Source organism: Jiella sonneratiae, from assembly GCF_017353515.1.
Taxonomy (GTDB): Bacteria; Pseudomonadota; Alphaproteobacteria; order Rhizobiales; family Rhizobiaceae; genus Jiella; species Jiella sonneratiae.
Genome location: NZ_JAFMPY010000027.1, coordinates 1 through 56595 on the forward strand (window position 1 = coordinate 1; position 56595 = coordinate 56595).

Annotated in this window: 50 protein-coding genes and 1 pseudogene; 34 read left to right on the forward strand and 17 right to left on the reverse strand. The window is 69.3% G+C overall.

Annotation, left to right across the window (positions count from 1 at the left end; genetic code table 11):
• The 3 genes from J1C47_RS19500 to J1C47_RS19510 form a co-directional block, all read left to right on the forward strand.
• The coding region (locus tag J1C47_RS19500; RefSeq protein WP_207352470.1) for a hypothetical protein at positions 1-209 on the forward strand (209 nt) is incomplete at its 5' end.
• Between the two features lie 100 nt (positions 210-309).
• On the forward strand, positions 310-1743 hold the full coding sequence (locus J1C47_RS19505; protein ID WP_207352471.1) for a mannose-1-phosphate guanylyltransferase/mannose-6-phosphate isomerase: 1434 nt from the start codon (positions 310-312) through the stop codon (positions 1741-1743).
• A gap of 62 nt (positions 1744-1805) precedes the next feature.
• Positions 1806-3266 (forward strand): phosphomannomutase, encoded by a 1461-nt coding sequence (locus J1C47_RS19510; RefSeq protein ID WP_207352472.1) that lies wholly within the window; start codon positions 1806-1808, stop codon positions 3264-3266.
• Between the two features lie 142 nt (positions 3267-3408).
• Here the strand turns inward: J1C47_RS19510 and J1C47_RS19515 are convergent, their stop codons facing one another.
• Positions 3409-3891 carry a Dps family protein gene (locus J1C47_RS19515; protein ID WP_207352473.1) on the reverse strand — a complete coding sequence of 161 codons (483 nt, stop codon included), beginning with the start codon at positions 3889-3891 and terminating at the stop codon, positions 3409-3411.
• A gap of 264 nt (positions 3892-4155) precedes the next feature.
• Positions 4156-4554 (reverse strand): hypothetical protein, encoded by a 399-nt coding sequence (locus J1C47_RS19520; protein WP_207352474.1) that lies wholly within the window; start codon positions 4552-4554, stop codon positions 4156-4158.
• A 274-nt stretch (positions 4555-4828) separates the two neighbouring features.
• On the opposite strand from J1C47_RS19520, the gene J1C47_RS24050 reads away from it, so the two are divergent.
• From J1C47_RS24050 to J1C47_RS19560, 8 genes are all read left to right on the forward strand, one after another.
• Entirely contained in the window at positions 4829-5092 is a 264-nt protein-coding gene (locus J1C47_RS24050) for a DUF1289 domain-containing protein (RefSeq protein WP_342592023.1), read from the forward strand.
• A 270-nt stretch (positions 5093-5362) separates the two neighbouring features.
• A complete protein-coding gene (locus J1C47_RS19530; RefSeq protein ID WP_245396684.1) occupies positions 5363-6448 on the forward strand; it encodes an acyltransferase family protein in 1086 nt (361 codons plus the stop codon).
• A gap of 375 nt (positions 6449-6823) precedes the next feature.
• Positions 6824-7963 (forward strand): molecular chaperone DnaJ, encoded by a 1140-nt coding sequence (dnaJ, locus tag J1C47_RS19535; protein ID WP_207352476.1) that lies wholly within the window; start codon positions 6824-6826, stop codon positions 7961-7963.
• Positions 7964-8089: 126 nt separating this feature from the next.
• Positions 8090-8743 (forward strand): class I SAM-dependent methyltransferase, encoded by a 654-nt coding sequence (locus J1C47_RS19540; protein ID WP_245396693.1) that lies wholly within the window; start codon positions 8090-8092, stop codon positions 8741-8743.
• Positions 8744-8797: 54 nt separating this feature from the next.
• The gene (locus J1C47_RS19545) at positions 8798-9415 is read left to right on the forward strand and encodes a class I SAM-dependent methyltransferase (protein ID WP_207352478.1); all 618 of its coding nucleotides are present in this window, start codon (positions 8798-8800) and stop codon (positions 9413-9415) included.
• Positions 9412-9996: an NADPH-dependent FMN reductase gene (locus J1C47_RS19550; protein WP_207352479.1), complete on the forward strand. Its 585-nt coding sequence runs from the start codon at positions 9412-9414 to the stop codon at positions 9994-9996. Before J1C47_RS19545 ends, J1C47_RS19550 begins: the two co-directional genes overlap by 4 nt.
• Positions 9997-10149: 153 nt before the next feature.
• Positions 10150-10755 (forward strand): HdeD family acid-resistance protein, encoded by a 606-nt coding sequence (locus tag J1C47_RS19555; RefSeq protein WP_207352480.1) that lies wholly within the window; start codon positions 10150-10152, stop codon positions 10753-10755.
• A gap of 44 nt (positions 10756-10799) precedes the next feature.
• On the forward strand, positions 10800-11408 hold the full coding sequence (locus J1C47_RS19560) for a hypothetical protein (protein ID WP_245396685.1): 609 nt from the start codon (positions 10800-10802) through the stop codon (positions 11406-11408).
• Positions 11409-11443: 35 nt separating this feature from the next.
• On the opposite strand, the gene J1C47_RS19565 is transcribed toward J1C47_RS19560, so the two are convergent.
• Complete coding sequence (locus J1C47_RS19565; protein WP_207352482.1) at positions 11444-12193, reverse strand: SDR family NAD(P)-dependent oxidoreductase; 750 nt, start codon at positions 12191-12193, stop codon at positions 11444-11446.
• A gap of 204 nt (positions 12194-12397) precedes the next feature.
• Here J1C47_RS19565 and J1C47_RS19570 point away from each other — a divergent pair, with 204 nt between their 5' ends.
• The 4 genes from J1C47_RS19570 to hrpB all read left to right on the forward strand — a co-directional run bounded on the left by J1C47_RS19570 (position 12398) and on the right by hrpB (position 18697).
• The gene (locus J1C47_RS19570; protein WP_207352483.1) at positions 12398-13636 is read left to right on the forward strand and encodes an ABC transporter substrate-binding protein; all 1239 of its coding nucleotides are present in this window, start codon (positions 12398-12400) and stop codon (positions 13634-13636) included.
• Between the two features lie 92 nt (positions 13637-13728).
• A complete protein-coding gene (locus J1C47_RS19575; protein WP_207352484.1) occupies positions 13729-15426 on the forward strand; it encodes an ABC transporter permease family protein in 1698 nt (565 codons plus the stop codon).
• Positions 15427-15467: 41 nt separating this feature from the next.
• The gene (locus J1C47_RS19580) at positions 15468-16202 is read left to right on the forward strand and encodes an ATP-binding cassette domain-containing protein (RefSeq protein WP_207352520.1); all 735 of its coding nucleotides are present in this window, start codon (positions 15468-15470) and stop codon (positions 16200-16202) included.
• Complete coding sequence (gene hrpB / locus J1C47_RS19585; protein WP_207352485.1) at positions 16199-18697, forward strand: ATP-dependent helicase HrpB; 2499 nt, start codon at positions 16199-16201, stop codon at positions 18695-18697. The genes J1C47_RS19580 and hrpB overlap by 4 nt, the downstream gene beginning before the upstream one ends.
• Positions 18698-18840: 143 nt before the next feature.
• On the opposite strand, the gene J1C47_RS19590 is transcribed toward hrpB, so the two are convergent.
• Positions 18841-19335 (reverse strand): YciE/YciF ferroxidase family protein, encoded by a 495-nt coding sequence (locus J1C47_RS19590; RefSeq protein ID WP_207352486.1) that lies wholly within the window; start codon positions 19333-19335, stop codon positions 18841-18843.
• 285 nt (positions 19336-19620) lie between these two features.
• On the opposite strand from J1C47_RS19590, the gene J1C47_RS19595 reads away from it, so the two are divergent.
• From J1C47_RS19595 to J1C47_RS19605, 3 genes are all read left to right on the forward strand, one after another.
• Positions 19621-20979, forward strand: coding sequence for an ActS/PrrB/RegB family redox-sensitive histidine kinase (locus J1C47_RS19595; protein WP_207352487.1), 1359 nt, complete (start codon positions 19621-19623; stop codon positions 20977-20979).
• Positions 20980-21542: 563 nt separating this feature from the next.
• Entirely contained in the window at positions 21543-22112 is a 570-nt protein-coding gene (locus tag J1C47_RS19600; RefSeq protein WP_207352488.1) for an ActR/PrrA/RegA family redox response regulator transcription factor, read from the forward strand.
• A gap of 649 nt (positions 22113-22761) precedes the next feature.
• Positions 22762-23469 (forward strand): class I SAM-dependent methyltransferase, encoded by a 708-nt coding sequence (locus tag J1C47_RS19605; RefSeq protein ID WP_207352489.1) that lies wholly within the window; start codon positions 22762-22764, stop codon positions 23467-23469.
• 134 nt (positions 23470-23603) lie between these two features.
• Here J1C47_RS19605 and J1C47_RS19610 read toward each other — a convergent pair whose 3' ends face one another.
• Complete coding sequence (locus J1C47_RS19610; protein WP_207352490.1) at positions 23604-23870, reverse strand: DUF3297 family protein; 267 nt, start codon at positions 23868-23870, stop codon at positions 23604-23606.
• Between the two features lie 303 nt (positions 23871-24173).
• Here J1C47_RS19610 and J1C47_RS19615 point away from each other — a divergent pair, with 303 nt between their 5' ends.
• Positions 24174-25688, forward strand: a complete 1515-nt coding sequence (locus J1C47_RS19615) for a L,D-transpeptidase family protein (RefSeq protein WP_245396686.1) — start codon at positions 24174-24176, stop codon at positions 25686-25688.
• 63 nt (positions 25689-25751) lie between these two features.
• Here the strand turns inward: J1C47_RS19615 and fhuB are convergent, their stop codons facing one another.
• The 10 genes and pseudogenes from fhuB to J1C47_RS19665 all read right to left on the reverse strand — a co-directional run bounded on the left by fhuB (position 25752) and on the right by J1C47_RS19665 (position 37394).
• Positions 25752-27731: a Fe(3+)-hydroxamate ABC transporter permease FhuB gene (gene fhuB, locus J1C47_RS19620; protein WP_207352491.1), complete on the reverse strand. Its 1980-nt coding sequence runs from the start codon at positions 27729-27731 to the stop codon at positions 25752-25754.
• Positions 27728-28642: an ABC transporter substrate-binding protein gene (locus J1C47_RS19625; protein WP_207352492.1), complete on the reverse strand. Its 915-nt coding sequence runs from the start codon at positions 28640-28642 to the stop codon at positions 27728-27730. Before J1C47_RS19625 ends, fhuB begins: the two co-directional genes overlap by 4 nt.
• Entirely contained in the window at positions 28639-29460 is an 822-nt protein-coding gene (locus J1C47_RS19630) for an ABC transporter ATP-binding protein (RefSeq protein ID WP_207352522.1), read from the reverse strand. Before J1C47_RS19630 ends, J1C47_RS19625 begins: the two co-directional genes overlap by 4 nt.
• Before the next feature lie 78 nt (positions 29461-29538).
• Complete coding sequence (locus tag J1C47_RS19635) at positions 29539-31746, reverse strand: TonB-dependent siderophore receptor (protein ID WP_207352493.1); 2208 nt, start codon at positions 31744-31746, stop codon at positions 29539-29541.
• Positions 31747-31901: 155 nt separating this feature from the next.
• Entirely contained in the window at positions 31902-32648 is a 747-nt protein-coding gene (gene hutC / locus J1C47_RS19640) for a histidine utilization transcriptional repressor HutC (RefSeq protein ID WP_245396687.1), read from the reverse strand.
• A 143-nt stretch (positions 32649-32791) separates the two neighbouring features.
• Positions 32792-33634: an amino acid ABC transporter ATP-binding protein gene (locus J1C47_RS19645; protein WP_207352494.1), complete on the reverse strand. Its 843-nt coding sequence runs from the start codon at positions 33632-33634 to the stop codon at positions 32792-32794.
• Positions 33634-34299, reverse strand: coding sequence for an amino acid ABC transporter permease (locus J1C47_RS19650; RefSeq protein WP_207352495.1), 666 nt, complete (start codon positions 34297-34299; stop codon positions 33634-33636). The genes J1C47_RS19645 and J1C47_RS19650 overlap by 1 nt, the downstream gene beginning before the upstream one ends.
• Positions 34300-34937: pseudogene (locus J1C47_RS19655) on the reverse strand (amino acid ABC transporter permease); the annotation flags it as partial. It abuts the gene before it with no gap.
• An 84-nt stretch (positions 34938-35021) separates the two neighbouring features.
• On the reverse strand, positions 35022-35852 hold the full coding sequence (locus J1C47_RS19660) for a transporter substrate-binding domain-containing protein (protein ID WP_207352497.1): 831 nt from the start codon (positions 35850-35852) through the stop codon (positions 35022-35024).
• Positions 35853-36035: 183 nt separating this feature from the next.
• Positions 36036-37394, reverse strand: a complete 1359-nt coding sequence (locus tag J1C47_RS19665) for a formimidoylglutamate deiminase (RefSeq protein ID WP_207352498.1) — start codon at positions 37392-37394, stop codon at positions 36036-36038.
• 91 nt (positions 37395-37485) lie between these two features.
• Between J1C47_RS19665 and hutI the strand changes: the two genes are divergently transcribed.
• The 15 genes from hutI to J1C47_RS19740 all read left to right on the forward strand — a co-directional run bounded on the left by hutI (position 37486) and on the right by J1C47_RS19740 (position 53674).
• Positions 37486-38736 (forward strand): imidazolonepropionase, encoded by a 1251-nt coding sequence (hutI, locus tag J1C47_RS19670; protein ID WP_207352499.1) that lies wholly within the window; start codon positions 37486-37488, stop codon positions 38734-38736.
• 5 nt (positions 38737-38741) lie between these two features.
• Complete coding sequence (gene hutH, locus J1C47_RS19675) at positions 38742-40271, forward strand: histidine ammonia-lyase (protein WP_245396688.1); 1530 nt, start codon at positions 38742-38744, stop codon at positions 40269-40271.
• Positions 40272-40284: 13 nt separating this feature from the next.
• Positions 40285-41964: a urocanate hydratase gene (gene hutU / locus J1C47_RS19680; protein ID WP_207352501.1), complete on the forward strand. Its 1680-nt coding sequence runs from the start codon at positions 40285-40287 to the stop codon at positions 41962-41964.
• 497 nt (positions 41965-42461) lie between these two features.
• Complete coding sequence (locus tag J1C47_RS19685) at positions 42462-43226, forward strand: ABC transporter permease (RefSeq protein WP_245396689.1); 765 nt, start codon at positions 42462-42464, stop codon at positions 43224-43226.
• Positions 43227-43273: 47 nt separating this feature from the next.
• Positions 43274-44278, forward strand: coding sequence for an ABC transporter substrate-binding protein (locus tag J1C47_RS19690; RefSeq protein WP_207352503.1), 1005 nt, complete (start codon positions 43274-43276; stop codon positions 44276-44278).
• Positions 44279-44346: 68 nt separating this feature from the next.
• The gene (locus tag J1C47_RS19695) at positions 44347-44868 is read left to right on the forward strand and encodes a MaoC/PaaZ C-terminal domain-containing protein (RefSeq protein WP_207352504.1); all 522 of its coding nucleotides are present in this window, start codon (positions 44347-44349) and stop codon (positions 44866-44868) included.
• On the forward strand, positions 44865-45695 hold the full coding sequence (locus J1C47_RS19700; protein WP_207352505.1) for an ABC transporter ATP-binding protein: 831 nt from the start codon (positions 44865-44867) through the stop codon (positions 45693-45695). The genes J1C47_RS19695 and J1C47_RS19700 overlap by 4 nt, the downstream gene beginning before the upstream one ends.
• Before the next feature lie 12 nt (positions 45696-45707).
• Entirely contained in the window at positions 45708-46517 is an 810-nt protein-coding gene (locus tag J1C47_RS19705; protein ID WP_207352506.1) for an enoyl-CoA hydratase/isomerase family protein, read from the forward strand.
• A 121-nt stretch (positions 46518-46638) separates the two neighbouring features.
• Positions 46639-47514 (forward strand): IclR family transcriptional regulator, encoded by an 876-nt coding sequence (locus J1C47_RS19710; RefSeq protein WP_207352507.1) that lies wholly within the window; start codon positions 46639-46641, stop codon positions 47512-47514.
• An 82-nt stretch (positions 47515-47596) separates the two neighbouring features.
• A complete protein-coding gene (locus tag J1C47_RS19715) occupies positions 47597-49204 on the forward strand; it encodes an acyl CoA:acetate/3-ketoacid CoA transferase (RefSeq protein WP_207352508.1) in 1608 nt (535 codons plus the stop codon).
• A gap of 73 nt (positions 49205-49277) precedes the next feature.
• On the forward strand, positions 49278-50162 hold the full coding sequence (locus J1C47_RS19720) for a fumarylacetoacetate hydrolase family protein (protein WP_207352509.1): 885 nt from the start codon (positions 49278-49280) through the stop codon (positions 50160-50162).
• 117 nt (positions 50163-50279) lie between these two features.
• The gene (locus tag J1C47_RS19725; RefSeq protein ID WP_207352510.1) at positions 50280-51008 is read left to right on the forward strand and encodes a DUF4286 family protein; all 729 of its coding nucleotides are present in this window, start codon (positions 50280-50282) and stop codon (positions 51006-51008) included.
• Positions 51005-51790, forward strand: a complete 786-nt coding sequence (locus J1C47_RS19730) for a 3-ketoacyl-ACP reductase (protein WP_210382378.1) — start codon at positions 51005-51007, stop codon at positions 51788-51790. The genes J1C47_RS19725 and J1C47_RS19730 overlap by 4 nt, the downstream gene beginning before the upstream one ends.
• A 45-nt stretch (positions 51791-51835) precedes the next feature.
• Positions 51836-52645: a shikimate dehydrogenase family protein gene (locus J1C47_RS19735; RefSeq protein WP_207352511.1), complete on the forward strand. Its 810-nt coding sequence runs from the start codon at positions 51836-51838 to the stop codon at positions 52643-52645.
• A 153-nt stretch (positions 52646-52798) separates the two neighbouring features.
• A complete protein-coding gene (locus tag J1C47_RS19740; protein ID WP_207352512.1) occupies positions 52799-53674 on the forward strand; it encodes an SDR family oxidoreductase in 876 nt (291 codons plus the stop codon).
• Between the two features lie 198 nt (positions 53675-53872).
• On the opposite strand, the gene J1C47_RS19745 is transcribed toward J1C47_RS19740, so the two are convergent.
• The gene (locus J1C47_RS19745; protein ID WP_207352513.1) at positions 53873-55507 is read right to left on the reverse strand and encodes an acyl-CoA synthetase; all 1635 of its coding nucleotides are present in this window, start codon (positions 55505-55507) and stop codon (positions 53873-53875) included.
• Positions 55508-55593: 86 nt separating this feature from the next.
• Positions 55594-56349, reverse strand: a complete 756-nt coding sequence (locus J1C47_RS19750) for a TSUP family transporter (protein ID WP_207352514.1) — start codon at positions 56347-56349, stop codon at positions 55594-55596.
• Positions 56350-56595 lie beyond the last annotated feature (246 nt).

A 56595-nucleotide genomic window follows, 5' to 3' on the forward strand; every position in this document is an offset into this window, starting at 1 on the left:
GCACCATCGCCAGAGCCAGCATCCGCCGCGCCGCCTTCACGTTCGGCGCCTTCGCCGAAGCCGCCCGAAGCTCGGACGAACTCATCTCCAAACGCGTGATCTCGATCCCTGCCATCGACGCCTCCCTGTCGCAAATCACAGAGAGTCAGACTTTCAGCGCCGTGGGAATCCACCCAGAGTCAGAATCCGGTGCGGTTGGTATTATGTGACGTCTGATGGGCCGGGCTATGGATCGGGCGCGTCCGGGACGCTATTGCTCGGCCCTGCCTGCTTCGCCGACCGATCGCAACAGCTCCAGGTGACCGACCCATGACGCGACCCACGACCCCGTCGCCCACCATCATCCCGATCATCATGGCCGGTGGCGCCGGCTCGCGGCTGTGGCCGGTGTCGCGCGACACCATGCCGAAGCAGTTCATCGAACTCCTCGACGACGGGCTGTCGGCCTTCCAGGCGACCCTGCGCCGGGTGGTCGGGGAGGGCTTCGGCAAGCCGATCGTCGTCACCAACAACGACTTCCGCTTCACCGCCGCCGAGCAGCTCGCGCGCCTCGGCATCGAGGCCGAGATCGTGCTCGAGCCGGAGCGCCGCGACAGCGCCCCGGCGGTGGCGATCGGGGCGCTGCTCGCCGAACGTCAGGGCGCCGGCGGCATCTGCCTGCTGCTCGCCTCCGACCACGTCATCCGCGACGAGGCAGGGTTCCTCGACGCGGTGCGCAAGGCCGCCGTGGTCGCCGCCAGCGGCCGGATCATGACCCTCGGCATCACCCCGGACCATCCCTCGACGGCCTATGGCTACATCCATCCGGGCTCGAAGGAGCTCGGGGAGGGCGCCCGCTCGATCGAGCGCTTCGTCGAAAAGCCCGACCGGCCGACGGCCGAGGGCTACATCGCCGAGGGCTATGTCTGGAACTCGGGCAACTTCGCCTTTTCCACGGACGTGATGCTGCGCGAGCTCGAGAGCTTCGCCCCGAACGTCCTCGCCGCCGCCCGCGAGGCGCTTGACAAGGCGGTGCTCGATCTCGACTTCGTGCGCCTCGACGCGGCCGCCTTTGCCGCCTCGCCGACGATCTCGATCGACTATGCGGTGATGGAGCGGACGCGGGCGGGCGGCGTGCTCGCCGCCGAATTCGGCTGGTCGGACATCGGGTCCTGGGATTCGCTCCACGACGTCAAGGACAAGGACGCCGACGGCAACTGCCTCGAGGGCGACGTCGTCGCCATCGACACGAAGAACAGCTTCGTGCGGTCGGAGGAGACGCTGACCACCGTCCTCGGCCTTCAGGACGTCGTCGTCGTCACCACCCACGACGCGGTGCTGGTCGCCTCGATGCAGGCGGCCCCGAAGGTCAAGACCCTCGTCGCCGAACTGAAGAAGACCGGCCGCCGCGAGGCCAGCGAGCACATGCGCATCCACCGGCCCTGGGGCTGGTACCAGCGCATCGACATCGGCGACCGCTTCCAGGTCAAGCACATCTGCGTCAAGCCGGGCGGCCGGCTGTCGCTGCAGCGCCACCATCACCGCGCCGAGCATTGGGTGGTCGTGCACGGCACGGCGGAAGTGACGATCGACGGGACGACGAAGTTCTACCACGAGAACGAGGCGGCTTATCTGCCGATCGGCTGCGTCCACCGGCTGCACAATCCCGGCAAGATCGACCTGAAGCTCATCGAGGTGCAGGTCGGCAGCTATACCGGCGAGGACGACATCGTGCGGATCGAGGACGTCTATGCCCGTGCCTGACGGGAGGCGCCAGCCGCCTCGGCGGTTTCGGCGGGCGACGCGAAGACCCACGGGATGACGGAATGAGCAGTCTGAAATTCGGCACCAGCGGCCTGCGCGGCCTCGTCACCGACCTTCGCGGCTGGCCGAGCTACGGCTACAGCCTCGCCTTCCTGCGCCATCTCGACGTCGCGGGCCTCGCCCGGGCCTCGCGGCAGGTGCTGGTCGGCCGAGACCTCAGATCGAGCAGTCCGGAGATCGCCGGCCTCGTCGTCGCGGCGGCTCAGACGGCCGGCTTCGAGCCGATCGACTGCGGCGCGGTCCCGACGCCGGCATTGGCTCTCGCAGCGCTGGAGCGCAAAGCCGCGGCGATCATGGTCACCGGCAGCCACATTCCCGACGACCGCAACGGCCTGAAATTCTATTCGCCGGCCGGCGAGATCGGCAAAGCGGACGAGGCCGGCATCCTCGAAGCCTTCGCGGCCCTCGGCGAGCGGGACCTTCTCGAATTCGAGGCGCGCGAGGAGTGGCAGCGACCGGCCGAGACACTCGACGCGGCGAGCCCCTATGTCGAGCGCTATGCGGCGTTCTTCGGACCCGCGGCCCTTTCGGGCCTCACCGTCGGAATCTACGAGCACTCCTCGGTCGCCCGCGACATCCTCGGCGACGTGCTGGCGCGGCTCGGGGCAGAGGCCGTCGTCTACGGCCGTTCGGAGCGCTTCATCCCGGTCGATACCGAGGCGCACCGGCCGGAGGATCTGGCGCTGCTTCGGGAATGGGCCGGGGAGGGCCGCTGCGATGCGTTCGTCTCGACCGACGGCGACGCCGACCGGCCGCTTCTCGCCGATGCCGCCGGCAAGGTGCTGCGCGGCGACGTCGTCGGGATGCTGACGGCAAGGCATCTCAATCTTTCGACCATCGTCACGCCGGTGACGTCGAGCTCGGCCATCGAGCGCTCGGGCGTCGCCGGCGCCGTCCGGCGCACCAAGGTCGGCAGCCCCTTCGTCATTGCCGGGATGGCGGAAGCGGCGGAGGCCGGCGAGCCGGGCATCGTCGGCTTCGAGGCGAATGGCGGCCTGCTTCTCGGCTCGAAGGCGGAGCGCGCCGGCCGGGCGCTGGATGCCCTGCCGACGCGGGATGCCGTCCTGCCGATCGTCGCGGTCCTCGCCGAGATGGTCGAACGGGCCATGCCGCTCGCCGCGCTCGTTGACGGGCTCGACGCGGGCTTTGCCGCCGCGCATCGGCTGAAGGAGGTCCCCGCCATCGAAAGTGGGCCGCTGCTCGCGCGGCTTTCGGACGACGAGAGGTTCCGCAGCGAATTCTTCGCCGGGGCGGGCGAGGTCGGTGCGATCGACCGTCTCGACGGTCTGCGGGTCACGCTGGGCTCGGGCGAAACGGTGCATTACCGTGCGTCGGGCAACGCGCCGGAACTCAGGTGCTATGTCGAGGCGGCGGATGCCGAGGCGGCCGAGAGGCTTCTCGCCTGGGGACTGCGGGCCGCCGAAGCGGCGCTCGGGCGTTCCGGCGCCATCGCTGGCGGCTGAACCAAAGACGCCCCGCCGGCGATGCCGACGGGGCGCGTATTCTCACTTCAAAGCATTCCGTGCCGCGTCGCAGCGGCAGGGGAGCGGCAGGCCTGTCGGCGCTGCCGGCCGTCGGGGCATCTTCAAGCCCCGGAGAAAGGCGTCAGGCCGCGGAGCCGCGCAGATGGGCGCGCAGCATCCAGGCGAACTTGTCATGCGCCTCGATCCGCGCCGTCGCCATGTCGTTGGTCGCCCAGTCGCCGTGCTGGTCCGCCACTTCGCAGAGCGCCGAGAGCGTCGAGGACAGCGTCTCCTGATCCTTGAGCAGGATCTCGATCATCGTCTTGGCGTCGGTCTTGCCGTCGTGCTCGGTGATGGCGCTGCGCGCCAGGAAGGCGCTGAGGCGGCCCTCGGCATGGGCGTCCATCGCCTTGATGCGCTCGGCGAGGAAGTCCTGGCCCTCGAAATGATCCTCGTAGATCTTCTGGAACAGCTCGTGCAGCGGGCCGAAGGCCATGCCGGTGACGTTCCAGTGGAAGTTCTGCGCCTTCATGGTCTCGACCGCGGTCTCGGCAAGCGCCTGGGTCAGGCCCTCGACGATCTCCTCCTTGGCGGTCGGTTCCATCTTCGCGGCGACGAGAGCCATGAGAATCTCCTTCTAATAATGCTCGATGCGCTCGGACCCATAAACGGGCTGCTGAACCTTTCTTAGAACAGCTCTAAAGAAGATGGAAGAGGCTCGGAACGCCTTTTCGAGTGGTGGCCGCAGGGCCGACCCTCCGACGCAAGGACGCGGCGCGGCTGCGCGTCTGCGACGAGGTACGGTCTGCGCGCGCCCGGGCGGGCGAACAGTCGTGGCTTCCGGAGGGCGCTTTCGGACCGGCGATCGCCATCGGCACCCCTTCGCGGCTCAGAGGCGGGCGGAAACGGCTTCGGCGAGGAAGCGCAGCCAGCGGCGTCCGGCCGGCTTGACCCGCCAGGCGACAAGCGCCGACCCGGCCTTGCGCTCCCTCGAGCGCCAGGCGCCCAGCATGCGCAGCAGCCAGACCTCGTCCTCGGAAGGGTGGCGCGCACCGGGGCGATAGATCGCGAGTTCGCGCGTCGCATGCTCGCCGAGCGCGCGGAAGAAGATCGTCGCCAGATGCTCGACGCTCGGCTCGGCCTGGGCCGACAGAACGAGGCAGGCCCGCTCGACGTCCGGCTGCGGCGCAAGCCGGCTCTTCAGCGCGAGCCAGCGCAGGCGGTTCAGCCGGTCGCGATCCTCTTCCGAGAGATTCGGCACGCGCTGCGCCACCGTCGGACACTGCAAGGTGCCGTCCCGGTGGGGAAAACGGAGAACCACGCCGCTTGTCGGGAGAAGATCACTATAGGCGAATGCTGCGCTCATCATGCCGTCCGTCAGGGTTCCACACCGGCGACGACTCGCGTGCCAGTTTGGATCCATTCTAAAACTTGACAATTGCCGTCAGCCTTTATAGCAGGCCGGGCCCGCCGGTCAAAGACGCCCATGGTGCGATTTTCGACGGCGGGTTGCTTTTCCGGGACAATGCGTTCCGATGGCCTGTCCATGTCGGGAGTGGTTCGTGGCGAAGAGATGGGCCAAGGCGCCGTCGCCCTGCATCGGCGTCTGCAAGTTTCGCGGCGAAGCCGGATCCTGCATCGGCTGCTCCATGACGCGGCCGGAAAAGAAGCGGTTCAAGCGGCTGGAAAAGAAGCGCAAGAAGAAGGACTTCCTGCGCATGCTCGTCGCCCGCCTGACCGAACGCGGGCGGCTGTCGCGCTGGGAACGGGTCTATCGGCGCAAATGCGACCGCAAGGCTGTGCCCTGTCCGCTGGATCGCCTCTGAGCCGCGAGGCGGGGCCGGGAAGCCACCCGGCGCCTTTCTTGGAGCGGCGGCGATTCGCGCGCGAGGGCCGGCTCCGTCGCCTGGCTTGCGGCCGCGGCGGCGCCCTGTCGAAGGCGGTGCCGACGGCGGAAAAATTTCGGCAAGTCCGCGGCCGGTCTTAACCAGACTTCAAGGCTTCGATTGCACCGCTTGTCGCAAGGGGCGAGAAAAGGCGACCGGGAAACTCACGGAAGCGGCACCGCAGTCTGCGACGGACGAGGGAGGCCCGCCTTGCATTTCAGGATCTTCGACTGCTGGCGTTTCGTCGCGGCGGTCCTGATCATGGCCTATCACTTCCTGTTCTGGGCGCCCTACGGCGTCGAGACCGGCACGGGCGTCCTCTATCGCCTGCTGCCGCTGCTCGACATGTTCTTCATGATCTCGGGCTTCTTCATCACCATCCGCTATCGCGAGCGGATCGGGGACCTGCGGGACTACCTCCGCTTCATGCGCTCGCGGGCGGCGCGGCTTCTGCCGCTGCACTATGCGATCACGCTGTTCTTCGCTGCCGTGGCGCTGCTCGCCTGGGCGAAGGGCGCGCCGAACTATCCCTGGCGCCACGATCTCCAGGCCCTGCCGTTCCACCTTCTTCTCCTGCATGCGCTGGGGGCGACGGACGGCCTCGCGCTGAACTATCCGTCCTGGTCGATCAGCGCCGAGTTCTTCTCCTATGCGTTGTTTCCGCTGATCCTCATCGTCCTGCGCCATGGCGGGCTGCGCGGGCTTTGCGTCGCCATTGCCGCCTGGATCGTCCTCCTCGAACTTGCTTCGGCACGCGGCTGGTTTCCCTCCGGCCACTGGACGACGGCCGATTCGGCCGGCGCCTACCGGGCCTTCGCCGACTTCATGATCGGCGCCGCGGTGGCGGTCGTGGTCGAGCGCCGCGCCCTGTCGGTCGGCAGCCACTGGCCGGGCCTCGCCGCCACCGCCCTGGTGGTCGCGGCGATGTTCCTCGGCTACCACTATGTCCTGGTCATGCCGCTGATGGTGGTGGCGCTGACCTTCACCGCGCTCGCCGAGGCCGCGGATCCGCGGTCGACCGCCTTCCTCGCGCCGCTAGCGCCTTTGACCGGAGTCGCCTTCGGCATCTACCTCATCCACCCGGTCATGGAGTTCTTCTTTCTCGAGGTCGTCTGGTTTCACGGCCTGCGCGATACCGGCCTCGTCGACTTCTACGTTTTCTGGACGCTGCCGATGCTCGCGACGATCGTCGTCGCCCTCGTCTCGGCGCGCAGTTTCGAGCCGTTCTGCGCGCGCGTCCTTTCGCCGGCGAGGGCTCGGCGCGAAGCCGCCGGCGGGCGCCTCGCCTCGGTCTGAGCGCGGCGCCGCCTGCGGCCAGCGGCGCCCTTTGCCGTGGGAAACGACGTTGCGGCTGCCCCTATGCCTCTTCTGCGGCCTATGGTATCGGCCAACCAGCGTTCCTAGATGAACGATCAGTCATCGGCGGGTTCTTCCGGCACGTGCGGTCCAGCGACCGGCGTGCGTGGCGGATCGGCTGCCGGCATGAGATTGGGGCGGCAAATTCGATCCTTCCGAGGTGCTTCGCCTCCGCTGCAGGCGACGGCGCGCTCCGCGCGACGTCGGGACCTCGCGGATGCGGCTGCGCAGGCGGGGCCGTCGCCCGACGCAAGTGGATTCCGGGCCTGCCGGCAGCGCCGTGGCGCCCCTGACACGAAACCGATGGAAGCGTGAATGAAGGCCGATTACTACGAAATGCTCGGCGTCGCCCGCGACGTGGACGACAAGGGTCTGAAGAGCGCATTTCGCAAGCTCGCCATGAAATACCACCCGGACCGCAATCCCGGCGACTCCGAGGCCGAGGTCCGGTTCAAGGAACTCGGCGAGGCCTACGAGGTGCTGAAGGACCCCCAGAAGCGCGCCGCCTACGACCGGTTCGGCCATGCCGCCTTCCAGAACGGCGGGGCGGGTGCGGCGGGCTTCCGGGGCGATTTCGCCTCGTCGATGGCCGACATCTTCGACGACATCTTCGGCGAGATGATGGGTGGGCGGGCCCGCGGCCGGCAGGGGACGGGCGGCCGCGAGCGCGGCTCCGACCTTCGCTACAACATGGAGATCAGCCTCGAGGAGGCCTATGCCGGCAAGACCGCCGAGATCGGCGTGCCGACCACCGTCCAGTGCGACGAATGCTCGGGATCCGGCGCGCGGCCGGGATCCTCGCCCAAGGCGTGCCCGACCTGCGGCGGCGTCGGCCGCGTGCGGGCGGCCCAGGGCTTCTTCTCGATCGAACGCACCTGTCCGACCTGCCAGGGGCGCGGCCAGGTGATCACCGATCCGTGCGGCAAGTGCGCGGGCGAGGGCAGGCTTCCGGAGGAGCGCTCGCTTTCGGTCAACATCCCGGCCGGCATCGAGGATGGCACCCGCATCCGGCTCGCGGGCGAAGGCGAGGCGGGGCTTCGCGGCGGTCCGTCCGGCGACCTCTACATCTTTCTGTCGATCCGGCCGCACGAATTCTTCCAGCGCGACGGCTCCGACCTCTTCTGCAAGGTGCCGGTCTCGATGACCACCGCCGCGCTCGGCGGCAACATCGACGTCCAGACGCTCGACGCGAACACCAGCCGCGTGAAGATCCCCGAAGGCACCCAGAGCGGCACGCAGTTCCGCCTGCGCGGCAAGGGCATGCCGGTGCTGCGCTCCGCCCAGACCGGCGATCTGTTCATCCAGGTGGCGATCGAGACCCCGCAGAATCTCTCCCGCCGCCAGCGGGAACTTCTCGAGGAATTCGAAAAGATCTCCTCCACCGACAATTCTCCCCAGTCGAGCGGCTTCTTTGCCCGCATGAAGGAATTCTTCGAAGGGTTGAGCGAGACCTGATCCGCTCCATTTTCCGAGGAAATACCGGGACATGTCGGTCGACCGCCCTCGTCGCCGCCGATGCCCGCGGCAGACCGCCCGCGGTCGATCCGGTCAGTACACCCGAGGGACGGAGGCAGACGCGTGCTGGAACTGAGGCAGCGGCAGGCAAGAACGGCTACCCGCCCGCGCATCGAGGACCCTTGCGAGAAGAAGGGGCCGCGCATCAAGGTGAGCGACGAGGCCCGGTTCTTCCGCGGCTGGCTGCAGCGCCCGCTGATCACCGGCGCGGTGTCGCCTTCTTCCCGGGCTCTCGGCCGCGCCATGGCCGCCTACGTGCCCGATCCCGCGACGTTCACGCCGGAATCGAAGGTGCTCGAACTCGGCCCCGGCACCGGCGTCGTCACCCAGATGCTGATCGCCCGCGGCGTGCCGGAGCGCTCGCTCGTCCTCGTCGAATATTCGCGCGAGTTCGCCCGGCTCCTGAGGGTGCGCTTTCCGCACGCCACGATCATCCAGGGCGACGCCTATGACATCGCCCGCTCGATGCCCAGCTGGGTGGGCGCCGCGAAGCTCGAGGCGGTGGTGTCCAGCCTGCCGCTGTTCACGCGGCCGGACGAGATGCGCGAGGCGGTGGTGGCGCATTCGCTCGAACGCATGCAGCCGGGCGCGCCGTTCATCCAGTTCTCCTATGCGCTCACCCAGCCGGTGAAGCCGGAGCGGGTCGGCGCGAGGCTCGAGGTCAGCCCGTGGATCAAGCGCAACCTGCCGCCGGCGCGCGTTCTCGTCTATCGCTCTTGAGTGACGCCGATCGGTGCGGCACGAAGGCCCGTCTTGTTCCCAGGAGTTGAAGCGATGAGCCGATCGAAGACCGAGACGAGGCAGGGCGACTGGCTGCCGTTTCTGGCGACCTGGGTCCGCAGCCCGCTGAAGATGGGGGCGGTGGCGCCGTCGAGCCGGGCCTATTGCCGGATGATGGTGCGCCACGCGACCACGAAGCTCGACGGCCCGATCCTCGAACTCGGCCCCGGCCTCGGCGTCGTCACCCGCACGCTGCTCGAACAGGGAGTTGCCCCGGAGCGCATCACCTCGATCGAATACGACCGCGACTTCGCCCGCAAGCTGCAGCAGCGCTTCCCGGGGGTGAACGTCATCCAGGGCGACGGGCTCGATCTCGACAAGACGCTGGGTCCCGCCGCGACGAGCCCGCATTTCGCCGCCATCCTCTTCGCCATCCCGATCGTCAACATGCCGCAGGCCAAGCGCCAGGCGCTGTTCTCGCACTATTTCGAGCGGCTGAAGCCGGGCGGCAACCTGACCCAGCTCTCCTATATGGTGACGCCGCCGGTGCGGCCTGTGCCGGGGGTCTTTTCTGTCGGCTCCTCGCGCCGCGTCTGGTCAAACATCCCGCCGGCGCGGGTCTGGATCTACAGCCGCGACGAGGCCGGAAAGCCAGAGGCGAGGGCCGCTTGAGCCGCAACATCCTGATCCTGCCGGGGTCGGCGCGTCTCGGCTCCTACAATCGCAAGCTCGCCTCGGAGGCGATGCGGATCCTCTCGGTGAGCGACGCGGTGGTGAGCCGCATCGACCTCGCCGACTATCCCCTGCCGATCTACGACGGCGACTTCGAGGCCGACACAGGCGTGCCGCAGAACGCCCAGCTGATGGCGCAGCGCATCGCCGCCCAGGACGGTCTCCTGATCGTCTCGCCGGAATACAACGCCTCGATCCCGCCGCTCCTGAAGAACGCCATCGACTGGACGAGCCGGGTGCGCAAGGTGCACGAGCGCCCGGTCCAGCCGTTCAAGGGGCTGGTCGTCGGGCTCGCCTCGGCCTCGCCCGGCCGCTTCGGCGGCATGCGCGGCCTCGAAGCGATCCGCCTCGTCATGCGGGCACTCGGCGCCGAGGTGATGACCCAGCAATGTCTGGTGCCGAGGGCGGCCGAGGGCTTCGACGAGGACGGGCGGCTGCGCGACGACGTCGCGCGTACGAGCCTCGAAGCCCTGTGCGACAAGCTCCTCGACACGGCGCGCAGCCTCAGCCGCAACGCCTGACACGTCACGTCGGAGGGCTCGCGGCGCAGTCGTCGCCGGTGCAGGTCTGCGGCCGGCCGGGCGGGAACGATCGGCGGCGCCGGCGACGTGCCGGAATGTGAAGGCGGCCCCGACCCCGGGACCGCCCGAAGGGCGAAGCAGGAGGGACCGAGCATGGTGATCGAACCCGGCGCAAACGACCCGGCGCAGCGCCGCGAGGCGGTGCGGGCGGTGCAGCGCTATCTCCACGACCACTGGAAATACTATGCCTTCCAGGGGGCGGTGATGATCGTCGTCGGCATTCTCGCGGTGCTCGTGCCCTTCGCGGCGACGCTCGCGACGACGCTGTTCTTCGGCTGGCTGCTGATTTTCGGCGGCATCGTCGGCTGCGTCGCCGCCTTCCGGTCGCGCGAGGCGCCGGGCTTCTGGTCCAACCTCCTGCTCGCCGCGCTCTGCGCCGTCCTCGGCGCGATCATCCTCTACGATCCGCTCGCCGGCACCGTGACACTCACCTGGCTGCTCGCGGCGTTTCTCCTGCTTTCCGGCGTCATCAATTTCTCGATCGCGCGGGCCGTGCGGCTGTCGACCAGCCGCTTCTGGCTGGTCGTCCTGTCCGGGGTGATCGACGTCCTTCTCGCCGTCGTCCTGATCCTCGGCCTGCCGGGCACGGCGGTCTGGGCGGTCGGCGTCTTCCTCGGCATCTCCTTCGTGACCTCCGGATTCGGACTGCTGATCTCGGCGCTCGACGCGCGCAGGAACCCTCCGGCATCGCGGCTGTGACCATGGCGGGATCGGCCGAAAGGGCAGGGATCGTCGAGGCGCTCATGAAGCGCACACCCCAGACATTCGCCGAGCAGATGGGCCTCGACCTCACGAAGAACACGCCGATGCCGCTGTTCCTGTGGCTGGTTGCGGCGAATCTCTTTTCCGCGCGGATTTCCGCGGATCAGGCCCTGCGGGCCGCAAAGGCGCTGAAAGAGGCGGGGCTGACGACCGCCGACCACATGGCCGAGGCCACCTGGAAGGAGCGGGTCGTCATCCTCAACCGCAACGGCTATGCGCGCTTCGACGAGAAGACGTCGCGTTTCCTGCAGGACATGGCGGATCACTGCCGCGCCGAATATGGCGGAGACCTTCGCCGGCTGCGCGAGGCGGCCGGGCGAGATCCCGGCTCGGAGCGGCGGCTCCTCAAGGAATTCAAGGGAATCGGCGAGACCGGCGTCGACATCTTCTTCCGCGAGGCGCAGGTCGCCTGGGACGAACTCCATCCCTTCGCCGACGCGCGCTCGCTCGATGCGGCGAGGGCGCTCGGCCTCGGCGACAGCGCCGAGGCGGTGGCGGACCTCGTTCCCCGGGAGAAGCTTCCGACGCTCCTGACGGCGCTGCTTCGCGCCGACCTCGACGGTGCGCTGGACGAGATCCGGAAGAGCTGACGATCCTGCATCGGGACCGGTCGGCCCCGTAAGGCTCACACGTGCTGGCCGCCGTTGATGTGCAGTTCCGAGCCGCTCACATAGCTCGACTGGGTCGAGCAGAGAAAATAGATGACGTCGGCGACTTCCGCCGTCTGGCCGAGCCGGCGCAGCGGGATGTCGTCGATCAGCTTCTCGGTCCCCGGCGACAGGATCGCCGTCTCGATCTCTCCCGGCGCGATGGCATTCACCCGAATCCCGGCGGGGCCGAAGTCGTGGGCCATTTCCCGCGTCAGCGAGTTGAGCGCCGCCTTGGACGTCGCATAGGCGGTGCCGGCGAACGGGTGGACGCGGCTGCCGGCGATCGAGGTGACGTTGACGATCGACCCCTTGGCCTTCGACAGTTCCCGCGACAGCCCGCGCGCCAGCATGATCGGCGCGAAGAAGTTCACCTGGAAGACGTCGCGCCACATGTGCATCGGCGTCTGGATCGAATCGAGCCGCGAGCCGCCCTGGCCCTTGGGCGAGATCGCCGCGTTGTTGACGAGGGCGTGCAGCTGCGAATCGTTTGCCTCCAGCCTGCGGCGGATCTCCGAGACGGCATAGCCGACGTCCTCCTGGTCGGAGAGGTCGACGCGGATGTGGTCCTCGGGCCCGGCCGGCCAGGGACAGTTCTCCGCGAAATCCTGGCGCGAGCAGGTGATCACCCGCCAGCCCTCGCGGGAAAATCGCTTGACCGTGGCGTGGCCGATGCCGCGGGAGGCTCCCGTCAGCACCAGGGTCTTGCGCTCGTCGCGATCGGTCATCTGGCGTCTCCGGCCGCAGGTCCCCGGCGGGGCCGCGGCGTTCGTGTGGTACTCCTGCCATCCCATAGCGGAAGCCGAAGCCGTTGGCACCGGCCCGCTCTGCCTGTTTAGGGGGCATTGCGGAGCGAAACAATTTGCCTCCGCGCGCGAAGCTATGAACACTCGGTTTCATCGGCCGAGAGGATCGACAGCCCGGGAGAGGATATGGTTCGTTTTCGCAGTGTCGCCATGGCCGTCATGTCTTGCCTCGCTCTCGCGGGCGCCGGCCGGCCGGCCGAGGCCGCCGGATCCGCAGGAGCTGCCGCGCAGGGCTGGGATGCGGTGCTCGCCGAGGCGCGGGGCGAGACCGTCTATTTCGACGCCTGGGGCGGCTCGCAGAACATCAACGACTACATCGCCTGGGTCGGCAGCGAGGTCTCGGATCGCTTCGACATCACCCTGAAGCACGTCAAGCTCGACGACACCGCCAGTGCCGTCGCCACGGTGCTCGCCGAAAAGGCCGCCGGCAAGGGCGAGAACGGCTCCATCGATCTCATCTGGATCAACGGCGAGAATTTCGCGTCGATGCAGGAGAACGGCCTCCTCGCGGAGGGCTTTGCCACCGCGCTTCCGAACTGGCGCTACGTCGACACGAGAAATCCCACCGTCACGGTCGACTTCACGCTACCGACCCGGGGCCAGGAATCGCCCTGGGGCGGGGCGAAGCTGGTGTTCTTCTCCGATACCGCCCGGTCCGGCCCGGTCGACGCGATGCCGAAGAACGCGGACGAACTCCTCGCCTGGGCCAAGGCCCATCCGGGACGTTTCTCCTATCCCGCGCCGCCCGACTTCATCGGATCGAGCTTCCTGAAACAGGTGCTCATCGAAAAGGTCGCCGATCCCGCAGTGCTGCAACGGCCGGTCGACGACGCGAATTTTGCGGCGGTGACGCAGCCGCTCTGGGACTGGCTCGACGCCATCCGGCCGGTGCTCTGGCGGTCCGGCCGCGATCATCCGCAGAACTATCCGGCGATGAAGCAGCTTCTCGCCGACGGCGAACTCGACATCATCTTCGCCTTCAATCCGGCCGAGGCGTCGTCGGCGATCGCGGCCGGCGAACTGCCGGATACGGTGCGCTCCTTCACGTTTCCGGGTGGTACGCTCGGCAACACGCATTTCGTCGCGATCCCCTACAACTCTTCGGCAAAGGCGGCGGCACAGGTCGTTGCCGACTTCCTGATCTCGCCCGAGGCGCAGCTTCGCAAGGAGGATCCGCGCTATTGGGGCGATCCGACCGTGCTCGCCATGGACAGGCTGCCGCCGGCCGATCGCGACGCCTTCGCCGAGATCGACCGCGGCGTCGCTACGCTGCCGCCATCGAAGCTCGGCCCGGTTCTCGCCGAGCCGCACCCTTCCTGGATGACGCGTATCGAGGAGGAGTGGAAGAGACGCTACGGCGGCTGAGGCGAAAGGGGTGACGCAAGCGGAGCCTGCGCCATCGGCCCGTCGCGGTGCCGCCTGCCGATGCCTGTGAGGTCGACGACGGTGGTGGCCGGGTGACGAAGGCTTTCAACTGGCTGGTGCCGGCGCTTCTCGCCTTGCCGGTCGCGATCGGGCTCGTCGGCGTCGTGCTGCCGGCCTTCGGCTATCTGCCGGCCCTCGGCGGCGCGGAGTTCTCTCTCGATGCCTTCCGGCGGCTTCTCGCCATGCCCGGCCTTTCCACCTCCGTCTTCCTGTCGCTTGCCGGCGGTCTCGTCACGACGGCGATCTCGACCCTCGGCGTCGCGCTGTTTCTCGCCGCCTTCCACGGCACGGCGGCCGAGCGCTTCGCCCGCAGGGCGCTGGCGCCCCTCCTTGCCGTTCCGCATGCCGCGGCGGCCTTCGGCCTCGCATTCCTGATCGCCCCGTCCGGCATGCTTGCCCGTCTGGTCGCCGCACCGCTCGGGATCGCGCGGCCGCCGGATCTCCTGATCGTCGGCGATCCGCTGGGCCTTGCGATGATGGCGGGGCTGATCGCCAAGGAGATGCCGTTCCTGCTTCTCGTCGCCTTCGCGGCACTGCCGCAGGCCGATCCGGTGCGGCGCATGCGGCTCGCGGCCTCCCTCGGCTACGGCCGGATGGCGGCTTTTCTCCTCACCGTCTGGCCCGGCGTCTACCGCCAGATCCGGCTGCCGGTGCTGGCGGTCGCCGCCTATGCGTCCGGCGTCGTCGACGTCGCGCTGATCCTCGGACCGTCGCTGCCGGCGCCGCTCGCCGTCCGCATCGTCGGCTGGATGAACGATGCGGATCTGTCGCTGCGTTTCGTCGCCTCGGCCGGCGCGCTGCTGCAGCTCGGCGTCACCGCTGCGGTCCTCCTCGCCTTCGTCCTCGGCGAGCGCCTCGCCGGCGCGCTGCGGCGCCGCCAGACGGTGACGGGAAACCGCATGCCGCGCGACGGCTGCGCGCGGCTTTTCGCCATGCTGCCGGTCGGGCTCGCCGCGGGGGCGGTGTTTCTCGGCCTCGTCGCGCTGGCTCTCTGGTCGTTCGCCGGCTTCTGGGGCTTTCCCGATCTCCTGCCGCGCCAGCTCGGCCTCGCCACCTGGATGCGGAGCCTGCCGGCGGCCGCCGGCCCGCTCGCGACGACCTTCGTGGTGGCGATCGTCTCGGCCGGCGCGGCACTCCTCCTCGTCGTCTGGCTGCTCGAGAGCCGGCGGAAAGCGGTCCGCGCCACCGTCGGAAGGCCCGCCCGGCTGCCGCCGGCCGTGGCAGGCCTCGTCTATCTGCCGCTGATCGTGCCGCAGATCGCCTTCCTCTTCGGCCTGCAGGTGGCGATCATCTCGCTCGGGCTGACCCCGTCGCTGCTTCTGCTTTCGGCGGTCCATCTGGTCTTCGTCGCGCCCTATGTCGCCCTGGCGCTCGCCGATCCGTGGTTCGCGCTCGACCCGCGTTACGAGCAGATCGCCGCGAGCCTCGGGCACGGCACCGCCGCGACGCTGGTCCGGGTCCGGCTGCCGATCCTGACGAGAGCGGTGCTGACGGCGCTCGCCATCGGCTTTGCCACCTCGGTCGGCCAGTATCTGCCGACGCTCCTGATCGGCGCCGGCCGGCTTCCGACTATCACCACCGAGGCGGTGGCGCTCGCCGCCGGCGGCAACCGCCGGGTCATCGGCGCCTATGCGCTGTTGCAGACGCTGCTGCCGCTTCTCGCCTTCACCCTGTCGGGAGGCCTGCCGCGCTTGCTCTCCGGCGGTCGAGCCGGCATGAAGCGGCCATGAACCGTCTCGCACCCATCGGCGCCGCGGCGCGCCCGGCGACGATGCGCTCCACGCCCGGTAAGGCGGAGGCCGGCGCGACGCCGGCGGGCCTCGTGCTCGACGGCGTCGAGATCCGGCTCGAAGGGCGCAGCCTGCTGGCGCTCGACCGCACCGTCCTGCCCGGCGAGACGCTGACCGTCATGGGCCCCTCCGGCTCCGGCAAGTCGACGCTCTTCGCCTTCCTCGCCGGTTTCCTCGATCCCGCCTTCACGGCGCGGGGCAGGGTGCTCCTCGACGGGCGCGACCTCACCGGTCTGTCGCCGCAGGCGCGGCGCGTCGGCCTGATGTTCCAGGATGCGCTGCTGTTTCCCCACATGTCGGTCGGCGGAAACCTGCTCTTTGCCGTGCCGGGGCGGGTGAAGGGCCGGAAGCTGCGCCACGCCGCCGTCGAAGCGATGCTTTCCGACGTCGGGCTCGACGGTTTCTTCGCCCGCGATCCCGCGACGCTCTCCGGCGGCCAGGCGGCCCGGGTGGCGCTGGCGCGCACGCTCATCGCCGAACCCCGGGCGCTGCTCCTCGACGAGCCGTTCTCGCCTCTCGACCAGGCGCTCCGGGCCGCGACGCGCGACCTCGTCTTCGACCGTATCGAGGCCCGCAACATCCCGGCGATCCTCGTCACCCACGACCCGGCAGATGCGAAGGCCGCCCGCGGCGCGATCGTCGAGATCGGCGGTGCGCAGGCCGAGCTGCAGGCGACGCCCGCCGCGGCCGCCGCCGGATCGCGGGCCGCCCGATGAGCCGAGATCCGCTGCCTGATCTTCCCGCCGAAGCGCTGGGCCTTCCCGTCGTCGAGGCGCTGCCGGCGCTCGCCGCGGCGCTCGGCCGAAAGCGCAGCGCCGTCCTCGTCGCGCCGCCCGGCGCAGGCAAGACCACGCTGGTGCCGATCCACCTCCTCAGATCGGGCATGGCCGGCAAGATCCTGCTCGTCGAACCGCGCCGTCTCACGGCGCGCGCCGCCGCCCGCCGGATGGCGGCGCTGCTATGCGAGGAAGTCGGCGCGACGGTCGGCTGGCGGATGCGGCTCGACACGAAGGTCTCGGCGAGAACCCGCATCGAGGTGGTGACCGAAGGCGTCTTCACCCGCCAGATCCTCGACGATCCGGGGCTTTCGGGCATCGGCGCGGTGATCTTCGACGAGTTTCACGAGCGCTCGCTCGACGCCGACTTCGGCCTTGCTTTGGCGATCGACGTCGCGACGGTGCTGCGCGACGACCTGAAGCTCGTCGTCATGTCGGCGACGCTGGACGGCGCCCGCGTGGCGGCGCTGCTGGGCGATGCGGAGGTGATCGAGAGCGCGGGCAGGGCCTTTCCGGTGCGGATCGAATATCGCGACCGGCCGGGCACCGTCGCTTTGGAGGACGCCGTGGCCGCGACGGTCCGCGATGTGCTCGCCGCCGAGAAGGGCAGCGTCCTCGTCTTTCTGCCGGGGCAGAAGGAGATTGCCCGCGTCGCCGAACGGCTTGCCGGCGTCCTGCCGGACGATGCGACGCTCGCTCCGCTCTATGGCGCTCTCGACGCCGCCGAGCAGGACCGGGCGGTGCGGCCGGCGCCCGGCGGCGCCCGCAAGGTCGTGCTTGCGACCGACATCGCCGAGACGTCGCTGACCATCGAGGGCGTCCGCATCGTCGTCGACGCCGGGCTGAAGCGGCGCCCGGCCTTCGAACCCGCCACCGGCCTGACGCGGCTGGAGACGGTGCGCGTCTCGCGGGCCTCGGCCGACCAGCGGGCCGGGCGCGCCGGGCGGACGGAGCCGGGCCTTGCCATCCGTCTCTGGCGGGCTGAACAGACCGCCGGGCTCGAAGCCTTCGACCGGCCGGAGATCCTGGCGACCGACCTTTCGGGCCTGATGCTCGACTGCGCGGCCTGGGGCGTCGCCGATCCCTCACAGCTCGCGCTGCTCGACGAGCCGCCGGCGGCGGCCGTCGCCGAGGCGGTGGCGCTGCTCGGCGATCTCGGCGCGCTCGACGGGGCGGGCCGCCTGACGCAGGCCGGCGAGGCGATGCGCCGGCTGCCCTTGCCGCCGCGCCTCGCCCACATGGTGGCGACGGCCGATCCGGCCGACCGGCTGAGTGCCGCGGACCTTGCCGTCCTTCTGACCGAACGCGGCCTCGGCTCGAACGACGTCGATCTCGACGAGCGGCTGCGCCGGCTTCGCGGCGGCCGCGATCCGCGATCGAAGGATGCGATGGCGCTCGCCCGGCGGATCGCGGCGACGGGCGGCAAAAGCACCGAAGCCCGTCCGGCGGAAACCGGTGGCTGGGCGACCGCCGGCTCGACCGGCCTCCTCGTGGCGCTGGCCTTTCCCGACCGGGTGGCCTTTGCGCAGGGCGCGCCCGGGCACTTCACTCTCGCGAACGGCCGCGGCGGAAGCCTTGATCCCGCCCATCCGCTGGCGCGGGCAAGAGCGTTGGCCGTCGCGGAAATCCAGGGGCCGGCCGCCGGCGGCAGGATCGTTGCTGCGGCCGAACTCGATCCGGAGGCCGTCGACCGCCTGCTTGCCGCCCGTGGCGCGGTCGAGGAGGCGGTCGTCTTCGTCGACGCCGCGCGGGCGGTGCGGGCCTTCCGGGCGACGCGTTTCGGCAAGGCGGTGGTGAGCCGCGTTCCGATCCCCGTGCCGAACGACGCTCGGACGGAACTGGCGCTCGCCGACGGCATCCGCCGCCTCGGCCTCGCACGGCTCGATTTCGGCAAGGAGAACGAGCGGCTGCTGGCGAGGATCAGGTTCGTCGCCGGCGCCTGCGGCCCGCCCTGGCCGGACTGTTCGGAGAGAGCGCTCGCCGAGGGTGTACGCGACTGGCTGCTGCCTTACGTGCCGGGCGCTGCCGCCTTCGACCAGATCACGCCGGAGCGGCTGCGCGCGGCGCTGGAGGGGCTCGTGCCGGGCGAATTCAGGGGCCGCCTCGACGAACTCGCGCCCAGCCACTTCGACGCACCCTCGGGATCGAGGGTGCCGATCCGCTACGAAAGCGACCAGCCGGTGCTGTCGATCAGGGTGCAGGAGCTCTTCGGCCTGAGGCACCACCCCGCCGTCGCGGGCGGGCGCCTGCCGCTGACGCTCGAACTGCTCTCGCCGGCGCATCGGCCGATCCAGATCACCCGTGACCTGCCGGGGTTCTGGAACGGATCCTGGGCGGACGTGCGATCGGATCTGCGCGGTCGCTATCCGAAGCACGAATGGCCGGAGGAGCCGGCCGCGGCAACCGCCACGGCGCGGGCGAAGCCGCGCCGCTGAACGACGAAGAAAGGCCCCCGCCGCGAACGCGCGGCGAGGGCCCCTCGTGATGCCCGAAAGGCGCCGGCCCGGAAGACGCCGCGTCCGCGGGGAGCGGGCGACGGACCGGCCGGTGTTGAACGGCTATCCCGGTGCCTGCGGCGTCAGGCGGCCGCCTCGTTGATGCCGAACTCGGCGAGTTCCGACATCGTCTGGTCGCCATGCGCCGTGGCATCGAGGCACTTCTGCAGCTTGACGGCATCCTCGGTCAGATCGAGACGCTTGGCGAAGGCGACGAGGCAGCCGTAGCCCGCGATGCCGTAATGCGCCATGCGCTGATACTGGGTGATGATCATCGCGTCCCGCACGTCGGCGTCCGAGATTTCCTCTTCCAGAGCGTGGGAACGGGCCTCCTTCACGAGGCCCTCCATGCCCTTGCAGAACTCCCCGCTCGGGTCGGCGCCATGGGCTCCGATGATTTCGGCGAGGGTGCGACGGCCTTCCTCGATACCCTCGACGCCGGCCTGGAGCGCCTTCTTCAGCTTCGGATTGTGCGCAGCCTCGGCCAGTTCGCGCGTCACCTTGGCAGCCTGGCCGTCGGCGCTGTAGATGTCCTGCATCTGGTCGATGTAGATGTCTTTCAGGCTGTTGAGAGCCATCGTCGTCTCCTTCCGATTGGTGCCGGTGCGGCGCGCGCTCGGATCGCCCGGCTGCCGGCCCGGCGCCCGCGCGCGTCCCGGCGGTTTCGATGGCTAAAAGAGCCGCGGAGCGGCTGCCGTTCCGCGCGGCGCGGCCGCGCTTTTTTGGCTGGCTAACGATCGCTCGGCGGCCGCTGTGCGTCATTGGGGCCGGGGGATGCGACATGGCACCCTGCGGTCGGCGGGGCAGGACGCGCTATTCTCGCTCACGGATGCAACTGGAAATCGGGACTGACGGACCTCGCAATGGATCAGGCAAGTCTGCACGGGGAGGGGCACGGTCCCTTCGACGTCATCTCCGGCATGCGCGAGAGCCAGCGGCTGCGTCTCGCGACGCTGGTCAGGCTCCGCTGGCTGTCGGTGGCGGGGCAGGCCATCGCCTGCGTCAGCGTGGCCTGGGTGCTGTGGTGGCCGTTTCCCGTGGTTCCGTGCTTTGCCCTCATCGCCCTGTCGGCAGGCCTCAACGTCTATCTCGCCGGTCGTTATTCCGGCAGCTACCGCCTGTCCTCGAACGCTGCTTTGACCGTTCTCACCTTCGACATCATGCAGCCGGCGGGCCTTCTGATGCTGACCGGCGGCATCCAGAATCCCTTCACCGTCTTCCTGATGGTGCCGGCGGTCATCGCCTCGGCGACCCAGCCGCCGCTCACCGTCTTTGCGATCACGGGTTTTGCCGTCGTCGCCACGACGGCGATCGCGGCGGTGCACATGCCGCTTCCCTGGCCGGTGGAGGGCGGGCTGCTGCTGCCGCCCGGCTATGTCGGGGGGCTGTGGTTCGCGATCGTCGCCACCCTCGTCTTCGCCTCCGTCTACATCTACCGCGTGGCGGCGGAGTCCCGCGTGCTTGCCGACGCGCTGGCCGCCACCGAACTCGTCCTGCAGCGCGAGCAGCATCTTTCCGCCCTCGACGGCCTCGCCGCCGCCGCCGCGCACGAACTCGGCACGCCGCTGTCGACCATCGCCCTCGTCGCCAAGGAGATGAAGCGTTCGGTGCCGAAGGACCAGCCGATTTCGGACGACGTGACGCTGCTGGTCGAGCAGACCGAGCGCTGCCGCCTTATCCTCGGACGGCTGACCTCGCTGTCATCGTCGAGCGAGAGCCATCTCGCCAACCTCTCGCTGCTCGCTTTGATCGACGAGGTGGCCGAGCCGCACCGCAACTTCGGCGTCGACCTGCAGGTCGAGGTGGTCGAACGTCTCGGCTCCGAACCCGTCGCGCGCCGCAACGCCGCGGTTCTGTCGGGCGTCGGAAACCTCGTCGAGAACGCCGTCGACTTCGCCCAGTCGGTGGTGCTGATCCGGGCGGGCTGGAACCATGCATCGGTCTGGATCGAGGTGCTCGACGACGGGCCGGGCTTCCCGGCCGCGATGCTCGACCGCGTCGGCGATCCCTACATGTCGCGCCGCGAAGCCCGCGACCAGCGCCATGGCGGCGGCCTCGGGCTCGGACTGTTCATCGCGGTGACCCTGCTGCAGCGCTCGGGCGCGACCGTGACCATCGACAATCGGCCCAGAAAAGGGGCAATCGCCTCGGTCGTCTGGCCGCGCGCTGCGTATTCCGCGAGCACCGCGGCTCCGGTCGACCGCGCTCTGGTCGCCGGGTAGCGCCTTTGATTCGGCGAGGCGTGAACCGACGATCGCTCACTCGTCCGGCCATGCGCCATCGTGTCGCACACCCTCGCGCTTGCAACATCGCTTTTCCATCAAAAGTGGTCATGGCGTGCGAACGTCAGAAGAATCAGCGATTTATCGAAACGTTGCCGGAGTTGTGCTCCGGCGGTTCGGCGGCCGGTCCATGACGGCGGGCCGCAAGCTGCTGTTTTGTTGCGGTTTTGCGCGCCGGCCCGTGGCCCGGACCTTTCGCCTGCCGGCGGCCGCCACATGCGGCCACCGTCAAGTCGATGATGCGACAGACATGCGAGCTTACGGTTTCCGACGGCGATTGACCGCGACGTCGGCACGCTGCGCGGGAATTCGGCAGATCAAAATAAATTTAGTTCATGCTTGCGGCATCTGCGCGATTAGTCGCAGCGTATCTCCGGCGTCGATAAGTCGCATGCCCCGTCCTGGGAGTGGCCGGAGTGAAACGCAGCTCGACGGACGCGCGGACCGGGCAACCCATCGCTCAGGGCGGGAAGTGGTGTGAGAAGAGTGAACCGAGGCAGAGAATGCTAGATCACACGATATTGTCCTTCGAAGTGCCGCTGCCGGTCAGCGATCCGACGCTCCTGCTCGTCGATGACGACAAGCCGTTCCTGCAGCGCATGAGCCGCGCGCTCGACCAGCGCGGCTTTATCGTCACGACGGCCGACAGCATCGCCGGGGGCCTGAGCGCGCTCGAGGACAGTGCGCCCGCCCATGCGGTCGTCGACATGCGCCTCGCGGACGGGAACGGCCTCGACGTCGTCGCCGCGCTGCAGCGCAAGCGCCCGGACGCCCGCGCCATCGTCCTGACCGGCTACGGCAACATCGCGACGGCGGTGACGGCGGTGAAGCTCGGCGCGATCGACTATCTGGCAAAGCCTGCCGATGCCGACGACGTGACCGCGGCGCTGCTGCGCTCCTCAGGCTTCAACGTCGAGGTGCCCGAAAATCCGATGTCGGCCGACCGCGTCCGCTGGGAACACATCCAGCGGGTCTACGAGCTGTGCGACCGCAACGTCTCGGAAACCGCCCGGCGCCTCTCCATGCACCGCCGCACGCTGCAGCGCATCCTCGCGAAGCGCGCGCCCCGCTGAAAAGTCTCCGCCCGTCGCACGAAGCGGGCGGGCGACCCGCTCACATTTTCCCGGCGGCGCGTGGCGGGTCGATGTGACGTGGCATGCCGCAACCTCGGCAGCGACCGGAGCGGGACGAACGGAGACGCGCCGGGACGGGGTCGCTGATTTTTTTCCGCCTGCGTCGAACTGCCCGCGCAGCGACCCGCGCAGCGGCTGCGATGGACCGCGTTCTTCGCCTTGGCCGCCGCCCCGTTTTGGCGCAATCCGCCCGGGAGAAAGGCGCCGTCGATGCGCTCCGGCCGGCCGCCTTTGCCCGGGCGGTGTGTGGGAAACCGCCAAAGCCTGCCGCGCCGACGGACTGCTGCGCCTGACGCTTGCCGTGGACATGGCCGCCGATCCGCGGGTCAGGCCGATCTTTCACGGGACGGCGGGCCGGGTCTGGGCGTACAGAAGTCCGTCTGTCTCAAACTGAAAATCGGCTGTCGCAAGATGATACATCAATAGTCGCGACGGCGGCGTAGAAAATCCTGTCACGTTGCCCGTTCCTGGCGGCTTTGGATCGGTCGTCCCTGGTCGTCTTCGCTGTTTGCAACAGATTCGATCTGGATAAGCGCGACAATTCCGATATTTATGCTTAATGAAGTGTAAAAATCGGAGTTAAAATGCGATGAGTGTCGCGCATCTCGATACCGGCCGGTGGGTCAAGCCAGACCCGATGAGCAATCCGCACAGCATCGAAAGGCGCTTCCGGGCGAACCGCTTCCGGCACGTCCGGCGCCTCCTCGAGGCGGCGCTCGAAGAAAGGGAGCGGATCGAGGTTCTCGATCTCGGCGGCACCGAGGCCTACTGGGCGATCGCCGAGGATTTCCTGTCTGAGCATCGCGGCCGGATCGGCATCACGCTGGTCAACAACGAACCGATCGAGGCGCCGAAGGATCCGGTCTTTCGCCCGGTCTTCGGCGATGCCTGCGACGGCAACCTCTTCGGCGGCAAGCGCTTCGACCTCGTCCATTCGAATTCGGTGATCGAGCATGTCGGCGAGGAGCACCGCATGCGGGCGTTCGCCGACAATGTAAGGCGCCTTTCCGACCGTTATTTCATCCAGACACCGAATTACTGGTTCCCGCTCGAGCCGCATTTCCGCGTCGTCGGTTTCCAGTGGATGCCGCTTCGCCTGCGCGCCGCCCTGATGCGGCGCGCCAATCTGGGCTTCTTCCCGCGGGCGAAGACCGCCGAGGAAGCCTGGAACAACGTCGCGGAGATCCGTCTCCTCGACAAGAAGCTGATGCGCCGGCTGTTTCCCGAGGCGGATCTCAGGGAAGAGCGGGTCGCCGGCCTGACAAAGTCGCTCATGGCCGTGCGCGACGCCGGCTGAGCCGGCAGGAGCCGAAGGGGCGGGGCACGGCGGGTCGATGCCGTGCCGCGCCGCTCGCTTTCATGCGCCGGCCTGCGGTCCTTCAACCCCGGCAGCCGGTCGCTTTCGGCCGGGTGCCGCGGTCCGGGCGGGGATCACGCCGAGGGCGTGTCGGCCGCCTCTTCCGGCGCCTTGCGCCAGACTTCGACCGGGCCCTTCAGCTTGATGGTCAGCGGCTTGCCCTTGCGATCGCGGGCCTTGCCGGCCTGGACGCGGATCCAGCCTTCGCTGACGCAATATTCCTCGACATTGGTCTTCTCCGCGCCCTTGAAGCGGACGCCGACGCCTTCGCCGATGGCGGTCTCGTCGTAATAGGGGCTGTCGGGATCGATGCTGAGCCGGTCCGGCAGGGCGTTGGTCATGTCGTGCTCTCCGTCTGTGATGGCGCCCCCATACCACCGCCCGGCGGCGGACGCACGATCGGCGACGACGGGAAGTCGTCTCGGCTTTCCACTTGTCGCCGTGCCGCACCGCGTTCGTTCCGTCGCCAATGCCCGGCGGCGACGTCGCGGTCGCTGCCGCCGGCCATCTTCATGTCCGGTTCACATGGCAAGCTTCAGGTTCGAAAAGGGGTATTTCCTTAAGGCTGGGCGACGAATCACCTGCGCCGGTGCGGCGAAGCGACGCTCGCGGCCGAAGCGCGACGACTTGGAAGGACGATCGAGTTGACCACGAGACTGAAGCGGGCGGGTCTGGCGGGACTGTATCTTCTGGCGCTTCCGGCCGGAACGACCGTCGCCGCCGAAACCGATGCCGCGCCGGTGCGGGTGGCGCAGGCTTTCGACTTCAACGTCCCCGACGGGGCGGTCGAGGTCTATGTCGATCAGTACGGCCAGCGCGTCTATCTCGACGGGCGCGGCCGGGTGGTCGGCGTCGACCGGCCGCGGCGCGGCTTCCAGGGCCGCCGCGACCGCTTCAGGGATCGTCGTGACGCGATCATCGACGCGCCGCCGCCGCCGGGCGTGACGGTGGAGGGCCGCGTCGACGTCGCGCCGGGCCGGGATTTCGGCCGGGTGCCGGATCGCCGCCGGCCGGCGACGATCGATCCCTATGACGATCCGGGCTTCGGCCCCGACGACGGCTATACCGAGCCGCGCTACGAAGACCGGGGGCCGGTGGAGGCCTCGCCGCTGCCCGCCCCGGGTGGGGCCGACGGGACCGACACCGTGCGCGAGGCGGGGCTGCCGCAAGACGGCGCCGATCGCGGCCTGCCGGCGGCGGGATCCGACGGCCCGGCACAGGATACCCTCGGCTCGGAGCCGCTGTCCGGCGACGACGGACAGACCATCGAGGAGAGCAATCCGGCCCCGGCCGTCGCCTCCCCGGGCAACCAGAACGACCGGACGCAGGTCGCCGCGCTCCAGATCCTGCTCGATCGGGCCGGCATGTCGCCCGGCGTCATCGACGGCCGCATGGGCGGCAACGTCAACAAGGCCGTCGCCGCCTATCGCGAGAAGTTCGGCAAGACGCTGCAGACCGGCGACGCGCAGGTCCTCGCGGAGGACCTCGACGCCACCGGCGGGCCGCCGATCATCGAATACGAGATCACCAACGAGGACGTCGCCGGGCCCTATGTCGCGTCTATTCCGAGCGACTACGGCGAGAAGGCAAAACTGCCCGAGATGAGCTTCGAGCGGGTCTCGGAGCGGCTCGCCGAGCGCTTCCACATGGACGAGAGCTACCTCACCTCGATCAATCCGGGCGCCGACTTCAGCCGCGCCGGAACGAAGATCAAGGTGGCGAATGTCGGCAGCAACGTCTCCGGCGAGGTGGCGAAGATCATCGCCGACAAGGGCCGCGAGCAGGTTCGCGCCTATGCGGCGGACGGCACGTTGATCGCCGCCTATCCGGCGACGATCGGCTCGACCGACACGCCGTCTCCCTCCGGCACGGTGCAGGTGAACCGGATCGCCTTCAATCCGAACTACACCTACAATCCGAAGGTGAACTTCAAGCAGGGGTCGAACGACAAGGTACTGACCATTCCGCCGGGCCCGAACGGCCCCGTCGGCACCGTCTGGATCGCGCTGTCGAAGCCCACCTACGGCATCCACGGGACGCCGGAACCCTCGAAGATCGGCAAGACCAACAGCCATGGCTGCGTGCGCCTGACCAACTGGGACGCGATGGAACTCGCCAAGCTGGTGAAGCCCGGCGTCACCGTCGAATTCACAGAATAGCGGCGTTTCGCGGCCGGCGGGCCGGCGGGCCGCCGTGCGGCCCTCAGACCGGCCCCGGCGGGTTCATCCCGCCGGGGCCTTTCGGCGCACCAGCGCGACGAGATAGGCCCCCCCGACCAGCGCGGCGACGAGGCCGGTCGGCAGCTGGTAGGGGAAGGCGAGGCTGCGGGCCGCCGTATCCGTCACGATCATCAGCAGGGCTCCGACGAGCGCCGATGCGGCGAGCTGGTCGCGCGGCCTCGAGAAACCGACCGTGCGGGCGAGATGCGGCGCCATCAGCCCGACGAAGGAGAGCGGCCCCACGGCAAGCGTCGCGGCGGCGGTCGCGACGGCCGCAAGTGCGACCAGCAATCCTCCGGCCCGTTGCGGCGAGATGCCGAGACCGATGGCCGTCGCCTCGCCGAGCTGCAGGATCGCGAGCCACCGGTGGCCGAAAAGCGCCAGCGGGACGAGGACGATGGCGAGAAGCGCCTCGGCGACAGCGACGCCGGGCGTCACGCGCAGGGTCGAGCCGCTCATCCAGTCAAGAAGCCGCGTCGCTTCCGGGCCGCCGCGGGAAAGGACGAGCGTCACGCCGGCACCCGCGAGCGAGGCGACGGCGATCCCGCCGAGGATCAGCCGTTCGGGGCCGAGTCGTGCGGCGTGGGCGAAGGCGAGGATCGCGGCGAGGGCGGCCAGTGAGCCGCCGGCCGCGGCGGCGAAGGTCGGACCGCTTCCGGCAAGGGGATCGATGACCAGCAGGGCGGCGAGGCCGAGGCCGGCGCCGGTGCTGATGCCGAGAACCTCCGGGCTGGCGATCGGATTGGCGGTGACGCGCTGCAGGATGGTGCCGGCGGCTCCGAGCAGGGCTCCCGCGGCCGCGCCGGAGACGAGGCGTGGCCAGCGAAGCGGCATCAGGGTTTCGGCAAGGTCTGCCGAGGAGAGGAACGCCCGGCCGTCGGGGGCGAGGTAAAGCGAGACGAGCGTTGCGGCGGCGGTGGCGGCGGCGAGAGCCGCAAGGCCGAGGGAAACGGCGCGGATCCGCCGGGCCGGGGCGGGAAGCGTGGAGACCGACCGGTGCGGCAGGCGCGGCAGCAGCCAGAGGAGCACCGGCCCGCCGAGCAGCGCCGTCACTGCGCCGGTGGGGATGGTCGTGCCGGCGAGCTGCTGCAGCGCGAGGACGGCCGCGTCGGTCGCAAACAACAGGACGGCGCCGATCAGCGGCGCCGCGACGAGCCGGGCGGAGGCGCTGCGGGCGCCGGAGAGCCGCGCCAGATTGGCCGCGGCCAGGCCGACGAAGCCGACGATGCCGACGGAAGCGATGACGCCCGTCGCGAGCACCGTCGCAAGGACGGCCGCCGCCAGCCGGATCGCCCCCGTCGCGACGCCGACGCCCCTGGCGCTCTCGTCCGAAAGGGAGAGGATCGCAAGCGGCCGGCGCATGAGGAAGACCGCGGGAGCGGCGACGCCGAGCATGAGGCCGATGGCCGCGTCGCTGCGCCAGCCGCTCTGGTCGAGCGCCCCGCCGCCCCAGAGATAGAGCGACATCATGTAGTCGCCGCCGGCAAGGATCAGCGTCGCCGAGAGGGACGAGGCGACGAGCGAGACGACGAGACCGCAGAGGATCATCGTCACGGGGTCGTAGTTGCGGCGCCGCGACAGGATGAGGACGAGGGCCAGCGCGGCCGCTCCGCCGGCGAAGGCGACGAGGACCTTCGCCCCGGCGAGAAGCGCCGGCGCGAGAAGCGTCGCTATACCGAGCGCGAGCTGCGCCCCGGCGCCGATGCCGAGGGTCGACGGGTCGGCGGCAGGGTTGCGCAGCGCCTGCTGCAGGAGCGCGCCGGCAAGCCCGAGGGCGGCGCCGCCGAGGAGGGCGAAAACGCCGCGCGGCAACAGGCCGGCGATCAGGAATGTCTCGGAAAAACCCGGAGCGAGGCCGACGGTGGCGCTCTTCGCGGCGAGCGCGAAGACGGCGAGGGACGCCGCGAAAAGCGCGAGCCAGCCCGCCGCCGCGACGCCCCGCCCGCGCATCCGGGCGGCGGCGGATTTCAGATCCTGTCTCATCCGGCCGACCGGCCGCTTCGGTGAAGCAGGGCGTCGGTCAGGAAGCCGGCGAACCGCGTCGCCGCGGGCAGCGCGCCGAAGGCGTCGCAGGGCGGCAGAAGCGCGAAGCGGCCGGCCGCGACGGCGGGCAGCGCCCGCCAGAGGGCGCCGGTCTCGATGGCGCGCCGGGCGTCCGGCGGCACGGGGCCCACGCCGACGAGGAAGGCGTCGGGGAAGGCCGCGAGCCGCTCGATCCCGACCGGCGCGTTGGCGCTGTAGCGTGTGCCGCCCCGCCAGGCGTTCTCGAGGCCGAGGCGCGACAGCGTGTCGCCGAACAGCGAGTCGGCGCCGAAGACCCTGACGTGGCCGGCATCGCCGACGTCGACGAGGAGCACCGGCGGGGCCGATGCCGTGCGAAGCGCCTCGCGCGCTTCGGCAAATCGGCGCGCGCCATCGGCGACGAGGCCTCGCCCCCGCCCGGCGATCCCGCACTCCGCCGCGACGGCGACCGTCATCGCCTCGATCCTTGCGAGCGGCGGCTCGCCCGGCAGGAACAGGTCGAAAATCCGGAAACGGGCGATCCGCTCGATCTGGGGCGCGGCCCAGGCGCTGTAGTTGCTGCCGTAGACGACGTCCGGGCGGATCATTGCAAGGCGCTCGAAGGAAAGCGCCCCGCGCAGGCCGAGGTCGGCGACCGTTTCCGGCACCGCGGGCTCGACGACCAGGCGGCGATAGAGGATCAGTTCTGGCGCCGCGGCAGGGGGGAGGCCGAGCGCGAGGAAGGTTTCGAGAAGCGCCCAGTCGACGACGGCGACGCGGCCCGCCCCCGCGACGCCCGCGGCGTCCGCCCGAGGGACCCGGCCGGCGAAGGCGCTCGCGCCAAGCCCGGCAAGCGCCGCCCGGCGCGTGATCTGCGAAACCTGTGCCGTCACTTGACGTAGCCGATCGGCGGGCCGGCGTCCGGCCGCTTCAGAATGCCCATCCTGACGCCGTAGATCGCCTCGAGCACCTCGGGGCGCATGATCGCCGCCGGGCCGCCGTCGGCGACGATGCGTCCCTCGCGCAGCGCGACGAGGCGGTCGCAGATCTGCGCCGCCATGTTGATGTCGTGGAGGACGATGACGACGGAAAGTCGGCGGTCCTGCGAGAGCCTTCGCACGAGGCCGAGCATCTCCGCCTGGTGGGCGACGTCGAGGGCCGAGGTCGGTTCGTCGAGGACGAGGCACCCGGTCTCCTGGGCGAGCAGCATGGCCAGCCAGACGCGCTGGCGTTCGCCGCCGGAAAGCTCCGAGACCTGGCGGTCGGCGAAGCCCTCGGTGTCGGTGCGCGCCATCGCCGCCTCGATCGCGTCCCGGTCGCCTCGGCCGAGCCGACCGAGCGGGCCGTGCCAGGGATAGCGTCCGAGGGCGACGAGTTCGCGGCCGGTCATGCCGTCGGTCGCCGGCGGCGTCTGCGGCAGATAGGCGAGCCGCCGCGCGAAGTCGCGTCGTCCGAAGCCTTCGATCGGGCGCCCGGCGAAGCATATCGTGCCCCGGCTCGGCACGGTCTGGCGGGCGAGCAGCCTGACGAGGGTCGACTTGCCGGAACCGTTCGGGCCGATCAGCCCGTGGACGAGACCCGGCTCGAGACGAAGCGAGAGGTCTCTGAGGATCGGCCGGCCACCTGCCGCAAAGCCGACGTCCTCGACGCGGAAGAGCGGCACGTCTGCGGTGTCTTCCCGACTGTCCGGGGGGCTTTCGGCAAGCTGCATCGTCATGCCGGCGGACGCGGACGCCGAGGCGTCCGCTCGCCCGATGCGGAACCGAGGATCATGCGACGCCTCTCGGTGTCAGAAGCTGAAATGCGTCTTCAGGAGCGCCGTGCGTCCTTCGCCATAGGCGCAGCTGTAGGCGCTCTGGCAGCCGGACACGTATTCCTTGTCGAAGACGTTGTTGACGTTGAGCGACACGCCCCAGTCGTCCTGTTCGTAGCCGAGCTTGACGTCGAAGACCGTCGCGTCCGGAACCTTCAGCGTGTTCTCGTTGTCGGCGTAGCTGTCGCCCTGATAGCGGATGCCGGCGCCGGCCGTCACCCCCTTCAGGCGGCCGCTCGGCACGGTGTAGTTCAGCCAGGCCGAGGCGAGGATCTCCGGGATGAGATAGGGGCGATTGCCGACGATCGCCGCGTTGGCGTCCTCGGTGATTTCGAGGTCGTAGGCGGTGAAGGCGCCCTTGACGTTCCACGCCTCGTCGAGATTGACGTTCGCCTCCACCTCGACGCCGCGCGAGCGGACCTCGCCGAGCGCCGCCGTCACGTACTGGCCGTTGAGGACGCGCGTCTGCAGTGTGTTGCGGCGGGTCAGGTCGAACAGCGAGGCGGTCAGCGTCGCATCGAGGAAGGTCGGCGAATATTTCAGGCCGACCTCGTACTGTTCGCCGGTCTGCGGACCGACGGGCTCGCCGGCCGTGTCGGTGCCGATCTGCGGCTCGAAGAAGCGCGCCACGCTGACATAGGGGGTGAGGCCGCCGGCAAACTCGTAGGCGAGGCCGGCGCGGCCGGAGACCGAGCCGTCTTCGCGGTCGTAGTCGTTGTTCGTCGCCGTCTGGTCGTCGCGGTCGATCCAGACCTCGTCGTAGCGGCCGTTCAGGGTGAGGACCCATCCGTCGCCGAACTTCGCCTGCTCCTGGGCGTAGAAGCCGAGCTGGTTCATGTCGAGCGTCTCGTCGACATAGGGATCGTAGAGCGCGCCGAGATTGTCGGTGTAGACCGGATCGATCGGGTCGAGCTGGTCGGCAGGGCCGGTCGCCTGCCACTGGTCGATCCGATAGTATTTGTAGTCGACGCCGGCGAGGAGCTGGTGGTGCACCGCGCCGATCTGATCCTCGAACACCAGCTGGTTGTCGGTCTCGACGAGATCGGCCTTGGTGTCGTGGGCGAAGTTCAGCCGGTAGAGCGTGTTGTCGGTGGTGTCGAAGTCGTAGGGGTAGGGGCCGTACTCGCTGCGCTCGACATGGATCAGCCGCGTGTTTGAGCGGAAGGTCAGCTCGTCGGTCAGCGCCTGCTGGAGGTCGTAGCCGATGCTCGCCTGTTTCGACCTGAAGGAATCGAGCCCCGGTTCGCTGTAGTAGAGGTCGCGCGGCACGAAGCCGTAGGGGGCCGCCGTCACCGTGCCGACATAGGGCCAGAAGCCGCCGGTGTGGCGCTGGTCGTCGTACTGGTAGGTGGCATAGACCGCGAGCCGCGTGTCGGCATCCGGCTCGTAGAGCAGGCTCGGCGCCACGACGCCGCGGAAGTTGTCGGCATAGTCGGTCTGGGTGTCGCCGCCCTTGACGCGGCCGACGATCCGGTAGCTCCAGGGGCTCGCCTCGAAGAACGCGTCGCCGACGTCGAAGCCGACATAGCCGTTGGGATCGTCGGTGACGCCGGCCTCGACATAGCCGTGATGGTCGCCGTCGGCGCGCTTCGACACCTCGTTGACGATGCCGCCGGCGCTGGAGCCGCCGTAGAGGACCGAGGCCGGACCCCGCAGCACCTCGATCCGGTCGAGCAGGAAGGGATCGACGGTGATGCCGGCGAAGGCGTACTGGTAGAGCTGCAGCCCGTCGAGGAACATGCCGGACTGGGTGGCGTCGAAGCCGCGGATGTAGACCCAGTCGGTGTCGCTGTCGTAGCCGAAGGGCTGGGCGAAGACGCCCGGGGTGTAGCGCAGGGCCTCGTCGACCTTCTGGGCGCCGCGGTCCTTCAGTTCTTCCTGGCCGATCACCGAGACGGCCTGGGGAATTTCGGCGAGCGGCGTCGCGACCTTCGAACCCGCGGTGGCCTTCTTGGCGACGTAGCCGTCGACCTCGCCGGGATCGGCGAGACCGCCCGCGTCGCCGCCGGAAGATGCCTCGTCCCCGGCATTGCCGATCACCACTTCGTCGAGCCTGACCACTGACTGGGCCTGCGCCGGGCTTTCCGCGAGGGGGCCGAAATATCCGGCCGCCGCGAGCACGCCGGCGAGCGCCCCGAGGGTTGATGGATGGCTGGAGGGACCTCTCCGGGACGACCGACGCATGAAACACCCGCTACGCAAGAAATGACTGACGTAACGGCTATGCGAGATATTATGACTAATCTAGTCATGATTTCGGAGTCGGTGCGGCCGGGCCACGGCTGTTGCCCAATTGTCGCAGCTTCGGCACGTCGGCACGGCGGCGGCGGTGCCGCGGATCACCCTCCCGTCGGAGCGAAGCGCGCGACCATTTCGTGGCCGTCCCCGGGATAGACGAGGCGGACATGGGTGATCGGCCGGTCCTGGTCGAAGGTGCGCCGCTCGACGACGAGGCAGGGCGAGCCGGGCGCGACGAGAAGCACCTCCGCCGCGGCAGCGTCCGCCGCCGATGCCCGGATGCGGTGTTCGGCCGTCGACCAGGGGATCCTCGACACCAGGAAGGCGCCGGGCGAGAGCGTCGCAAAGCCCTCGTCCGCGACCTCCGGCACGGCGGAAAGATTGATCAGCCGGTCTTCGAGGCAGAACGGCCGGCGGGCGGCGAAATGCCGGCAGGTGATGTCGAGGACGGGCGTTCCGGCCGAAACGGCGAGCAGCGGCTGGTCGGCCTTGATGGCGGGCCGCACGGCGCGCCGCAGGATCTCGAAGTGATAGGGCAGGCCGAGGGCCTCGACCTCGCGCCTGACGTCGACGATCTTAAGCACCGCCGATTGCGAACTCGGCCGGCGCACGAAGCTGCCGGCCTTGCGCCGCCGCTCGATGAGGCCGGCGCGGGAGAGTTCGGTCAGCACCTTGTTGACGGTCATGCGCGAGCAGCCGTAGCGGGCCGCGAGATCCTGCTCGAAGGGGATCTGGCTGCCCGGCTGCCAGGCGCCGGAGACGATGCTGCCCTCGATGTCGGAGCGGATGGTCTCGTGCAGCGAGCGCTTCCTGTCGCCGGAGGCCTCGGATGGCATCCGCGCGGTCATGCCGGTCCCGTCCCCGCAATGGTACGGCCGTCGCGGCACGGCCTCGCCGCGAACGGGCGGCCCGGGCGCGGGCGGTCCCGCCCCGCATCCGATTCGGCCTTCGATGGCACCGGCCGGCCGCCGGCGGTCTTCCGGGTCATCGTCTAGACCAGCGCTGCGGCGCCGCGGTCGAGATAGGTCTCGAGGAACTGGGCGAGGCGCGGATGCCGCGGCTCCCCGAAGACCTCCCGCGGCGTTCCGTCGAGGAGCAGGCGCCCGTGGTCGAGGAAGGCGATCCGCTGGCCGACGGTCGCCGCGAAGCCGATCTCGTGGGTGACGACGAGCAGCGTCATGCCGGAGCCGGCGAGGTCGCGCATGACGTTCAGCACCTCGCCGGTGAGCTCGGGATCGAGCGAGGCGGTCGGCTCGTCGAAGAGCATGACCTCGGGATCGAGGGCCAGCGCCCTTGCGATGGCGACGCGCTGCTGCTGGCCGCCCGAGAGTTCGGAGGGGTAGTGTTTCGCGCGGTTGGCGAGGCCGACGCGGGAAAGTTGCGCCATGCCGTGCTCCTCCGCCTCGCTGCGCCGCATCCTGCGGACGGTGACGAGCGCCTCGCAGACATTGCCGAGCGCGGTCATGTGCGGCCAGAGATTGAACTGCTGGAAGACCATGCCGATCCGCGAGCGCACCGCCCGGATGCTTTGCGGCGACAGGCGGGTGCGGCCGCCGTCCGGCGCTTCGGCGAAGCCGAGCGGGTCGCCGTGGATCTCGATCGTGCCGGTGGTCGCCTCTTCGAGGAAGGCGATGCAGCGCAGAAGCGTCGACTTGCCCGAGCCCGAAGGCCCGATCAGGCAGGTGGTGGCGCCGGTCGGGACCTTGAGGTCGATGCCGGCCAGCACCTCGGTGTCGCCGAATCTCTTGGTCACGCCCCGCACGAGGACGGCGGCGTCGGCCTCTGGCGTCTCGGCGGTGCTGGCGCGCGGGGCGAGGGGGGCGGTGTCGCTCATCACGCGGCAAACCTGAATTTCGAGAGCCGGGCCTCGGCGATCCGGCCGAGAAGGCCGCAGATCTCGACGAGCACCCAGTAGAAGAGCGCGAGCAGGAACATCGCGTCGGCGAAGGCATATTGCTGCGAGCCGATGGCGCCGATGACCATGGTCATCTCCGGTACGGTGATGATCGACAGGATCGCCGTCTCCTTGATCAGGAGGATCGCCATGTTCACGCATTGCGGCAGGACCAGCATGGTCATCTCCGGCAGCAGGATGCGCCGCAGGATCTGCGAGCGCGACAGGCCGACGCACTGGGCGGCCTCGACGTGGCCGCGGGGCACGGCGTCGAAGCCCGCCCGGAAGATCTCGGAGAAATAGGCGCCGGCATAGACGGTCAGGCCGATGAGGCCGGCCGGGATCGGCTCCAGCCGCAGCCCGACGAAGGGGCCGCCGAAATAGAGCAGGAAGAGCTGCACCAGGAAGGGCGTGCCGCGCAGGATCTCGACGAGAAGCCGCAGCAGCCAGTCGACCGGCGGAGGGCCGTAGCGCCGCGCCGCGGCGACGAGGAAGCCGAGCGCCGCACCCAACGCCGTCGCGACCACCCAGACCCAGATCGTCACCCAGAGGCCGGCAAGGATCTCCGGCAGCTTCTCGAGCATGAGGCCGAAGTCGAGGCTCATGCGCGGCCCACCCGGGCCATGCGCTCGGCCAGCGCGCCGCCGCCGGCCACGGTCCAGCAGATGACGAGGTAGAGGGCGCCGGCGACGGAATAGAACAAGAGCGGCTTGTAGGTGCTCGCGGCGAGGTTCTGGGCCATGCGGGTCAGCTCGATGACGCCGACGACGGAGATCAGCGAGGAGGCCTTGAGGATGAGGATCGCCTCGTTGACGAGGGCCGGCAGGGTCAGCCGGAAGGCGATCGGCGCCCGGATGCGCTTCAGCTGCTGCCACGGGGTGAGGCCGACCATGTCGGCGGCTTCGAGCAGCCCCTTCGGCACCGAGTTGAAGCCGCCGCGCAGGTTTTCGGCCTGATAGGCGGCGGTGCACAGCGACAGGCCGACGACGGCGGCGACGACGCTCGGCACGGAGATCCCGACCGCCGGCAGCAGATTGTAGATGAGCAGCAGCTGGACGAGCAGCGGCACGCCGCGGAAGAAGCTGATGAACAGCGTCGCCGGCAGCGAGAGGAGCCGGTTCGGCGACAGCTTGGCGGCGCAGACGAGGAGGCCGATGCCAAGGCCGATCACGATCGAGATGGCACTGATGACGACGGTGTAGCCCGCCGCCCAGAGCATCAGCTCGAAGAGTCTGAGGGACATTGGCGGCTCGTCTCGTCCTTCATCGGCGGATGGTCCGCCGCGGGCGGCGAGGGCCTGCGGCGGACGCGGCTGTGGCCGGCGGCGTCAGACCTTCGGCTCGGGCACCGTGTCCGGCGTGTCGAAGGTCGTGCCGAACCACTTTTCCTGCATCTTGCCGAGCCGTCCGTCCTGCTTCATCTTGAGGATCGCGGCGTCGACGGCGTCGAGCAGCGACTGATCCTCGGGCTTCTTGGTGCCGATGAAGCCGAAATAGCTCGGCTGGCCGAAGGCGGGCTTGACCACCGCGAAGGTGTCCGACTGTTGCTGCGCCACATAGGCGATGTTCGGCAGCGAGTTGGCGACAGCGACGATGCGGCCGGCGGCGAGATCGGCATAGGCCTCGTTGAAGCTGACATATTCGCGGGTCTCGACGCCGCCCTTCAGCGACTTGCCGAATTCCTGCAGCTGGGCGAGCTGGGCCGTCGCCTTGCCGGAGCCGACCAGCTTGCCGGCGATGTCCTCCGGCTTGGACAGGCTGTCGTCGCCGGCCTGCTTCAGCAGCGCCACCGTCGCCTCGGCGATCGGAATCGTGAAGCGGTAGCGCTCGAGCCGTGCCTTGGTGATCGTCGCCGGACCCGCCACCATGTCGAACTTGCCGGCCTCGAGGGCAGGCAGGACGCCGTCCCAGGGCAGCGTCACCCATTCGATCTTGACGCCGAGTTCCTTGCCGATCTCGTCGAACATGTCGACGTTGAGGCCTGCGTGCTCGCCGCTCTCGTTGATGAAGTCGAAGGGCGCGAACGCCGTTTCCGTGCCGACCTTGAGGACGCCGGCCGACTTCACCTTCGCCAGCGTATCCTCCGCATGGGCGGCCAGCGGCAGGCCGAGCGCCAGCGACAGGCCGAGCATCGCCTTCATCAGGAAACGTTTGTTCATTGCCATCATCTCTCCATCGGGACGGGCCGCCGCCTGCGGGCGCCGGTGCGGATAAATCTAGACATAAGCAAGCCTGCCCCGCCCGGCTTGTCAACGATTGAGCAGATGCGAAAGCGCGAAATTTTTGATCACGGCCGACGCCCCATGACGCTTCCGGCTTTCTCCGAACGATCGAGCAATTTCTCAAAGCTTCCCCGCAAGAGCCTCTGCGACCTTGCGGAAACGCCCGTAGACGGCCTCCCGATCATGGTGCCGGCCGTCGCTGACCCGCCGCCTGCCGCGCACCCAGACGCCGTCCACCGCGGGGCGGGAGGCGGCGAAGATCCACGAATCGAGAATGGCGTCGCCGTTGCGCCCGATCAGCGCCGGATGGTCGGCGTCGAGCGAGACGAGGTCGGCCGGCGCGCCGGCGGCGATCGCCGGGACGGGACGGCCGAGCGCCTGCGCTCCCCCTGAAAGCGCGGCGTCGAACACCGCCCGCCCGGTCGATGCGCCGGGCTCGGCCATGACGTTGCGGCTGCGGCGGGCGAGCCGCTGCGCGGTTTCGAGCTGGCGCAGTTCCTCGGCGACCCCGGTCAGGACGTTGGAGTCGGAGCCGACGCCGAACCGGCCGTCGTGATCGCGGAACTCGCGAGCGGGGAAGAAGCCGTCGCCGAGGCTCGCCTCGGTGATCGGGCAGAGGCCGGCGACCGCGCCGCTTCTCGCCAGACGCGCCGTCTCCTCGCCCGTCATGTGCGTCGCATGGATCAGGCACCAGCGCTCCGACAGGTCGGCATTGTCGAGCAGCCATTCCACCGGCCGCCGGCCGGACCAGGCGAGGCAGTCCTCGACTTCCCGGACCTGCTCGGCGGCATGGATGTGCATCGGCGCGTCCGGCCGCAGCGAGGCCGCGAAGGCGAGTTCCTCAGGCGTCACCGCCCGCAGGCTGTGGCCGGCGACGCCGAGTACGCCGCCGGGAAGCGCCGCGACGGCGGCCCCGGCCGCCTCGACGAGCCGCGCGAAGCCGTCGCGGTCCGAGACGAAGCGGCGCTGGCCGGGATTGGGCGCGGCTCCGCCGAAGGTCGAATGGGCGTAGAGCACGGGAATGAGCGTCAGGCCGATGCCGGTCTCGCCGGCGGCCGCGGCGATCGCCTCGGCCATGGCGCCGACCTGGCCGTAGGGGCGGCCGTCATGGTCGTGGTGGAGATAGTGGAACTCGCCGACGGCGCCGAAGCCCGCCTCCAGCATCTCGACATGAAGCTGTGCCGCCACCGCCGCGACGTCGTCGGGGGTCATGGCGAGGGCGAAGCGATACATCGTCTCGCGCCAGACCCAGAAGGTGTCGACGCCCGGGCCGCGGATCTCGGCGAGCCCCGCCATCGCCCGCTGGAAGGCGTGGCTGTGGAGGTTCGGCATCGCCGGGACGAGGATCGCCGCGCGCTCGTCGCCGGCTCTAGCCGTTCCGTCCGCGACCGCCGCGATGCTGCCGCCCTCGATCGCGATCCTGACATTCTGCCGCCAGCCCTCCGGTGTCAGCGCCTGTTCGGCGTGGATGGTCGTCATGAAGATCTCCTTTGGCGGCGACGCGGCTTGCGAGGCCGCCTAATATGTCTATACATGATCCGGAGCGAAAGCCCGGCGACGAAGGTGCATCATGGCTCCGACGGATGAAACAGAGCGGCCGACCCTCTGGCGCAACGCGCGTCTCGCCACGATGAGCGCGGGGCTTTCCGGCCTCGGCGTCGTCGAGAAGGGGGCAGTCGCAGCGGCGGGCGGGCGCATCCTCTTCGCCGGTCCGGAAGCCGAGGTGCCGCAGGCCCTCGCCGCCGGGGCCGAGACCGTCGACTGCGGGGGGCGCTGGATCACGCCGGGGCTGATCGACTGCCACACCCATCTGGTCTGGGCCGGCAACCGCGCCAAAGAGTTCGAACTGCGGCTCGCTGGGGCGAGCTACGAGGAGGTCGCGCGGGCCGGTGGCGGCATCGTCTCGTCGGTGAACGCGCTGCGCGCGGCGGGCGAGGACCGGCTTCTCGCCGAGACGCTGCCGCGGCTCGACGCGCTGATTGCCGAGGGCGTCACCACCGTCGAAGTGAAATCCGGCTACGGGCTCGACGCCGGCAACGAGGCGAAGGCGCTGAAGGTCGCGCGCCGGCTGGGCCGCGAGCGGCCCGTCTCGGTACGCACGACCTTTCTCGGCGCACACGCACTGCCGCCGGAGTTTTCCGGGGACAAGGCAGGCTTCATCGCGCGGGTGGTGGAGGAAATGCTGCCGGCGATCGCCGCCGAGGGCCTCGCCGATGCCGTCGACGGCTTCTGCGAGAAGATCGCCTTCTCGCCGGAGGAGATCGCCCGCGTCTTCGATGCCGCAAAGGCAGCGGGCCTGCCGGTGAAGCTTCATGCCGACCAGCTCTCGGACCTCTCCGGTGCGGCGCTCGCCGCACGCTACGGCGCGCTTTCGGCCGACCATCTCGAATATACCAGCGAGGCCGGCGCGGAAGCGATGGGGAAGGCCGGCACGGTCGCGGTCATGCTGCCCGGCGCCTTCTATTTCATTCGGGAGACCAAGGTCCCGCCGGTCGATGCCTTCCGCCGGCACGGCGTCGCGATGGCCGTCGCCACCGACTGCAACCCGGGAACCTCGCCGCTGACCTCGCTGCTCCTGACGATGAACATGGCGGCGACGCTGTTCCGCCTGACCGTCGATGAATGCCTTCTCGGCGTCACCCGCAACGCCGCGCGCGCCCTCGGCCTTGCCGCCGAGACCGGGACGCTCGAGGCCGGCAAATCCGCCGACCTCGCGATCTGGGACATCGAGAGCCCGGCCGAACTCGTCTACCGGATCGGCTTCAACCCGCTTCATGCACGCATCTGGAAGGGCCGCATCTGGAAAGGGACGGGACGATGAGCCGGATGCTGGTTCTTCAGCCGGGAAAGGTTTGCCTCGCCGACTGGCGCGCGGTCTATCGCGGCGCGGTGCCTTCGCTCGCTCCTGCGGCCTATCCGTCGATCGAGGCCTCCGCCGCCGCCGTCCGCCGGATCCTGTCCCGCGGCGAGCCGGTCTACGGCATCAACACCGGCTTCGGAAAGCTCGCCAGCGTCCGGATCGGCGCGGCGGATCTCGAAACGCTGCAGCGCAACATCGTTCTCTCCCATGCCGCGGGCGTCGGCGAGCCGATGCCGGTCGCGGTGGCGCGGCTGATGATGGCGCTGAAGCTCGCCTCGCTCGCGCAGGGTGCCTCGGGCGTCGAGCCGAAGACCGTGCGGCTCCTCGAAGCGATGCTGAAGGGCGGCCTGACGCCGGTCGTGCCCTGTCAGGGCTCGGTCGGCGCCTCCGGCGATCTGGCGCCGCTCGCCCACATGACCGCGGCGATGATCGGCGTCGGCGAGATCGTCGCTGGAAACGAGCGCAAGCCCGCCGAGGCGGCGCTCCGCGCGGCCGGGCTCGAACCGCTGACGCTCGGGCCGAAGGAGGGGCTGGCGCTGCTCAACGGCACGCAGTTCTCGACCGCCAACGCGCTGGCCGGCCTGTTCGAGGCCGAGCGTCTGCACCAGTCCGCCCTCGTCACCGGCGCGCTGTCGACCGATGCGGGACGCGGCTCCGACACGCCCTTCGATCCGCGCATCCATGCGCTGCGCCGCCATGCCGGCCAGATCGAGACGGCGGCGGCGCTGCGCGCGCTGATGGAGGGCTCGGCGATCCGTGCCTCGCACCGGGTCGGCGACGAGCGGGTGCAGGATCCCTACTGCCTGCGCTGCCAGCCGCAGGTGATGGGCGCGGCGCTGGATCTCCTGCGCCAGGCGGCGGCGACCCTCCAGACCGAGGCGAACGGCGTTTCCGACAATCCGCTGATCTTCGCCGACTCCGACGAGGCGCTGTCTGGCGGCAACTTTCACGCCGAGCCGGTGGCGTTTGCCGCCGACATGATCGCGCTGGCGCTCTGCGAGATCGGCTCGATCGCCGAGCGCCGCATCTCCCTTCTGGTCGATCCCGTCCTGTCGCTGCTGCCGGCCTTCCTCACGCCGAGGCCCGGCCTCAACTCCGGCTTCATGATCCCGCAGGTGACCGCCGCGGCGCTGGTCTCGGAGAACCGGCAGCGGGCCTATCCTGCGAGCGTCGACTCGATCCCGACCTCGGCCAACCAGGAAGACCACGTCTCGATGGCCGCGCACGGTGCGCGGCGCCTTTCGGCGATGGCCGACAACCTGTCGAACGTCGTCGCGATCGAACTTCTCGCCGCCGCGCAGGGCTGCGACCTGATCGGTGGCGGTCTCGCTTCCAGCGGCCCGCTCGAAGCCGTCCGGCGCCTCGTGCGGTCGAAGGTGCCGACGCTTCAGGACGACCGGCACTTCTCGCCCGACATCGAAGCCGCCGCCGGCCTCGTGCGCTCCGGCGCCGTCGTCGACGCCGTCGCCCCGCTGACCCTCCCGACGCTCGCCTGAGGAGCCGCTCACGATGACCACGCCGCCGATCCGCCTCGACAACGCCCGGAAGATCTCCGCTCCGCGCGGCACCGAGATCTCCGCCAAGAGCTGGCTGACCGAGGCGCCGCTGCGCATGCTGATGAACAATCTCGACGCCGAGGTCGCGGAACGGCCGCAGGAACTCGTGGTCTATGGCGGCATCGGCCGGGCGGCGCGCGACTGGCAGAGCTTCGACCGCATCGTCGCGGCGCTGCGGGAGCTGGAGGCCGACGAGACGCTGCTCGTCCAGTCGGGCAAGCCGGTCGGCGTCTTCAGGACCCACAGGGACGCGCCGCGCGTCCTCATCGCCAATTCCAACCTCGTGCCGCACTGGGCGACCTGGGACCACTTCAACGAGCTCGATCGGAAGGGGCTCGCCATGTACGGCCAGATGACCGCCGGCTCGTGGATCTACATCGGCTCGCAGGGGATCGTGCAGGGCACTTACGAGACCTTCGTCGAGATGGGCCGCCAGCACTACGGCGGCGACCTCTCCGGCCGCTGGATCCTCACCGCCGGGCTCGGCGGCATGGGCGGTGCGCAGACCCTCGCGGCGACCATGGCCGGCGCCTCGTGCCTTGCCGTCGAGTGCCGGCCGTCCTCGATCGAGTTCCGGCTGAAGACCGGCTATGTCGACCGGCAGGCGCAGGATCTCGACGAGGCGCTGGCGATGATCGACGAGGCCACCGCGGCGGGGAAGCCGGTCTCCGTCGCGCTGCTCGGCAACATGGCCGAGGTTCTGCCGGAGATGGCGCGGCGCGGCGTCAGGCCCGACATCCTCACCGACCAGACCTCGGCCCACGACCCGGTGAACGGCTATCTGCCGGCCGGCTGGACGCTGGCCGAATGGGAGGAAAGGCGCGAGCGCGACCCGAAGGCCGTCGCTGCCGCCGCCAGGGCCTCGATGGCGACTGAGGTCCGCGCGATGCTCGAACTTTATCGCGCGGGCGTCCCGACGGTCGACTACGGCAACAACATCCGGCAGATGGCGCTGGAGGAGGGGGTCTCGGACGCCTTCGCCTTCCCCGGCTTCGTGCCGGCCTACATCCGCCCGCTGTTCTGCCGCGGCATCGGCCCGTTCCGCTGGGCGGCGCTCTCCGGCGACCCGGAGGACATCTACCGGACCGACGCCAAGGTGAAGGAACTGCTGCCGGACGACGCCCATCTGCACCACTGGCTGGACATGGCGCGCGAGCGCATTCGCTTTCAGGGGCTCCCGTCGCGGATCTGCTGGGTCGGGCTCGGCGACCGGCATCGCCTCGGCCTCGCCTTCAACGAGATGGTCGCCTCAGGCGAACTGAAGGCTCCCGTCGTCATCGGTCGCGATCACCTCGATTCCGGTTCGGTCGCCTCGCCGAACCGCGAGACCGAGGCGATGCAGGACGGCTCGGACGCCGTTTCCGACTGGCCGCTGCTCAACGCCCTCCTCAACACCGCCTCCGGCGCGACCTGGGTGTCGCTGCATCACGGCGGCGGCGTCGGTATGGGCTTCTCCCAGCATGCCGGCATGGTGATCGTCGCCGACGGCACCGAGGACGCCGCACGGCGCCTGGAACGGGTGCTCTGGAACGACCCCGCGACCGGCGTCATGCGCCATGCCGATGCCGGCTACGAAGACGCGGTGGAATGCGCGAAGGAGAAGGGGCTGAGGCTGCCGGGCGTCCTCGGCTGATCCTCACAAGGCTCCCACCCCGCTCTTTCGGACACGAGCGGCCCGCCGCCTGTCCGTTGCCTCGACGCCAAAGACCCATCGCGGTCGCGTCGACGCGTCGAAGGCAAGCGCCATCGGCGACGCTTCGATCTCCCGCCTTGCGGGGGAGATGCCGTCCTTCGACCGGCTCGGGAGGCAGAGGGGGGCTCGGTGCCGGATTCTTGAACGTCGCGCGGTACCCCCCTCTGGGTTGCCACCCATCTCGCCCGCAAGGGGGGAGATCAGGCCAATCCCCGTGCTCCGCCCGGCTTCGAGCGATGGCCCTGGGCGCCGGGCGCAAACTTGCATGTCCTTCCAAGATGGAATAACGTTCCAGAATTGATCGCCGTTTCTCGATGGAGGAGTCGGTTCGGCGATGGGAGGATGCGATCATGACTTCAGGTGTTTCGACGGCGCCCGCCGCCGCACGCCCTCGCGCGGCTCCGGCCCCTGATCCGGCGGCGCGCAGACGCAGGGCGTTGCGGACCTTGCGGCTCGTCTGCTGGAACCTGATTCCGGCGCTCACCTTCGTCATCATCATCGGCATCTGGGCAGCCGCGGTCCAGATCTTCGCGATCCCCGCCTATCTCCTGCCGGGCCCCGCCAGCGTCTTCGAGCTGTTGATCAGGGAATCCGGCATGTTGTGGCGCAACGCCCAGGTGACGCTTGCCGAGATCCTGCTCGGCTTCGGCCTGACGCTGGTCACGGCGATCCCGCTCGGCCTCGTCATCGCCCTTTCGCCGATCGCCAAGCAGGTGCTCTATCCGCCGGCAATGCTGCTGCAACTGGTGCCGAAGATCGCCATGGCGCCGCTGTTTCTCGTCTGGTTCGGCTTCGGCATGGAGTCGAAGGTCGTCTTGACCCTGCTGATGACCTTCTTCCCGCTGCTGATCGCCAGCATCAGCGGTTTCCAGATCCTCGATCAGCGGCTTCTCTACCTGACCCGCTCGATGGGCGCGTCGAAGTGGCAGACCTTCCGCTACCTCCGCGTTCCGGCCGCGCTTCCGGTGATCTTTTCCGGCGTCAAGACGTCGGCGACGATCGCCGCGACGGCCGCCATCGTGGCGGAGTTCGTCGGGGCGAACCAGGGCCTCGGCTACGTGCTTCTGAAGGGCACGAGCACGATGAACCTCGACCTGACCTTCGCGGTGCTCGTCGTCCTCACGGTGATCGGCCTCGCCATCAACTACCTGGTCGAATTCAGCGAATGGCTTCTCGCTCCCTGGCAGCGCGACGGCAAGTGACGCAGCCGGGCAAAACGCTTCGTGCAAGAACAATGTGGAGGAAACGCATGAGACACATCACCAAGACCCTGCTCGGGATCGGGCTCGCCGGCGCCTCGCTGCTGGCGGCGACGTCCGCCTATGCCGACACCGACGTGAAATTCCAGCTCAACTGGTATGCCGGCGGCGCCAATGCCGGCTTCGCCGCGGCTCTGCAGGAGGGCTACTACAAGGACGCCGGGCTGAACGTCACCATCATCCAGGGCAACGGTTCGGCCAATACGGCGCAGCTCGTCGCGAGCGGCCAGGCCGACCTCGCCTATGCCGACGCCGTCGCGGTCAGCCAGCTGATCGCCAAGGGCGCGCCGATGAAGGTCGTCGCCACGGTCTACCAGTCGAACCCCAACGAGGTCGAAGCTCTGAAGAGCAGCGGCATCACCTCGATCGCCGACCTGAAGGGCAAGAAGATCGGCGTCCCGGCGGGCAGCTCGCAGGTGACCATGCTGCCGCTCTTCCTCGATGCCAACAACCTCAAGGAATCCGACGTCAATCTCCTCAACATGCCGACGGCCTCGATGGTCCCGGCACTGCTGCAGAAGCAGGTGGATGCGATCCTCGGATCGGTCGACGACTACCACATCCAGCTCGACTCCCAGGGAGCGGACGTCACCGGCTTCATGTTCGCCGATCACGGCGTTCCGACGGTCAGCACCTCGATCTTCGCCAGCGAGGAGTTCATCAAGGACAATCCGGACGTTTTGAAGAAATTCATCTCCGCGAGCCTCAAGGGATGGGGCTTCGCGCTGAAGAATTCCGACCAGGCGGTCGCCGACCTGAAGAAGACCTTCCCGGATGTCGACACGAAGCTCGCCGCCCAGCAGCTCGCGGCGATCCCGCCGCTCTTCTGCAGCGGCGGCACCAAGTATATCGGCAAGGCGACCGACGCCCACTGGAGCCAGACGCAGGACCTTCTCTCGAAGGTCGGCCTTCTGCCCGAAGGCAAGGATCCGACGATGTACTACACCAACGACTACCTGCCGCCCGAGTCCGAACTCGAGCCCTGCAATCAGTGACGTTTGGTGAAACGAGGCCGGTCCCCGCCACGGCGGGGCCGGCAGCAGAGAGTGAGAGGCGGACGAAGTTGAGCGTCAGAACCTCATACCGCTACGAAGACCTTTACGAGGGGCTTCGCTTTCGCAGCCCGGGCCGGACGATCACCGACGCCGATCTCGTCGGCTTCGCCGGCCTCACCGGCGACTTTTCGGAGCTGCATACGAGCGACGTCTATGCAGAGAGCAGCCAGTTCGGCCGGCGGGTCGCCCACGGGATGCTCGGTCTCGCCTATGCCCACGGCCTGATGTGGGCCCGCACCGGCGAGTTGCGGGAGACGGCGATCGCCTTTCTCGGCATCGCCGACTGGCGCTTCGTCGGACCGATCTTCGTCGGCGACACGATCTTCGTGAACTACACCCTCGCCGAGCTTCGCGACAGCCGCTCGAAGCCGACGCAGGCGATCGCGACCTTCGACGTGGAGCTCGTCAAACAGGACGGCTCTCTGGTGCAGAAGGGGCGCAAGGCCCTGCTGGTCTCGAAGGTCCCGCTGCAGGCGATGTCCGCGTCCTCGGCAAGGAGCGGCTCGCAGAATGAGACGAGGAACACATGACGGCCAGCGCACACGATGCCGCAGTCCCCGGTGTGCCGATCGCGATCGACAACGTCTCGAAGGTCTTCGGCGAGGGCACCGAAAAGCCGTTCCAGGCGCTGAAGCCGATCACCACCGACATCGCGCCCGGCGAGTTCGTCTCGGTCGTCGGCGCGTCGGGCTGCGGCAAGAGCACCCTGATGCTCATGGTGGCCGGCCTCCTTGCCAGGTCGAGCGGGACGATCACCGTCGCCGGCCGGACCGTAACGAAGCCGATCACCGACATCGGCATCGCCTTTCAGGACCACCTGCTCCTCGACTTCCGCACCGCCCTGCAGAACGTCATGCTGCATGCCGACATCCGCAAGCTGCCGCACAAGGACATCGAGGCGCGGGCGCGCGAGCTCTTCGGCCAGCTCAATCTCGAGCACGCGATGAACAAGTATCCGCGGCAGCTCTCCGGCGGCATGCGCCAGCGGGTGTCGCTGATCCGCAGCCTCGTCCACGACCCGTCGCTGCTCCTGATGGACGAGCCGTTCGGCGCCCTCGACGCGCTGACCCGGCTGCAGGTCCGCACCGATCTCGAATCGCTCTGGATGCGCCGCAGGCCGACGGTCCTCTTCATCACCCACAGCGTCGAGGAGGCGGTCGGCCTGTCGGACCGGATCCTCGTCATGAGCCCCAGTCCCGGCGAGGTGATCGAGGACATCCGGGTGGAACTGCCGCGCCCGCGCCCGATCGTGCTCGGCGATGCGCCGGAGTTCTCCGCCTATGTCGATCGCATCCACCGCCACTTCGAGCGTCTCGGCATCCTGCACGGGCTCGGAACCCTGCCGAAGGCCGGGTGAGGAGCGCGGAGGATGAGTGACGAATCCGAGGATCGCGGCGAAGAAGGCGATCGGCTCTGCACGCTGTCGCTGCGTGGGGCGATCGCCGAAATCACGCTTTGCAGCGGCCCGCTGAATCTGGTGACGCGGCCGTTCCTGCGGCAGCTGAACGCCCATTTGCGGACGCTCGCCGACCGCACCGACATTCGCTGCGTCATCCTCCACGGCGGCGCGGGGCGGGCCTTCTGCGCCGGCAGCGACATCCGCGAGTTCGAGGCTCTGCGGGATGGGACTGCGAGCGAACGCAAGATCCTCTTCGAGGACATGGTGCTGCGCTCGCTGGCGTTGCTGCCGGTGCCGACGATCGCGGCGATCGACGCGCCGGCCTTCGGGGGCGGCCTCGAACTGGCGCTGGCCTGCGACATCCGGGTGCTGAAGGCGGGGATCGGGATCGGCCTCACGGAATCGCGGCTCGGCGGGCTTGCCGGCAACGGGGCGGTGCGCCTCGCAAGGCTCGTCGGCCCGGCACGGGCGAAGGAGATGCTGTTCACCGGCATGGTCGTCGACGCCGCGACCGCGCTCGACTGGGGCATCGTCAACAGCCTCGCCGAGACCGGATCGGCGCTGGATCGAGCCCGCACGATGGCTGCGACGATCGCCGGGCGCGGTCCGGTCTCAAATCGGCTCGCCAAGCGGCTCGTCGACGCCGCGCTCGACGAGCCGCTGGACGCGGCCCTGGCACGCTCCACTCGGGCGCAGCAGCAGATTTTCGATTCGGCCGATCTCCACGAGGGAGCCGCCGCCTTCTTCGCCAAGCGCGAGCCGGAGTTCACGAACGGATGAGGACGCACGAGACGGCGGACCGCCCGCAGCCCGGCGCCGACCGGCGACGCTGCATCGAAGCGCAGGCCGAGATCGGCCGGAGCCTGCGCATTGCCGGCGCCCTCGACCATGGAGTGGTGAGATGACACATGTTCCCGCCGAGCGCTGCCTTTCGATCATCCAGCTCCTCGCCGACAGCGCCGCCGACATGCCGCTCGGGGAGATCGCGGAGCGGCTGAACCTTCCCAAGAGCGGAGCCCACCGCCTTCTAACGACTCTCGTCGAGGAGGGTTGGGCGAAGAAGGATGCGCAGACCGGCTTCTACGGTCTGACCATGCGGCTGGTCATCCTCGGGCAGCGCTTCTACGTCGCCTCCGGCATTCCGGACATCTGCCAGCCGCTGCTCGACCAGCTTGCGGCGGCGTCGCGGGAATTCGTGCGGCTGGCGGTGGTGGATTCCAACGCGCTGGTCTGGGTGGCCCAGGCGCAGGGGGCGCGGGCCGGGCTGATGTACCAGCCCTCGACAGCCGCCGCGACGGTGCCGCTTCATGCGACGGCGAGCGGCAAAGCGTGGCTGTCGACGCTGCCGCTCGACCGGGCGATCGAGATCGTGCTCGCCACCGGCGGGTTCGAGAACGCCGAAGCCTACGGGCCGAACGTCATGCGTTCCGTCGCCGAGCTCATCGAGGAACTCGCGGCGACGGCCGCACGCGGCTACGGGCGGGTCATGAACGAGGCGGAGCCCGGCGTGACCGCTCTCGCCGCGGTGATCCGCTCGGGCAGCACCGGCCCGGTCGCCGCGACGGTCAGCATCGCCGGACCGAGCGTGCGGATGACGGACGCGCGGGTGCAGGATCTCGCCCCGCTCGTCACCGCCTGTGCCGCCGAACTCTCCGACCTCTGGCCGCTGCGCCTTGGAACCGACTACCCGCCCAATGCCGAGCGGACGCGGGGGAGGGCGCCGCAGCCCGGCCGGGAAGAGGGCGAGGACGGCCGGCAACGCCTGCGTGCCGGGTAGCAAAGACGATCGTCGACACCAGCGCCGAGGACACGGCGCCGTCGCCGCCGTCGCGGGACAGTTCGGGAAGGACATCGGGAAAATGCAGGTCATCGATTCGGCACAGGCTGCAAGCCTCATCCGGAATGGCGACAATCTCCTCGTCAGCGGATCGGGCGGCGGCCACTGCGTGCCGCAGGCGCTTCTCGACGCGGTCGAGAAACGCTTCCTCGATACGGGCGAGCCGAAGGACCTCTGTCTCGTCCATGCCGTCGGGATCGGCGATCGCAAGTTGAAGGGCGCCGCCTGCTTCCGTCACCCCGGCATGCTGAGACGCAGCGTGACGAGCGCGCTGATCGACTCGCCGCCGCTGATCGAGCTCGCCCGCCGCAACGAGATCGAGTCCTACACCCTGCCGCAGGGCGTCATCGCCCAGCTCGTCCGCGAGATGGCGGCCGGGCGCCCCGGCCTGATCACCAAGACCGGCCTTCACACCTTCGTCGATCCGCGCCAGCTCGGCGCCCGGCAGAGCGAGAGCGCCCGCGAGGATCTGGTGGAACTGCTCGAGGTCGCCGGCGAGGAATGGCTCCGCTTCAAGCCGCTGCCGCTCGACGTCGTCTTCCTGCGCGGCACGACCGCCGACGAGGACGGCAACGTCTCGATGGAGCAGGAGGCGATTCCCGGCGAGATGCTGTCCTGCGCCCAGGCGGCCCGGCGCCAGGGCGCCGCGGTCGTGGTTCAGGTCAAGCGTCTGGCCGAGCGGCGCGGCCTGAAGGCGCGCGAGGTCAAGATCCCCGGCATCCTCGTCGACTACGTGGTGGTCGACCCCGGGCAGCGGCAGACCTATGCCAGCGACTACGATCCGAGCTATTCGGGCGAACTGCGGGTGCCGCTTGCCTCGATGGCGAAGCTTCCCTTCTCGGTCCGCAAGATCGTGGCGCGCCGCGCGGCGTTCGAACTGCGCAAGGGCGCCGTCTGCAACCTCGGAGCCGGCATCTCGACCGGCGTCTCCTCCGTGGCGGCGGAGGAGGGCGTCCTCGGCGACATCGTGCTGACCAACGAGCAGGGCTATATCGGCGGTGCGCCGCTGACCGGCGTCGATTCCGGCGCGGCCCAGAACTTTTCGGCCGTCGTCGACCAGCCCTACCAGTTCGACTTCTACGACGGCGGCGGCCTTGACATCGCCTTCCTCTCGTTTGCCGAGGTCGATCCGGCGGGCAACGTCAATGTCAGCCGGTTCGGCGACAAGATCGTCGGCATCGGCGGCTTCGTGAACATCAGCCAGAACGCCCGCAAGGTGGTGTTCAGCGGCACCTTCACCTCCGGCGGGCTGGAGGTCGAATGCGCCGGCGGCAGGCTCGCCATCCGTCAGGAGGGGCGGCACCGCAAGTTCGTCTCCGGCATCGAGCAGATCTGCTACAACTCGCAATTCGCCCTTCGCCAGGGGCGCGGCGCCGCCTTCGTCACCGAGCGGGCGGTCTTCGACGTCTCGCCGGACGGCCTGAGGCTGATCGAGATCGCCCCGGGCATCGATCTCGAACGCGACGTCGTCGGCCAGATGGCCTTCCGCCCGGCGATCGCCGGCGACCTTAAGATCATGGATGCTCGGCTGTTTTCGCCGGAGCCGATGCGACTCGGTCCGGACCTCGACGCGGCCCCGTCGGGCCATCGCAGGCCGCGCCGGACGCTGGACGGGCAGGGCACCGGCTGAGCGGGGCCGTCCGCGACGAGAACCGAAGGTCAGCCGCTTCCGGCTGTGATCCCAAGACGAGGAAAGTCCGACAATGAAGCTCTTCCGCCATGGCCCGCAGGGGCAGGAACGTCCCGGCATCGTCGACGGCGAGGGGAACCCCAGGGATCTTTCGGGGGTGGTCCGCGACATCGACGCGTCCGTCCTGGGCGCTTCCGGCCTCGACGCGTTGCGGGCCCTCGATCTCGCCGCGCTGCCGGTTCTGGACGCCGGCATCCGTTACGGCGTTCCGGTCGCGACCGTCCCGAACCTCGTCTGCATCGGCCTCAACTACACCGACCACGCCGAGGAGACGAACGCACCGATCCCCTCGCAGCCGATCATCTTCAACAAGCATACCGGGGCGCTCTGCGGCGCCAACGACCCGGTGATCCTGCCGGCCGGCTCCACCAAGCTCGACTGGGAGGTGGAACTCGCCTTCGTCGTCGGAACCCCCTGCTGGGACGTGCCGGAAGACCGCGCGCTCGATTATGTCGCCGGCTTCTGCGTGTTGAACGATCTCTCCGAGCGCGAATTCCAGCTGGAACGCGAAGGGCAGTGGACGAAGGGCAAGAGTTTCCCGACCTTCGCGCCCTGCGGCCCGTGGCTGGTGACGCGCGACGAGATCGCCGACGTGCAGGATCTCGACCTGTGGCTCGACCTCAACGGCAACAGGGTGCAGACCGGCACGACGCGGCGGATGATCTTCACCTGCGCGCACATCGTCTCCTATGTCAGCCGCTACATGGCGCTGCAGCCGGGCGACATCATCACCACCGGAACCCCGCCGGGCGTCGGCCTCGGCGCCGTCCCGCCGGTCTTCATGAAGGCCGGCGACGTGATGCGGCTCGGCATCACCGGGCTCGGGGAACAGGAACAGCGCCTCGTTCCCTATGCGCCGCAGATGGCGCGCCGCTGGGAAGCGCGCGGCGCGGCCTGACCGGTTTTGTCGGGGCCCGGCCCGGCCGGCGCCGGATCGACACATCGGGCGACGGATCGAGACCCGGGCGGCGGCCGCATCGAGCGGCGAGACCTATCGGATCGGATGGAGGGCGGCATGGCGATGCTGGGAGACGGCGTTCTGGCCATTTGGAACGGCATCGAGCCGGACGCCGAGGTCGAGTTCCTGAACTGGCACGTGCGCGAGCACATTCCCGAGCGGGTGTCGATCGAGGGGTTCCTGCGCGGGCGGCGCTACGTCGCGCTCGACGGCGAGCCGAAATATTTCAACTTCTACGAGACGGCGCGGCCCGATGACCTCGCCTCGCCGGCCTATCAGGCGGAACTCGATCGTCCCTCGGAATGGACGTCCCGCGTCGTGCGCGCCTTCCGGGACACGTCGCGGACGGCCTGCCGCGTCGCGTGGACGGCGGGCATCGGCGAGGGGAGCGTCGTCGAGACGCTGCGGCTCGGCGCACAGGCGGAACCCGAAGGCTTTGCCCGGCGCCTCGAAGCTGCGCTGCTCGCGCCGCTCGCCGCACACCCGCGCGTCGTCGGCGTCCACCTTTTGCAGGGCGAGCGCGACAGCGGCGGCGAGACCGCCGAGATGCGCCTGCGCGGCGGCCGCGACGAGGTGGCGGCCTGGATCCTCCTCGTCGAGACGCTCACCCAGGACGCCGTTGCCGCCCTGCGCGCCGATCTCCTCGGCGAGGAGCATCTCGCCCGCTGCGGCATTGCGGGCGCCATCCGACGCGGCAGCTACGTCCTGCAATACGGCCTGTCGCGCGCCGAACTCGACCGCCGCGGGCTGCGGCCGATCGACGAGCGCCGGCGGCGCCGGCCGTGAGCGCGGCTCTCCCGAAGAAGAGCTCATCCAGGGGCACGGTGCTGGTCACCGGCGGTGGCTCGGGAATCGGCCATGCGACGGCGCAGCTTCTGCGCGCCTCGGGGTTCGACGTCGCGACCGCCGGCCCGAACGAGGCGCCGGCCGGCTGGCTCGACCCGGCTCCGCCGGGCGCCGGCCGCGCCGGCCACTTCCTCTTCGACCTCGCGGAGACCGCGGCGCACGGGCCGCTGCTCGACCGGATCGAGCAAGAGTTCGGCCCGATCACCTGTCTCGTCAACAATGCCGGCGTCACGTCGCTCGTGCGCGGCGACCTGCTCGACCTTTCCCCCGAGAGCTTCGACCGGTCGGTCGCGGTCAATCTGCGCGGCACCTTCTTCCTGACCCAGGCGCTCGCCCGCCGTTTCCTCGCGCGGCCCGAGGACCGGGCGCGGAGCATCGTGACGATCACCTCGGTCAATGCCCAGATCGTCGGCGAGAATCGCGGCGACTTCTGCATGACCAAGGCCGGCCTTTCGATGATGGTCGCGCTCTTCGCCTCGCGCCTCGCCGATGCGGGAATTCCGGTCTTCGAGATCCGCCCCGGGATCATCGCCACGGCCATGACCGAACCCGCGCGCGAGTGCTACACGGCCTTCATCGGGAGCGGCGGGGTGCCGGCCGGCCGCTGGGGTACGGCGGAGGACGTCGCGAGGGCCGTGCTGACGCTGGTCGCGGGCGGGCTGCCCTATGCGACCGGTATCCGGCTCGAGATCGCCGGCGGAATGCAGATTCACCGGGTCTGACCCTCGGTTCAAGGTTTTCGGTTCTCGGCTCGAAGGAGAAACGGCATGACCATCAGCGGAAAGACCAGGATTTTTGCGATCGTCGGCGATCCGATCGTCCAGGCGCGCACGCCGGCATTGCTGAATCCGATGCTCGCCGCGGCGGGCATCGACGCCGTCCTGCTGCCGTTCCACGTTCCGGCCGCCTCTTTCGCCATGATGATGCCGGCGCTCAAGGCGATGGCCAATCTGGACGGGCTGGTGGTGACCTATCCGTTCAAGGAGCGGGCGCTCGCCCACGTCGACGTGGCCAGCGACCGCGCCCGCATGCTGGGTGTCGTCAACGCGATGCGCCGGCGCGCGGACGGGGGCTGGGAGGGCGACATGTTCGACGGCATCGGGCTCCTTGCTCCCGTCGAGGCCCGGCGCCCCGTCGCCGGCGCCAAGGTGCTGCTGATCGGCGCCGGCGGGGCGGGGCGCGCCATCGCGGTCGCCTTCGCCGCGGCCGGCGCGGCGTCGATCGCCGTATCCGACCTCGACGCGGCGCGGGAAGCCTCCCTCGCCGCCCTGATCGAAGCGAATTTCCCGACGTGCGGGGCAAGGCGCGGCTGCGACGGCGTCGGTTCCTATGACATCGTCGTCAACGCGACGACGCTCGGCATGAAGCCCGGCGATCCGCCGCCGATCGCTCTGACGGAGCTGCAGCCGTCGACGCTCGTCGCGGACGTCGTGCCGTCGGATCGGCCGACGGCGTTCCTGACGGCGGCTTCGGAGAAGGGTGCCGCGACGGTGGCGGGCCACGAAATGACGAAGGGACAGGCGAAGGTGCTTATGCAGTTTCTGACGGCGAACCTTCCAGCCGCTTCGGAACGATAGACGCGCTCGCCGCGCGCTCGCGCCGCACGCGCTCTTCACTGCCTGGTTCGGAAAAGAAGTCTCATGGCGGAGGCGAACCAACCCCGCTTGCTTCCCGCCGCCCGCCGGTCCACTTTGACGTAAACGTCAATCAAGGCGGAGGAGGAGACGGCCATGGCCGCAACGCTTCAGGGTAAGACCATCTTCATGTCCGGCGGTTCGCGCGGCATCGGCCTCGCGATCGCGCTGCGGGCGGCGCGCGACGGCGCCAACGTCGTCGTCGCGGCAAAGACCGACCAGCCGCATCCCAAGCTTCCCGGCACGATCCACACCGCGGTGGAGGAGATCGAAAAGGCCGGCGGACGGGGCCTCGCCGTCCTCTGCGACATCCGCGACGACGCCCAGGTGGAGGCTGCGGTCGAAAAGACGGTCGAGCGTTTCGGCGGGATCGACGTGTGCATCAACAACGCCTCGGCGATCCAGCTCACCGACACGCTGTCGACCGACATGAAGCGCTACGACCTGATGAACGGCGTGAACGCCCGCGGCACCTTCCTCGTCTCCAAATGCTGCATTCCGCATCTGCAGAAGGCCGAGAACCCGCACATTCTGACGCTGTCGCCGCCGCTCGACATGCAGGCGAAGTGGTTTGCCGGCCACGTCGCCTATTCGATGGCGAAGTTCGGCATGTCGATGGTGACGCTGGGCCTTGCGGAGGAACTGAAGGCCGACGGAATCGCCGTCAACTCGCTCTGGCCGCTGACGGTGATCGACACGGCTGCCGTGCGCAACGTCCTCGGCGGGGCGCCGCTGGCGGCGATGAGCCGCTCGGCCGACATCGTCGCCGACGCCGCCCATGCGATCCTCACCAAGCCGTCGCGCAGCTTCACCGGCCGCTTCCTGATCGACGAGCTGGTGCTGATGGAGGAGGGCGCCACCGACTTCGCCCCCTACGGCCCGGAGAACGGCGTGCCGATGGCCGATTTCTTCGTGCCGGACGAAGCCTTCGAGAAGGCCGCGACCAAGGTGAGGCGCCAGCCGGCAGGCTGAGCCTTGATGAGGTTTCCGGCAGATCACCTCGTGATGCCGGAAACAAGGACGCTCATTCGCCGCGCGGGCTTGATACGAGCCCCGCTCTGATCGAGCGGATCTCGTATGAGATGGCGGAGCCGCGTGGCGCCGCCATCGAAGCAAGCTCGATAAAGAGGCGGCGGCCTCGCGGCCTCGCGGCCCCTCGGCCGGGGCCGGTCAGTCGTCGATCATCTTGCGGAGGACGTATTTCTGGATCTTGCCGGTCGAGGTCTTCGGCACCTCGGCGAAGCGGATCTCCTTGGGGCATTTGAACCGGGCGAGCTTTGCGCGGCAGTGGGCGATCAGCTCCTCCTCGCTCGCCGCGCGGCCGGGCTTCAGCTCGACGAAGGCGAGCGGCGTCTCGCCCCATCTGTCGTCGGGCTTGGCGACGACGGCGGCGGTCTGCACCGCCGGGTGGAGGTAGAGGGCGTTCTCGACCTCGATCGAGGAGATGTTCTCGCCGCCGGAGATGATGATGTCCTTGGCCCGGTCCTTCAGCTCGATATAGCCGTCCTCGTGCATGACGCCGAGATCGCCGGAATGGAACCAGCCGCCGCGAAACGCCTCGGCGCTCGCTTCCGGGTTTTTCAGGTAGCCGCGCATCACGATGTTGCCGCGGAACATGACCTCGCCGATCGTCTCGCCGTCGGCCGGCACCTTCTCCATCTTCCGGCCGTCCATCACGGCAAGGTCCTCCAGCGCCGGATAGCGGACGCCCTGGCGGGCCTTTCGGGCGGCCTGTCCCGGCCGGTCGAGCTCGTTCCACTCGGCCTTCCAGGCGTTGACCACCGCCGGACCGTAGGTCTCGGTCAGGCCGTAGAGATGCGTCACCTCGAAGCCGGCGTCCCGCATGCCGGCGAGCACCGCCTGCGGCGGCGGCGCCGCGGCGGTGTTGAATGTGACGGTCTGGGTGAACGGACGCTTGTCGTTTTCTTCGGCGTTGATCAGCGTCGCCATGACGATCGGCGCGCCGCAGAGATGCGTGACGCCGTGATCGGCGATGGCGTCGTACATCGCCCTTGCCCTGACCCAGCGCAGGCAGACATGGGTGCCGGCCTGGACGGCGAGCGTCCAGGGAAAGCACCAGCCGTTGCAGTGGAACATCGGCAGGGTCCACAGATAGACCGGATGGCCGGTCATCCCGGCCGCCACGATGTTGGCGTAGCCCATCAGCGCCGCGCCGCGATGATGGTAGACGACGCCCTTCGGATTGCCGGTCGTGCCCGAGGTGTAGTTCAGCGAGATCGCGTCCCATTCGTTCTGCGGCATCTGCCAGTCGAAGTCGGGGTCTCCCTCGGCGAGAAGCGCCTCGTATTCCAGGCTGCCGATCGGCTCGCCCTTCTTCGCCGGCGCGTCGGCGGGAAAGTCGGGATCGTCGTAGTCGACGACGAGGGGCGCCGCCTTCGCCTTGCCGAGCGCCTCCGCCATGACCTCGGAAAATTCGAGGTCGACGATGACGACTTTCGCTTCGGCATGGTCGAGCTGAAAGGCGATGATCTCCGCGTCGAGGCGGGTGTTGATCGACAGGAGCACCGCCCCGGCCATCGGCACGCCGTGATGGGCCTCGAGCATTGCGGGGGTGTTGGACAGCATGACGGCGACGGTCTCGCCGCGCCCGATCCCGCGCCGCGACAGGGCCGAGGCCAGCCTGCGGGAGCGGGCGTAGAAGTCGCGATAGCTGCGCTCCAGCGACCCGTGGACGATCGCCGTGCGGTCTGGATGGATCAGCGCCGCCCGCGACAGGAAGGTGAGCGGCGTCAGCGGTTGATAGTTCGCCGCGTTGCGGTCCAGATGCTCGTCGTAGATGCCCATGCCCGTCCTCCCGTCGGCGTCGTTCTTCGTCCGTGCCGGGCGGCGCCCGCCTGGGCCCCTCCCGTGTCGGTGGCGGTGCCCCTCGTTCAGAAGAGCGCCGCCGCCCCGTCATAGACGAGTTTCAGCCCGATCGGCAGCAGTAGCCAGTAGATGATCCGGTAGAACAGCGTCGGATCGGTGCGCTTGACCAGCCAGATGCCGGCAAGCGTTGCGACCGGCGCGAGTGGCAGCAGCGCCGCGGAAGTCGACAGATTGTCGCGGGAGAACTGGCCGAGCAGGAAGTAGGGCAGGAGCTTCATGGCGTTGACGGAGGCAAAGAAGATCACCGAGGTGCCGGCGAAGACCGGCGGCGGGATCTTCAGCGGGACGACGTAGATCTGATAGGGCGGGCCGCCGGCATGGCTGACGAAGCTCGCAAATCCCGCGACGGCGCCCCAGAAGGCGCCCTTCGCCGGCTGCTGCGGCCGCGCCGCCCGGGCCCGCCGCGCGCCGGCCAGCCAGTTGCCGAAGAAGCTGAGCGCCAGAAGCCCGATGGTCAGGCGGAAGGCGTCCTCCGACACTGCCGCCGCGGTGAGGTAGCCGAGAAGCACGCCGAGGGCCGCCGCCGGCAGCATGGTGAAAACGATGCCGCGGTCGAAGCGTCCGCGCCAGGCGAAGAGGCCGACGACGTCCATGACGAGAAGGATCGGCAGGAGGATGCCGGCGGCCGTCACCGGCGGCACGGCGATCGCCATCAGCGGCACGCCGACCAGCGCCGCGGTGCCGCCGAAGCCGCCCTTGGACAAGCCGATCAGGATCACCGCCGGGATCGCGACGGCGTAGAACAGCGGATCGGTTATCACGGTCTGTGCTCGTCCTCCGGTGTTTCAGCGGGATAGGCGAGGGGAAGCGGGCCGGCAAGGGGGGGCGGTTCGGCGAGGGGGGGCCGGCAAGAGGACGGGCGAGCAAGCGGGGTCGGGCCTGCAAGCGGGCTCGGCCGGCAAGGAGGCGGGCGGGCCGCCTTGCCTCGCCCGCGTTGGCTGCTGCCGCGTTTCGCCTACACAGCGTTGACGGTTGGGACGAACCGCGGCGACGCGGGCGCTTCACAC

What these genes read in the sequence shown, in the direction of transcription:
- J1C47_RS19505 (WP_207352471.1), top strand. Translation starts at nt 310, where the DNA reads ATGACGCGACCCACGACCCCGTCGCCCACCATCATCCCGATCATCATG.
- J1C47_RS19510 (WP_207352472.1), top strand. Translation starts at nt 1,806, where the DNA reads ATGAGCAGTCTGAAATTCGGCACCAGCGGCCTGCGCGGCCTCGTCACC.
- J1C47_RS19515 (WP_207352473.1), bottom strand. Translation starts at nt 3,891, where the DNA reads ATGGCTCTCGTCGCCGCGAAGATGGAACCGACCGCCAAGGAGGAGATC.
- dnaJ (WP_207352476.1), top strand. Translation starts at nt 6,824, where the DNA reads ATGAAGGCCGATTACTACGAAATGCTCGGCGTCGCCCGCGACGTGGAC.
- J1C47_RS19545 (WP_207352478.1), top strand. Translation starts at nt 8,798, where the DNA reads ATGAGCCGATCGAAGACCGAGACGAGGCAGGGCGACTGGCTGCCGTTT.
- J1C47_RS19555 (WP_207352480.1), top strand. Translation starts at nt 10,150, where the DNA reads ATGGTGATCGAACCCGGCGCAAACGACCCGGCGCAGCGCCGCGAGGCG.
- J1C47_RS19560 (WP_245396685.1), top strand. Translation starts at nt 10,800, where the DNA reads ATGAAGCGCACACCCCAGACATTCGCCGAGCAGATGGGCCTCGACCTC.
- J1C47_RS19565 (WP_207352482.1), bottom strand. Translation starts at nt 12,193, where the DNA reads ATGACCGATCGCGACGAGCGCAAGACCCTGGTGCTGACGGGAGCCTCC.
- J1C47_RS19570 (WP_207352483.1), top strand. Translation starts at nt 12,398, where the DNA reads ATGGTTCGTTTTCGCAGTGTCGCCATGGCCGTCATGTCTTGCCTCGCT.
- J1C47_RS19580 (WP_207352520.1), top strand. Translation starts at nt 15,468, where the DNA reads ATGCGCTCCACGCCCGGTAAGGCGGAGGCCGGCGCGACGCCGGCGGGC.
- hrpB (WP_207352485.1), top strand. Translation starts at nt 16,199, where the DNA reads ATGAGCCGAGATCCGCTGCCTGATCTTCCCGCCGAAGCGCTGGGCCTT.
- J1C47_RS19590 (WP_207352486.1), bottom strand. Translation starts at nt 19,335, where the DNA reads ATGGCTCTCAACAGCCTGAAAGACATCTACATCGACCAGATGCAGGAC.
- J1C47_RS19595 (WP_207352487.1), top strand. Translation starts at nt 19,621, where the DNA reads ATGGATCAGGCAAGTCTGCACGGGGAGGGGCACGGTCCCTTCGACGTC.
- J1C47_RS19600 (WP_207352488.1), top strand. Translation starts at nt 21,543, where the DNA reads ATGCTAGATCACACGATATTGTCCTTCGAAGTGCCGCTGCCGGTCAGC.
- J1C47_RS19605 (WP_207352489.1), top strand. Translation starts at nt 22,762, where the DNA reads ATGAGTGTCGCGCATCTCGATACCGGCCGGTGGGTCAAGCCAGACCCG.
- J1C47_RS19610 (WP_207352490.1), bottom strand. Translation starts at nt 23,870, where the DNA reads ATGACCAACGCCCTGCCGGACCGGCTCAGCATCGATCCCGACAGCCCC.
- fhuB (WP_207352491.1), bottom strand. Translation starts at nt 27,731, where the DNA reads ATGAGACAGGATCTGAAATCCGCCGCCGCCCGGATGCGCGGGCGGGGC.
- J1C47_RS19630 (WP_207352522.1), bottom strand. Translation starts at nt 29,460, where the DNA reads ATGCAGCTTGCCGAAAGCCCCCCGGACAGTCGGGAAGACACCGCAGAC.
- J1C47_RS19635 (WP_207352493.1), bottom strand. Translation starts at nt 31,746, where the DNA reads ATGCGTCGGTCGTCCCGGAGAGGTCCCTCCAGCCATCCATCAACCCTC.
- hutC (WP_245396687.1), bottom strand. Translation starts at nt 32,648, where the DNA reads ATGACCGCGCGGATGCCATCCGAGGCCTCCGGCGACAGGAAGCGCTCG.
- J1C47_RS19645 (WP_207352494.1), bottom strand. Translation starts at nt 33,634, where the DNA reads ATGAGCGACACCGCCCCCCTCGCCCCGCGCGCCAGCACCGCCGAGACG.
- J1C47_RS19650 (WP_207352495.1), bottom strand. Translation starts at nt 34,299, where the DNA reads ATGAGCCTCGACTTCGGCCTCATGCTCGAGAAGCTGCCGGAGATCCTT.
- J1C47_RS19660 (WP_207352497.1), bottom strand. Translation starts at nt 35,852, where the DNA reads ATGAACAAACGTTTCCTGATGAAGGCGATGCTCGGCCTGTCGCTGGCG.
- J1C47_RS19665 (WP_207352498.1), bottom strand. Translation starts at nt 37,394, where the DNA reads ATGACGACCATCCACGCCGAACAGGCGCTGACACCGGAGGGCTGGCGG.
- hutI (WP_207352499.1), top strand. Translation starts at nt 37,486, where the DNA reads ATGGCTCCGACGGATGAAACAGAGCGGCCGACCCTCTGGCGCAACGCG.
- hutH (WP_245396688.1), top strand. Translation starts at nt 38,742, where the DNA reads ATGCTGGTTCTTCAGCCGGGAAAGGTTTGCCTCGCCGACTGGCGCGCG.
- hutU (WP_207352501.1), top strand. Translation starts at nt 40,285, where the DNA reads ATGACCACGCCGCCGATCCGCCTCGACAACGCCCGGAAGATCTCCGCT.
- J1C47_RS19690 (WP_207352503.1), top strand. Translation starts at nt 43,274, where the DNA reads ATGAGACACATCACCAAGACCCTGCTCGGGATCGGGCTCGCCGGCGCC.
- J1C47_RS19700 (WP_207352505.1), top strand. Translation starts at nt 44,865, where the DNA reads ATGACGGCCAGCGCACACGATGCCGCAGTCCCCGGTGTGCCGATCGCG.
- J1C47_RS19705 (WP_207352506.1), top strand. Translation starts at nt 45,708, where the DNA reads ATGAGTGACGAATCCGAGGATCGCGGCGAAGAAGGCGATCGGCTCTGC.
- J1C47_RS19710 (WP_207352507.1), top strand. Translation starts at nt 46,639, where the DNA reads ATGACACATGTTCCCGCCGAGCGCTGCCTTTCGATCATCCAGCTCCTC.
- J1C47_RS19715 (WP_207352508.1), top strand. Translation starts at nt 47,597, where the DNA reads ATGCAGGTCATCGATTCGGCACAGGCTGCAAGCCTCATCCGGAATGGC.
- J1C47_RS19720 (WP_207352509.1), top strand. Translation starts at nt 49,278, where the DNA reads ATGAAGCTCTTCCGCCATGGCCCGCAGGGGCAGGAACGTCCCGGCATC.
- J1C47_RS19725 (WP_207352510.1), top strand. Translation starts at nt 50,280, where the DNA reads ATGGCGATGCTGGGAGACGGCGTTCTGGCCATTTGGAACGGCATCGAG.
- J1C47_RS19735 (WP_207352511.1), top strand. Translation starts at nt 51,836, where the DNA reads ATGACCATCAGCGGAAAGACCAGGATTTTTGCGATCGTCGGCGATCCG.
- J1C47_RS19740 (WP_207352512.1), top strand. Translation starts at nt 52,799, where the DNA reads ATGGCCGCAACGCTTCAGGGTAAGACCATCTTCATGTCCGGCGGTTCG.
- J1C47_RS19745 (WP_207352513.1), bottom strand. Translation starts at nt 55,507, where the DNA reads ATGGGCATCTACGACGAGCATCTGGACCGCAACGCGGCGAACTATCAA.